The following is a 55847-nucleotide window of genomic DNA, read 5'->3' as shown; positions in this document are numbered from 1 at the left end:
CACGGACTTTCCGGCCTCGGCAATCCGCCCTATTCGATCGCCGACCATGCAGCGGATCTCGCTGGCCTGCTCGACCACCTGCAACTCAGCAAGGTGATCGTCTGCGGTCTTTCGGTCGGCGGCCTGATCGCCCAGGGGCTGTATGCGACCCGCCCGGACCTCGTGAAAGCGTTGATCTTCTCCAATACCGCCCACAAGATCGGCACGGCCGAAAGTTGGGCAGCGCGGATTGCCGCCGTCGAGCAGAACGGTATCGACAGCATTCTCGACGCGATCATGGAGCGCTGGTTCACAGCGCCTTTCCGCAAGCCTGAAAATGCCGCCTACGAGGCCTATTGCAACATGCTCGTGCGCCAGCCGACTTTCGGTTACAGCGGCACTTGCGCTGCGATCCGCGACGCGGACTTCACCGAGGCTGCGAAGAAGATCGCCGTGCCGGCGCTCTGCATTGTCGGACGTGAGGATGGCTCGACACCGCCCGAACTCGTCAAGTCATTCGCTGACCTCATCCCCGGTGCGTGCTACGAAATCATCGAGGGTGCCGCGCATATCCCTTGCGTCGAGGCGCCCGCTGCCCATGCCGCGCTGATCCGCGGCTTCATCGAACAACTCGAGGAATAGACATGGCCGAAAATTCCGCGCCATCGGAACGTTACGCCCAAGGCATGAAGACCCGCCGCTCGGTGCTGGGCGATGCCCATGTTGACCGCGCCCAGGCAAACCAGACGCCCTTCGACGGGCCGTTCCAGGAAATGATCACCGAAGGTGCCTGGGGCACGGTCTGGTCGCGTCCGAACTGGACCAAGCGCGAACGCTCGATGGTGACGATCGCGCTTCTGGCGGCACTTGGCCATCACGACGAAGTCGCCATGCATATCCGCGCAACCGCCAACACGGGTGCGACGAAGGACGATATCCGCGAAGCCCTGATGCATGTGGCGATCTATGCCGGCGTCCCGGCCGCCAACCATGCCTTCAAGATCGCCAAAGCCACTTATGCCGAAATGGACGCGGACAAGGCCGCGGGAGAGCAAAAATGAAGAACACACCCCCAGAAACGACACCCTTCTTCGCCCGTGACCGGGAATGGCATCCGCCGGCATTCACGCCGGGCTACAAGACTTCCGTGCTGCGCTCGCCGCAGCGCGCCCTGATTTCGCTGGAAGGCACCAAAACCGAGATCACCGGCCCGGTCTTCGGCCACAACATTCTCGGCGAGTTCGACAACGACCTGATCGTCAACTATGCCAAGCCCGGCGAGATGGCGCTCGGCGAACGCATCATCGTCTACGGGCGGGTCATCGACGAGCGCGGCCGCGGCGTTCCGGGTGCACTGGTGGAATTCTGGCAGGCCAATGCCGGCGGTCGCTACCGCCACAAGAAGGAAACCTATCTCGCCCCGCTCGACCCGAATTTCGGCGGTTTCGGCCGCACGATCACCGACGAGGACGGCGGCTACGCCTTCAAGACCATCAAGCCGGGCCCGTATCCGTGGCCGAACGGCGTCAACGACTGGCGCCCGGCGCATATCCATTTCTCGGTCTTCGGCCATGGTTTCGCCCAGCGTCTGATCACCCAGATGTATTTCGAGGGCGATCCGATGATCTGGATTTGTCCCATCGTGAAGACCATTCCGGACGAAAACGCGATCAAGGGCCTGATCGCCGCGCTCGACATGCAGAACACCATCCCGCATGACATGCGGGCCTATAAATTCGATATCGTCCTGCGCGGCCGTCGCTCGACATTCTTCGAGAACCGTAAAGAGGGCAACTGAGATGGTCCAGCCGCTCACCTACTTCAAGGAATCCGCCTCGCAGACCGCGGGTCCGTACGTTCATATCGGCTGCACGCCGAATTTCTCCGGCATCACGGGCGTCTACGATACCGACCTCGGCTCCGGCCCCATGGTCAACGACCAGACCCGCGGCGAGCGCATCACCATCCGCGGCTTCATCTATGACGGCGCGATGACCCCGCTCAAGGACGCGATGATCGAGATCTGGCAGGCGGATGCCGACGGTTATTACAACAGCCCGTCGGAAACCCGCGGCAAGGCCGACCCGAACTTCTTCGGCTGGGCCCGTCAGCCCGGAGACATGGCAACCGGCGAATTCGCCTTCGAAACGATCAAGCCCGGCAAGGTGCCTTTCCGCGACGGTCGTCTGATGGCCCCGCATGTCACTTTCTGGGTCGTCGCCCGCGGCATCAATCTCGGCCTCAATACCCGCATGTACTTTTCCGACGAGGAAGAGGCCAATGCGGTGGATCCGATCCTGTCGCGCATCGAGCACCGGGTTCGTGTTCCCACCCTGATCGGCAAGCGTGAGGGTAATACCGTCACCTTCAACATCTATCTTCAGGGCGAAAACGAAACCATATTCTTCGATATCTAGGATCGAAGAATCAGGGACCTGCCCGGGAGTAGATATGAGCGTTTCGGCTTTCGAGCATCCATTTTTGTCCGGTCTCGTCGGTGACGACGAGACCGGACAGCTGTTTTCGGTGACAGCCGAGATCGACGCCATGCTGGCTTTCGAAACCGGACTTGCCAAAGCCGAAGCCTCCTGCGGCGTCATTCCGGCGGCGGCGGCGGAGCGCATTTCCGCAGCCTTGTACACATTCGTACCGGATATGGCAGGGCTCAAAAAGGGCGCCGGGCGCGACGGCGTGGTGGTGGCCGAACTCGTCAGGCAGCTTCGCGACGCCGTCAACCAGCAGGCGGGCGGCAGCGAGGCCGCCAAGCACGTGCATTTCGGCGCGACCAGCCAGGACGTCATCGACACGGCTCTGGTACTCCGCCTGAAACAGGCATGCTCCTTGTTCATCGAGCGGCTCGCTGCCCTCGAAAAGGCTTTCGAAGACATCGACCGGGCATTCGGCAGCCGGACGTTGATGGGCCATACCCGTATGCAGGCGGCGATCCCGATCACGGTTTCGGACCGTATCCGTGCCTGGAAAGAACCGTTGAGCCGGCACCGCCAGCGGCTGGATGTTTTTTCGGAGACCGGTTTCGCCGTGCAATTCGGCGGGGCTGCCGGCAGCCTCGAAAAATTCGGCGACAAGGCCGCCGAAGTGCGCAAGGCTCTGGCCTGGGAATTGTTTCTTACCGACGCACCGCAATGGCAAAGCCAGCGCGATCGGCTGGCCGAATTCGCAAACATCCTCGCAATGATCTCCGGCTCGCTCGGCAAACTTGGCCAGGACGTGGCGCTGCTCGCCCTGATGGGCGGCGAGATGGAGCTTTCGGGCGGCGGCGGCTCCTCTGCCATGGCCCATAAGCAGAACCCGGTGGCTGCCGAAGTGCTGGTGTCGCTCGCGCGCTTCAATGCGGTGCAGCTTTCCGGCATGCAGCAATCGATGGTGCACGAACAGGAACGCTCAGGTGCGGCCTGGACGCTTGAATGGCTGATCCTGCCTTCCATGGTGATGGCGACCGGCGCTGCACTCAGGCTTGCAACGGAACTTGCCGGCAATGTGAGGTCGCTGGGCAAGGGCTGACCGCATCGCGGCGGGCCCGTCGAGTTCAGTTGTCGAAAGGGCGACATGCGCAAGTTTCATAACTCACCTCCTTGACGCCCGTTCCCGAACCATCGCCACCTGCCTCCGTCAAACGCGCCCTCGCACACAAGCGAAAAACTCATCCATGCTATCCCCGGTAGTGCCGTTAAACATATCCTCAGTATTTTCCGCAATCCTTAACCATAGCGGCCCAACAGGACTGGCCATGACCTCCAGTGCAGCAATGGATCTTTCGGATGACGATTAAATTGAAGCTTGTCGCCAGCGTTGTCGGCCTCGCGCTCGCGCTCGCCGCAACCACGACCGTCGCATTCATCGGAATGGATACCCTGTCGGCACGCACCCGCACAATCGTCGAGGATCGGCTCGAGCCCGTGGCGCATATCAAGACGGTCTCCGACGCCTATGCTGTCACCATCGTCGATACCGCCCATAAGACGCGCAGCGGTGCGTTCAGCTGGGAACTGGGTGAGCAGACAGTCCGCGCAGCGCTCGTCTCCGCCGACCGCGACTGGGCGGCCTACCAGGCAACCCACCTGACTGACCAGGAAAAAACTCTTGTCCAGCGTTACCTCGGTGCTCGTACGGAGTCCACCAAGGCGGTCGACGAGCTTCTGGCGATCATGGGCAAGCGCGATCAGGCGGCTCTCGATACCTATGTGACGAAGCGGCTCTACCCCGCTATCGAACCGCTTGCAGAGCCGCTGAACGCGTTGACCAAGCTGCAGCTCGATGTCGCTCACAAGAGTTTCGAGGATGGGTTGGAGGACAAGGCCAATCTTTCCGTTTGGATGACCGTGATCGGCGTGATTTCGCTGATCGTCGTCGGCTTCTCGATCCGGGTCGTTTTGTCAGGCGTCGTGGGGCCGCTGCAAGGCCTGCAGGATTGCATGCGACGCCTAGCGGGCGGCGAACTGACGCTGACCATCTTCGGCATGGATCGCAAGGACGAGATCGGCGGGATGGCGGCGGCGGTGGAGATTTTCCGCCAGGCGGCGATCGGCAACAAGCGATTGGAAGGCGAGGCGATCGAAGCCCGCAGCCGATCGGAAGCGGAACGCATCGCCGCGCAGGAACAGGCCGAGGCCGACGCGTCCCAACGGCTCCGCATCGCGACATCGGGCCTTGGTGGTGGTCTGCGCCGGCTCGCCGCAGGCGATCTCTCCTTCCAGCTTGACGAGGCCTTTTCGGCGGATTTCGAAGCTCTGCGCCATGACTTCAACACCTCGATCGCCCAGCTCGCCAGCACGTTGACGCAGATCGCCGGCAGCGCCGAGGCGATCGACGGCGGGACCCAGGAAATCAGCCAGTCCGCCAGTGATCTGTCACGCCGCTCCGAGCAGCAGGCCTCTTCGCTCGAAGAGACGGCGGCGGCGCTCGATCAGATCACCGCGAATGTCTCCTCCGCCTCCAAGAAGGCCGAGGAGACACGCAGGATCGCCGGGGAAGCCAATTCGTCCGCCGCTCGTTCCGGTGAGGTTGTGGCCAATGCCGTGGAAGCGATGCGCCGCATCGAGGAAAGCTCCAAGCAGATCTCCAACATCATCGGGGTCATCGACGAGATCGCCTTCCAGACCAACCTGCTGGCACTGAATGCCGGCGTCGAGGCGGCTAGAGCCGGCGAGGCGGGCAAGGGCTTTGCGGTCGTCGCGCAGGAAGTGCGGGAACTCGCTCAGCGTTCGGCGAATGCGGCGAAGGAAATCAAGTCGCTGATCGAGAACTCGACCGTCGAAGTCGGCCACGGCGTGAAATATGTCCGCGACGCCGGCGAATCGCTGAAGTCGATCGAGGGCTATATCGTCACCATTAACAGCCACGTGGACGATATCGCACGCTCGGCCCGCGAACAATCGACCGGGCTTTCGGAGATCAATTCGGCCGTCAACCAGATGGACCAGGTGACCCAGCAGAATGCCGCAATGGTCGAGGAGACGACGGCGGCGAGCTCCGGTCTTGCCGACGAGGCCTCGAAGCTGCGCCAGATGGTCGGCCAGTTCCAGCTCGGCGCCGGCTCCTCCCAGGCCCAGCGTCGCCGCCGAGCCGCCTGATACGATGGTACGGTTCAGGCTTTGGCGGCCCGGACCAGGTCATTCAGATGCCGGGCAATGGATTCAGGCTGCTACCGGCGTGAAGGCGAACTGACAAGCCGTAGGAAGGCAATGGAGAGGGCTGGATGGTTGCGGGTGTCGGGCAGGAGCTTTGGGATTTCGCGGTCCGGCTTTATGGCGCGCCAGGTGTAGGCGATGCCTGTCTGGTGCTTCAGGATGAAAGCGGCGTGGATGTACCGGTGCTGTTGTTTTCCGGCTGGCTCGCCCGGAATTCCGTGGCGCTTTCGCCGGCCGACATTGCCCGCATCGACGGCCTCGTGGCCGACTGGCGCAACGAGGTGGTCAAACCGCTGCGCCTCGTGCGCCGGCAGTTGAAGAGCGGGCCGCATCCCGCGCCCACCAAAGAGACGGAAATGCTGCGCAACGGCGTGAAGGCTGCCGAGCTCAATTCCGAAAAGATCGAGCTGGCGGTGCTGGAGGCCGAAGGGAAGGCGCTGTTGGCCGCCGATGGATCAACCGGAGACGCAACTGGCAACCTCAGGACTGTCGTGACGTTTTTCCGTGGGGCGGAGCCGGATGCGCGGACCGCCGCCATGCTGGCCGTGATCGAAAACGCGCTCGCCGCCCTTTAGGATGGACACTCGGAGCAGCAGATCAGTGCTGGCCGGGTGAGCCAGGGCCATCCTTCCAGCGCTTGACCATCGGCAGGTGGATATCGAAGAGATCAAGCGCCCGGCCGACCGTCTGGGTCACCATCTCGTCCAGCGAACTGGGCTTCGAATAGAAAGCCGGCACCGGTGGCATGACGATTGCCCCGTTGCGGGTTGCCTGGTCCATCAGTGCGATATGGCCGGCATGCAGCGGCGTTTCGCGAAACAGGAGCACGACACGCCGGCGTTCCTTCAGACAGACGTCGGCCGCGCGCACGATCAGCTCGTCATTGTAGCAGTTGGCAATGCCGCTGAGCGTCTTCACCGAACAGGGTGCGACAAGCATGCCGGCGGTGCGGAACGAGCCGGAGGAGAGCGCCGCGCCGATATCCTTGTGATTATAGAGCACGTCGGCCAGGCTCTTGATCTCTTCGGCGCTCATGTCGATTTCGTCGATCGCGGTGCGGAAAGCGGAAGGTGAGATCACCGCATGGGTCTCGACATCCTCGACTTCCTTCAAAAGCTGCAGGGCGCGAACGCCATAGACGACACCGGAAGCTCCGGTGATGGCGATGATGATGCGGCGCATGGGACTTTCCTCACCGATTATTGTGACGACTTACCGTCGCTTTCGCGCGGACGCAACGCTTGGGTCGCCGAATTTCTCACATATTGAGATCCGTGAGGCGCCGCTCTCCAAACCTTTCAGGATTTTCAGGCCTGCGGTTTTCCGTGGGGCGCTGTTCATAAATGAGGGCATGCCCTCCGGAACGGATGACATGCGGGGGGATGCCGCTATCATAAGCTGACATGCATGGGGCCGACGTCATATGCTTCGGTCAGCCTTGAATTATGGATTTGAAGAGGAGGGACCAATGTCCCGTGTCACCATCACCGTGAATGGCACGCCGCAAACACGCGACGTCGAAGACCGGACACTGCTCGTGCAGTTCATCCGCGAACATCTCGGCCTCACCGGTACCCATGTGGGCTGCGATACCACCCAATGCGGCGCCTGTACGATCCATCTCGACGGTGACGCCGTGAAAAGCTGTACGGTCCTGGCCGTCGCCGCTGACGGTTCCCACGTGACGACGATCGAAGGCCTCGCCGAAGGCGGCAAGCTGCACGACGTTCAGCAGGCCTTCCACGAACATCACGGCCTGCAATGCGGTTATTGCACGCCGGGCATGATCATGGCCTCGGTCGACATGATCCGCCGCCATGACGGCATGCTTGACGAACACACCGTACGTCACGAACTCGAAGGCAATATCTGCCGCTGCACCGGTTACCACAACATCGTCAAGGCAGTGCTCGACGCTGCCGAGAAGCATCGCGCGGCGCATGCCGTCGCGGCCGAGTGAGCGGGGAGGGCCACATCATGTACGCAACGACCTACCACAAGCCGAAGACGCTCACCGAAGCCGTCGAACTCTATGAGAGTTCCGAGGAGCCCTCCTATCTTTCCGGCGGCCATACATTGATCCCGACCCTGAAAAGCCGGCTTGCCGCGCCTGCGCACCTGATCGACGTGCGCAGTATCCGGGAACTGTCCGGCATTGAAGTCACCGCCGACAAGGTGGTCATCGGCGCGGCCACCAAGCATGCCGTCGTCGCGGCTTCCAAGGAGATCAAGGCCGCCATCCCCGCGCTTTCGGGCCTCGCCGGCTCGATCGGGGACGTCCAGGTGCGTCACATGGGCACGATCGGTGGCTCGACCGCCAACAACGACCCGGCCGCAGATTATCCCGCCGCCGTTCTGTCGCTCGATGCCGTCGTCCATACCGACCGCCGCGAAATCCCCGCCAGTGACTATTTCCAGGGCCTTTACACCACGGCCTTGGAGCCAGGGGAAATCCTCGTCCGCGTCGAGTTCAAGATTCCGGAAATCGCCGGTTATGCGAAATTCCGCAATCCAGCCTCGCGTTATTCGATGGCCGCTTCCTTCGTCGCCAAACATCGCGACGGCCACATCCGCGTTGCGATCACCGGCGCCGGCAACGAGGGGGTGTTCCGCTGGACTGAGGCCGAGGAGCTGCTGACCGAGAATTTTTCGGCGGAAGCGCTGGAGGGCCTGACCATCGACCCGTCGCGGATGATGGGCGACATGCATGCGCCGGCCGATTACCGCGCCCATCTCGTCGCAGTCATGACACGCCGCGCGGTGCAGAACCTCGGCGGCACACACATCCTCTGAGGACGGATGTTTTACCCGGAGACTGCAATGGCCGGCGGGGCGACTCGTCGTCCATTGCTTGAAAAGCCGCCGCCGGCTTACCAAGAATGGTTCGACATCATTGCGGCAGGTCTCGCGAACGCGATACCGCATCGTCAAGATGCTGCGGCGTGCTGAAGGATGCGGCGATCCGGCCGAGAACCGCGATCAGCACCGCCTTGTCCTTGCCGGCGATCTCGTCAAGATGGCGGTCGTAGACGACAGCGATCGCGTGCAAACGCTCCTGCATATTGCGACCGTTTTCGGTGAGCCTGACGCTGTAGCTGCGTTGATCGTCGGGGTTCGATCGCCGTTCGATCAGCCCGCGATGAGACAATGCCTTGAGACTGGAGGTGAGCGTCGAACGGTCGCGGCCACAGATTCGGCTGAGCTCCGACGGCGTCATGCTCTCCCGTTCGGCAAGCACTGTCAGTAGCGAATACCATCCGGGCTTCAAGTCAGCCTTGCCGGCCGCCCTGGCAAACGCCTGGAAGGAGGTCTCCTGCGCCACCCTCAGATGATATCCGATCAGATTCTGGAACATGGCCGGGACAAGCATCTCGCTCTCCGCAGACGTTGCCTGCGCGTCCTGTCGTATCGATGATTCAACCGTCATTCCTGCATTCCTCCTGCTGTGGAAGCTAATAGGAATGGGGAGATGCGGCAATATAGTTTGATATCAAATTATATTGCTCCGTCTCATTGTCCGACAAAGCCGGGCGGACTGCAAGCCAAGCGATGGACATGCCCTGTCGCGCGGACGATCTGCTGTTGGGCCGGGATATCCGAAAAAGAAACCCGCGCCGGGTGGTAGCGCGGGTGAAGAGCAGGACTCCGGTTTACGGGCAGATCTATTCGGCGGCCTGGTACCGGTCGACTGCTGGCGAAGGTTTCGGCCCGAGCGCTGCGATCAGCGTGATCACCACCGCGAGCGTCGCGACAAAGGCGACGGCGGCGGAATAGGGTTCCCAGCCGAAGCTGGGAGCGCCGCCGAACACGGCAGACGTTGCCGCCAGCACCACGCCGCCGCCGATCTGGAAGGCGGCGAAGAACATGCCGGAGGCAAGCCCCGATTTATCCTCCTCGATATCGGCCAGCGCCGCGACCTGGATCGACGGGAAGGTCATGGCATAACCGAGGCCGAGCGGAATCTGCGAGAGCACGACGAGCAGGATCGGGTCGATATGGCCGACCGACAGGACCCAGAAGATGTAGCTTATCGCCTGCAACGCGACGCCCGCCGTCATGAAGCCGGTCGTGCGGCGATTCTGGGCAAGCGTCGCGAAACGAGGGGCCAGGAACATCACGAAGGCGCCGGCGCCAGCAAAGCAGAAGCCGGTTACAAAGGCCGACCAGCCGTAGACGGCCTGATAATAGAGCGTTGCGGTGAACTGGAAGCCGATATAGGCGCCCTGATAGAGGAAACCGACAATATTGGCATGGGTAAGTCTGGCGCGGCGGAACATCGCGAGCGGCATCATCGGGTCCTTATGGCGGGCTTCGATGGCGAGGAAGGCGAGGATCAGCACGACTGCGGCCACCAGCGAGCCCCAGGTGAGGAGGTCGGCCCAGCCGGCCGAGGCCGCATTGGTGATGCCGAACACGAAGAGCAGCAGGCCGGGAGTGATGGTGATCGCGCCGGCCCAGTCGAAGCCGGGGCGCGGCCCGGTGCGGCGTGCGTCGAGCGGCAAGGCTATCGGCGCAAGGAGCAGGGTCAGGATCGCGACCGGCGCCCCCATTACCAGCGTTGCCCGCCAGCTGATCAGGGTCGCAGCGCCGCCGAGCACCATGCCGAGCACAAAGCCGGCCGCCCCGGTGGAGGCGAAGAGGCCAAGCGCCTTGGCGCGCTGCGGCCCTTCGCCGAACACCGCCAGCAGGAGTGCCAGCGCTGCGGGTGCCGTGAAGGCAGCGGCGATTCCCTTGACGAGGCGGGCGGCGATCAGCGTCGGGCCGCTATCGACGAAACCGCCGGCGATGCTGGCCGCCGCAAAGATCGCCAACGACCAGAGGAACACGCGACGATGCCCAAAAATGTCGGCAACGCGACCGCCGAGCAGCAAAAAGCCGCCGTAACCGAGCACATAGGCGCTGACCGCCCATTGCAGGGAGGTTGGCTGCATGCCGAGTTCGGCCTGGATGGCGGGAAGTGCGACGCCGATGGTGGAGACATCCATCGCGTCGAGGAAGTTGGCGGTGCAGAGCAGCAGCAATGCGAGCCCTGCAACCCCTCGGAATTGAGGATTGCTCATGGGATTCTAATCCTTGTTCATGCTGCCCCCGGAGCGGGGAGGTCGAACCGGGCCGGCAGAGGATCGAGAAATTGTCCATCTTCGAGACCCATTGCAAATTGATAATTACCATGGCAGGTATTGCTGGCGATGATGAATGATGCGACCCTTCGAAAGATTGACCTCAACCTGCTTCTGGCCTTCGCGGTGTTGATGCGGGAACGGAACGTCAGTCGCGCCGCCGAACGCCTGTTGCTCGGGCAGCCAGGTTTGTCGGCTGCGCTGAAACGGCTGCGCGAGGCGTTGGACGACGAACTGTTCGTACGCGTCGGACGCGGCCTGCAGCCGACGCCCCGGGCGCTGGCGATCGCGCCCGTCATCGAGGATGCACTTTCGAACATCGAACGAGCGATCCGGCCGCCGGCCGAATTCGATCCCCGAAACTGGGAAGGCGAGTTCCGCATCGGCATGTGCGACAATCTCGAATCGGCTTTCTTCGGCCCGCTGGCCGCCCGTCTGCTGCAGCTGTCGCCCGGTTCGCGGCTGATCGGCGTCGCCTGGGACCGGCGTGACGTTTCGCGCATGCTGGATGACGGTGCGTTTGATTTCAGCGTCGCGGTGCATGGCGAACCGCCCTCCTGGCACGTCCGCGCGCCGCTCTTCAACCAGTCGTCCGTCTGCGTCTACGACCCCGTCCAAATCAAACTCAAGGCGCCGCTCGCCCTCGACGACTACGCCGATGCGCCGCATGTGGCCGTCTCCTTTGAGGGCAATCCCTCGACCAGCATCGACGCTGTGCTCGCCCGTCACGGGAAAACCCGCAATGTCGTGGCGACTGTGCCGCGTTTTTCGGCGCTGCCGACGGCACTTCGGGCGATGCCGGCCATCGCCACCATTCCGGAATCGATCGCCCGCTGCATGGCCCAACTCCACAATCTAACGATCGACCTGCTGCCGATCGACCTGCCCGCTGAGCCGGTGAGCATGCTCTACCGGCGTGTCGACCATGCGGACAGCCGTGCCTCATGGTTCCGCGCCCTCTTCGTGGAGGTCGCCGGCGCGGCGCTCGAAGCCTCCGGCTGCAAGATGGGAATTTCGCGGATCGCAGCTTAAGCCCGAGCCGGCGAATATCGCGATGATGGACGCGAGGGTTCCTGACATTCAGGGAGGGCAATCCACGCAATGCCCTGGCAATTTCATGCCCGCCTCCCGCCATTCGAAATGGCACGTGGGAGGCGGGCGTCAGGTTTGATGCATGATCACCCTATCAGGGCGGTCACGAAGGCGACCGCATAAAAGCCTATGATGATCAGGCATGCGGCGGCCAGCAGGAAGGCTGGAATACTGTTCATGACATCCTTTCCATGCCAGCCGCCGTCAACGCCCGGCAAGCCCGGAATAGCCCTTTGAACCGGTTTACGGTCCGCAAAGGTTAACGATTTCCTGCCCTATATTAGGGACTTAAAAATAAAGAACTCACGGCTTGATGCCGGGCGCCCGGCATGGTCTGTTGAGTGAAAATCTGTGCCGCTACAGGGTCTTGAGCCCGATTTTTCCAGCGATGAGAGTGACATGAGAGACTTCGAATTACCGGGCCGTTCGCTCGCCGTGGGCCGCACCGCGATGGCCGCAACTTCACAGCCGCTGGCCACGCTCACCGCCATCGACATCCTGCGCAATGGCGGCAATGCCGTGGATGCGGCGGTCGCCGCCTGCGCCGTGCAATGCGTGGTGGAGGCCGGTTCGACCGGGATCGGCGGCGATTGCTTCGCTCTTCTGTCGCTCGGCGGCACGGACGAGGTGCTGGCCTATAATGGGTCAGGCCGCGCCCCGGCTGCCGCAACCGTCGAACATCTCCGTTCGCTCGGCGTGACCAGCCTCACCCGCACCTCGCCGCATACGATCACCGTGCCGGGCGCGGTGGATGCCTGGACGCGGCTGGTTGCCGATCACGGCCGTTTGAAGATGGCTGATATCCTCGCTCCGGCGATCAAGCTGGCGCGCGATGGATACGTCCTGCCTCCGCGCACGGCGCACGACCTTGCCGCCCAGGCGGACGTCCTGAAGGGCGATCCAGCTGCGAGCCGCGTTTTCCTCGTCGATGGCAAAGCGCCGCCGGCAGGCACGATCCAGCACCAGAAGCAACTCGCCGATACGCTCGAAGCCATCGGCCGGGAGGGCAGGGATGCCTTCTATCGCGGCCCGATTGCTGAAGGCATGGTGAGCTACCTCAACGGCATCGGGGCGCTGCATACGCTGGAGGATTTCGCCAACGCCCGTGGCGAATACGTGAAGCCGATCAAGACGACATTCCGTGGCCACGAAATTCACGAATGCCCGCCGAACGGCCAGGGCATCATCGCGTTGATGATCCTCAACATCCTGTCGCATTTTCCTGGCAAAGGCGATCCGCTGGCGCCTGAACGCCTGCATATCGAGGTCGAGGCGACGCGTCTCGCCTATGCCGCGCGCAACCGTTTTCTTGCCGATCCGGCCAAGGTCGACGTGCCGGTCGATTACCTGCTCTCGGACGAACTCGCAACTGAATTGGCCGGTATGATCGATCCCGAAAAAGCGATCGAGAACCTGCCGCCCTTCGATGAAGTGCCGCACAAGGACACGATCTATCTCTCGGTCGTCGATAGCGACCGTAATGCGATCAGCTTCATCAACTCGATCTTCTTCGTTTACGGCAGCGGCCACATGGACCCCAAGAGCGGGGTGATGTTCCACAACCGGGGTTTCAGCTTCTCGCTCGATCCAGACCATCCGAACGCGATTGCGCCGGGCAAGCGACCGATGCACACGATCATCCCCGGCATGGTGACGAAGGATGGCCGCGCTATCATGCCCTTCGGCGTCATGGGCGGCCAGTATCAGGCGATGGGCCACGCCCATTTCCTCTCAAAAGTCTTCGACTACGGCATGGACCTCCAGAGCGCCATCGACCTGCCGCGACTTTTCCCGCTGCCAGGCACCAACCAGGTCGAGATGGAAGCCCGGCTGCGCAACACGATCGGCCCGGAGTTCACCAAGCGCGGTTTCGAGGTGAAGGCGCCGGAGTCGGCCATGGGCGGCGCCCAGGCGATCTGGATCGACTGGGAAACAGGCGTGCTGAAGGGTGGCTCCGACCCCCGCAAGGATGGCATGGCTCTCGGCATCTGAGCTGTCCGTTCAATTTGGTAGGTGACCCTGCCCAGCGAAATGACATTGTCGTCGCGGCAAAGCTCGGCCTTGGGCGGAATCGGTTTTTTCGAAATTCTGCACGGAATAGGAGCTTACTATCGGCATCACACGGGAAATCCACGGCGCCATCCCCCATAAACCTAAAGGCACTCCGAGAGGCGGACGCTCTAAAAGATGAGCGAACGACTGCTCCGTAAGCAGATTCGGAAAGATGTGTTGTTACGGACTTTGCTGGCTACGCTATGCCTGGCGACGATCGGCGGTTCTTCTAATCTAATGATGGAAATCAGAGGTGGGCGGGATGAATTCGCCGATGTCTGGCCCAATTTCCGCCTCAAGCGATCACGGCCAGGTTCCGTCCAACAGAGAATTGAATTGCCTGTGCCAGCCGTTTCTTTGAGCTAAAATCCAAAAACTATTCGGATTTGGAATGGGCTATCTTGTTTTCTCATTAGACAGGAAGGCCGTAATCGCCCCACAATGCACATAACATTGGCATGCCTGCAAAATAGGCAGAAAGTGTTGCGCTTGGAGTGGGCGAATGCAGTCGCAGCAGCAGGGTGAACGGAGCTTCTATCTCCCGGTGGACGAGGTTCGGAGCCTCTATGTCGAGGAACATGGCGATCCTGAGGGTATCCCTGTCGTTGTTCTTCACGGCGGGCCAGGTGCTGGCATTTCCCTGAAGCAGGTCGAAACCTTTGACCGCTCTACGTTTCGGATCGTTATCTTCGACCAGCGCGGCGCCGGCCGGTCGACGCCGCATGCGGATCTCGACGGCAACACTACGACGGCCCTGGTCGCCGACATGGAATTGCTGCGAGACCACCTCGGCATCGACAGATGGCTGGTTTCCGGCGGATCCTGGGGCAGCTGCCTAGCGCTGGCCTATGGGGAGGCGTATCCCGACCGCTGCCTCGGCTTTCGCCTTCACGGCATTTTCCTCGCCGGCAAGGAGGATATCGACTGGTGGTTCAATGGTGTGCGGGCCATCTTTCCCGATCAGTGGGAGGAATTTGCGGCCTTCATTCCCGAAGCCGAGCGTGGCAATCTCCTGTCGGCCTACTACCGGCGGCTGACCAGCGGCAATGCCCATGAAGAGGTGGCCGCGGCGCTCAGCCTGCGAGGCTTTTCCGCCAAGACCCAGACATTTCTGCCGGACCCCGGCCATGTCGCAGCCCTGATGGAGCCGACTGCCGCGCTCGCCGTTGCCCGGCTGTTTACGCACTACTGCATGCACGGCGCGTTTCTCGCTCCGGGCCAGTTGCTTCGCGATATCGGCCGGATCTGCCACCTGCCCTGCGAGATCGTCCAGGGACGGTATGATACGGTGACCCCGATGGCGTCCGCGTGGCAGCTCTATCGGGCCTGGCCGGAAGCCGGCTTCTCGATCGTCACGGAAGCCAATCATCAATCGACCAAAGGTCCGCTTTTCGAAGAGTTGAAAAATGCCTCCGAGCGTCTGCGCGGCAAGCTTGTCGCGGTCAATGCGCTTGAAAGCCGGAGGGTGTGATCGGATGACGTCGCCGTTTAAGGCTGAAGCCATCGCTCCGTTCCTGGAGATCCAGTCCGTAAAATCGCCGGCCGTGTCGCCCGACGGCCAATGGCTTGCCTATCTCTCGAATGCCACCGGCTTCAGCCAGCTGTGGGTCAGGCCATTCGCCGGCGGGCCGGCACGGCAGGTTACCGCCATGCCCGAACCGATCGGCGCATTCGCCTTCAATCCGAAGGGACCGGGAATCCTCTTCACCATGGATTGCGGCGGTGACGAGCGACATCAGCTCTGGCTTTTGCCGGACATCGAAGCCCAACCCGTCGCGCTGACGCAGGCGCCGGGCGTCGTGCATATCTGGGGCACCTGGTCTCCGGAGGGTGAGCGGATCGCCTATGCGTCCAACGCTCGTTCCCCTTATGACATGGACATCCACGTCATGAATGTGACGACGCGCGAGGCGTCGACAGTCTTTGCCGGCATCGGCATGCGCGAGGCACTTGCCTTCTTCCCCGACGGAAACGCTTTGCTGGTGCGGGAATCGCTACGCTCCGGCAACGACCAGGACATGTATCGGCTGGAGATTGCCAGCGGCGAACTAACGCCGATCATGCCGCATGCCGGGAAAGCCCGTTATCTTGCGGCACGGCTGTTCAAGGACGGCAGCGGCGGCCTTACTGTCTGTGACCAAGGCAACGATTTCATGGCCATTCGCCGGTTTGCTGCCGACGATGGCAGCGTCGCACCCTTGGTCGAGCTCTCCGACCGCAATATCGAAGCCGTGGCCCTGTCGCCCGACCAGCAGCGCCTCGCCTACGTCTCCAACGAAGACGGCTGGAGCTGCATCGGCCTGTGCAACCGCGAGGGCAGCGATATGCGGTCATTCGACGGGCAAGCGGTCGGGGTCATCACCTCCGTCGCATTCACGCCGGACGGCCATTCGCTGGTCTTCCCGCTTGAAGGGGCGGCGACACCGCCGGGCATCTGGAGGCTAGATCTGGTCAGCGGGCGTTTCGAGCTGATGGTCGCTTCCGACACATTGGGGCTGGACGTCGGATCCTTCCGGGAGCCGGTGGTCGAACGCTTTGCAAGTTTCGACGGACGGCTGATACCGGCCTTCGTCTACACACCATCCTCGCCGGCGCCTGCCGCCGGTTACCCTGTTCTTTTCATCGTTCATGGCGGGCCGGAAATGCAGTGGAGGCCGGATTTCCGCGCCGACGTCCAGTTTCTCGTTTCGCAAGGTGTCATGGTGGTGGCACCAAACGTGCGCGGCAGCACCGGCTATGGTCGTGCCTTCCACGAGCTCGACGACCGCGAAAAGCGTCTGGATTCGGTTGCAGACCTGCGGGCGATCCGGCTCGCCATCGGGGCGCGAGCGGATGTGGATGACAGCCGTATCGGCGTGTTCGGCCGCTCCTATGGCGGCTTCATGGTTCTGTCGGCGCTGACCGAAGATCCCGAACTCTGGAAACTCGGCGTGGATTTCTACGGGGTCGGGAACTTCCTGACCCATCTTCTTGCGACCGGCCCTTGGGGCCGGCAGCAGCGGGCCGCCGAATATGGCGAACCGTCCGTCATGCGCGAGGCTTTGGAGCGGTTTTCGCCGATCAACCGGATTGCCCGGATGAAGGCGCCGCTTCTGATCGTTCACGCCAACCGCGACCCCCGCGTGCCGATGGGGCAGAGCGAAGACGTCTATTCGTGCCTGAGCGGTCTCGGCCACGATTGCGAATACCTGCGCATCGACCACGAGGGCCATGGCTTTGCGCGCAGGGAAAACCGCTTGAAGGCGTTTTCCGCATTTGCCCGTTTCCTTGAAAATCACCTTTGACATCAAGCCGTATGGAGACTTCGAAATGCAGAATAGCGAGCGAATCTGGGATCTGGTGGACGAGCACAGGGCGGAATTCGTCGCCCTAAGCGACCGTGTCTGGGGCATGCCGGAAATCGCCTATACGGAATACGCCTCGGTTGCCCAACACGCCGCCATGCTCCGGGAACAGGGCTTTCGCGTCACCGAAAACGTCGCGGGCATCCCCACCGCGGTGATGGGCGAGGCAGGCGAGGGCGGGCCGATCATCGCCATTCTCGGCGAATACGATGCGCTGCCGGGCCTGAGCCAGGAGGCCGGCATCGCAGAACCGAAGCCTTTGCCCGGCAACGGTCACGGGCATGGCTGCGGCCATAATCTGCTCGGCTCCGCAGCGATGCTGGCCGCGACGGCGATCAAGGACTGGCTGGCCCAGTCCGGCAAGCCTGGCCGGGTGCGCTATTATGGCTGCCCGGCGGAGGAGGGCGGAGCGGCGAAGTCGTTCATGGCGCGCGAAGGCGCGTTCGACGGCGTCGACGCGGCCATCACCTGGCATCCGAGCGCCTTTACCGAGGTCGCCAAAGCCTTGTCGCTCGCCAATACCCGGATGGATTTTCGCTTCACTGGCCGATCCTCGCACGCTGCCGCGGCGCCGCATCTCGGTCGCTCCGCGCTGGATGCCGTCGAACTGATGAATGTCGGGGTCAATTACCTGCGCGAACACGTGCCGGATTCCAGCCGTATCCATTATGCCATGCTCGATTCTGGCGGGATTGCCCCGAACGTCGTGCAGGCAAAGTCGGCGGTGCGGTATGCGATCCGCTCGCGGGACCTCAAAGGCATGCTGGATCTCAACGAGCGGGTCAAACAGGTGGCGCTGGGCGCGGCAATGATGACCGGAACGACGGTCGATATCTCCATCATGAGTGCGGTTTCCAACCTGTTGGCCAACCGCCCGTTGGAAGAGGTGATGCAGCGCAATCTGGATCGGCTCGGGCCTGTCCCTTTCGATGCAGAAGACAAGGCGTTTGCGGCACAGATCCAGGCAACGCTCAGCGAGGAGGATATCGACAACGCCTATCTTCGCGTCGGCCTGCCGCGCAAGGAGGAAACCCCGCTCTGCGACTTCATCGTGCCGCTGGATGTCGATGGCGAACCGATGATCGGGTCGACGGATGTCGGCGATGTCAGTTGGTTGATGCCGACCGTGCAGGCGCATGCCGCGACTATCGCCATCGGTACGCCTGGCCATTCCTGGCAGGTGACGGCGCAGGGCAAGACGGCTGCTGCCCATAAAGGCATGACCCATGCCGCGAAAATGATGGCCGGCACCGCCATCGATCTTCTCAGCGACAGCCAGTTACTGGCTGCGGCCAAGGCGGACCATCAGGCGCGTTTGGGCAAGACTTCTTACGTTTGCCCGATCCCGCCGGACGTCAACCCGCCGCTGCAGCCGCGTCCGAAGGAGGCCGCCTGACCCTTGAAGACCGGGGGCGGTCCAGCCCCCGGCCCAGATCAGAGCTTTGAAAGTCACAAAAATAAAGGGAACGAAAAGCATGATTACCAGAAGCATTTCCAAGATCGGTTATATTGCTGCCGCCGCGGCCCTGTCGGCCTCGATCAGCCTGCCGGCGCGGGCTGCAACGCCGGACACGGCGCTTGTCATGGCGTGGAATATCGATGCCATCAGCACCTTCGATCCGGCGCAGATCGGCGAAGTCGTGACCAGCGAGCTGATGCAGAATACCTGCGATTCCCTGGTGGATTTCGAACCGAAGGACGAGTCCAAGGCCTTACCGCTTCTCGCGAAGAGCTGGGATGTGTCCGAAGACCGCAAGCAGATCACCTTCCATCTCAATACCGGCCTGAAATTCCCAGGCGGCGCCCCGGCGACGGCGAAGGAATTGGCCTGGTCGATGCAGCGCGTCGTGCTGCTCGGTTACGGCAATGCCGCAACGCTGACCGAATACGGCTTCAGCAAGGACAACGTGAAGGAACGTATCACCGCCACCGACGACAACACGCTCGTGTTGTCGCTGGATAGTCCCTATCCGACCAACCTCATCCTGCAGGCCATCGGCGCCAATCGCGTGTCGGCGCTCCTCGACCAGAAGACGCTGATCTCGAAGGAGATCAATGGCGACATGGGCAACAAATACCTCGCCACCAACACGGCCTGCGTCGGTCCCTACAAATTGGTGCAGTGGAACTCCGGAGAGTCCATCGTGCTGCAGGCGAACGAGGACTATTACGGCGCCAAGCCGAAGCTGAAGCGCATCCTGATCCGTCACGTCGCCGAGCCCGGCACGCAGCGCCTGCTGTTGACCCAGGGCGATATCGATATTGCCCGCGACCTGTCGCCCGACGATCTTGCCGATCTCGACGGCAAGTCTGGCTTGAAGGTTGAGCGCGTGCTGAAGCCCCAGCTGTTTTTCTGGACCTTCAACGCCGCCGACCCGATCTTCAAGAACGAAAAAGTGCGTCTGGCGATGCGTTACCTGATCGATTACGACGGTCTTGCCAAGTCGGTCATGACCTATCTCGGCGTGCCGCGGGCAAGCTTTGCCCAGCTCGGCGCCACCGGGGCTCTCGATGCCAAGGAAGGCCAGCCGTTCAAGCTCGATATCGAGAAGGCCAAGGCGCTGCTGACCGAGGCTGGTTATCCGGATGGCTTCGAAGCGAACGTGCTGATCGGCACCTTGCCGCATTCGGCACCGATCGCCCAGAGCATCCAGCAGAATGCTTCCAAGGTCGGCGTCAAGCTCAACCTCGAGCGGATGGCCAATGCCCAGCTCTTTGCCCGTATCCGTGGCCGCGAGTTCCAGACCGGCATGCTGGCCTGGCAGACCGGCGTCCCGGATGCGCACGGCAATGCCTCGCGTCTGGTCTATAATCCCGACAACCGCCCGGAAGCCAAGCTGACTCAGATCCCGGCCTGGCGCTCCGCCTACCAGAACGAGGACTTCAACAAGCGGGTGAAGGCAGCACTTCTGGAAGGCGACCCGGCCAAGCGCAACGAACTTTATTACGCGCTGCAGAAGGACGTTATGCAGCAGGGGCCGATGGCCATCATGTTCCAGATGTACAACACCGTCGGCATGAGCGGTAAGGTCAAGGATTGGACCTGGAACGGCTTTCGCGTCTACTACAACCTCGTCTCCAAATAAGGGAGACAGGCGTTCATGACGGACCCCACCTTCTCGGTTCCCCGCAGCGATGCGGGGAACGTGGCCAGGCCGAACCCGGCATTCGCCTTGCTGAGCATTCTCGGCAGGACGCTATTGCCGGTGTTCGTGACACTGTTCGGCCTCGCGGCCCTGACATTCTTCATCGGCAGGATGCTGCCGATCGATCCCGTCGCTTCCATCCTCGGCGACAATGCCACGCAGGACGCCTATGAGAAGATGTCTCGCGCGCTCGGCATGGACAAGCCGCTCTGGTACCAGTTCGGCGTCTATGTGAAGGGTATCCTATCGTTCGATTTCGGCGACGCGCTGACCACGGGCAAACCCGTGATGCAAGACATCGCCCGCGTGTTTCCGGCCACCATCGAGCTTGCCACGCTGGCAATCGTCATCGGCACGGGGCTTGGCATCCCCGCCGGCGTGCTGTCGGCCATGTACCGCAATTCCTGGCTCGACAATGCCATCCGCTTCACGGGCCTGATCGGCTATTCGGCGCCGAATTTCTGGCTCGGCCTGATGGGACTGGTGCTGTTCTACGCCACGCTCGGCTGGATCGGCGGGCCGGGGCGTATCGATTTCATCTATGAGTTCGATCTCGAGCCGGTTACCGGTTTCCATCTGATCGACAGCGCACTTGCCGGCAACTGGGAGATATTCCGCAACGTCTTCGGCCATATCATCCTGCCTGCCTCGATCCTCGGCTTCGGCGCGCTTGCCTATATCAGCCGCATGACGCGCAGCTTCATGATCGAGCAGCTGGCGCAGGAATATATCGTCACGGCCCGCGTCAAGGGCCTGTCCTGGGCACGCACCGTCTGGGTCCACGCGTTCCGCAACGTCGCGGTTCAGGTGCTCACCGTCGTAGCGCTGTCTTATGCCTTCCTGCTCGAGGGTGCCGTGCTGACCGAAACGGTATTCGCCTGGCCTGGCTTCGGCCGCTATCTCACCAATGCACTCCTCGTCGGCGACATGAATGCCGTCGTCGGTTGCTCGCTTCTGGTCGGCGTCATCTTCGTGACCCTCAACCTCATCTGCGACCTCCTCTATCGCGTCTTCGACCCCAGAACCCGGTGAGGCAGCCATGACAGACAAATCCCTTTCCCGGACCGCAAAGATCGCCGCTTCGTCCGGTAGCCTCGGTCTCTGGCTGCGGGCGCCGGTTCCGACTTCGCCCTTTCATGCCCGCATGCAGCAGCTTTGGCTGCAATGGCAGCGGCTGCGGTCCAACGCGTCGGCGCTGTTCGGCCTTTGCGTCGTCGTCGTCATGCTTTTAGCGGCACTGCTGGCGCCCATTCTGGCGACGCATGACATTTACGATCAGAACCTTGCGGCGCGGCTGCTGGCGCCCTCCTTCCAGCATTGGCTCGGCACCGACGAACTCGGTCGCGACGTCTATAGCCGTCTGCTTTTCGGTGCCCGCATCACTCTCTACATCGCGCTTCTGACGACCGTCATCGTCGCGCCGATCGGGCTCATCGTCGGCACCACGGCAGGTTATCTCGGCGGCTGGGTCGATACGGTGCTGATGCGCATCGTCGATGTGTTTCTGGCCTTCCCGAACCTCATCCTGGCGCTGGCCTTCGTCGCAGCTCTCGGACCGGGCATCCAGAATGCCATCATTGCCATCTCGCTCGCCTCCTGGCCGCCGATCGCCCGCCTGGCGCGCGCCGAGACGCTGACGATCCGCAAGTCCGATTATATCGCCGCCATGCGTCTCCAGGGCGCTTCCAGCGCGCGGATCATCATCGGACACATCATGCCCATGTGCATTCCGTCGGTAGTGGTGCGCGTCACGCTCAACATGGCAGCCATCATTCTGACCGCCGCCGGGCTTGGCTTTCTCGGGCTTGGCGCCCAGCCGCCAAGCCCGGAATGGGGCACGATGCTGTCCTCGGGCCGCGAATTCGTGATGACCAGCTGGTGGATCGCTGCCATTCCCGGCACCGCCATCCTTCTGACCAGCCTCGCCTTCAATCTTCTCGGCGACGGCCTGCGCGACATACTGGATCCCCGCCATGGATAAGCCGCTCATCGACATCAAGGACCTGGGAATCCGCTTTCACGGCGGGCAGCGCAGCCATGATGCCGTGCGCGGCGTCTCGTTCACCATCGGCCGCGAAAAGGTTGGCATTGTCGGCGAATCCGGATCGGGAAAATCGCTGACCGGCCGGTCGCTCCTGAAGCTGACCCCGAAGGGGGCGGAGATCAGCGCAACGCATATGCGCTTCAAGGATATCGACCTTCTGTCTGCCAGCGAACGGGAGATGCGCAAGATCCGCGGCAACCATATTTCGATGATCCTGCAGGATCCGAAATATTCGCTCAACCCGCTGATGCTCATCGGCAACCAGATTGTCGAAGCCTATCGCCTGCATCACAAGGCGCGGCCGGCCGAGGCGAAGGCAAAAGCGCTGGCCATGCTCGAAGCGGTCCAGATCCGCGATCCGGACCGAGTGTTCAAGCTCTTCCCGCACGAAGTGTCGGGCGGTATGGGGCAGCGTATCATGATCGCCATGATGCTGATCCCAGAGCCCGATCTGATCATCGCCGACGAACCGACCTCCGCTCTCGATGTGACGGTGCGCCGACAGGTTCTGACCATTCTCGACGAACTGGTCACCCGCCGTGGCACCGGCCTGATGTTCATCAGCCACGATCTCAATCTGGTCGCCAGCTTCTGCGATCGGGTTCTGGTCATGTATGCCGGCCGGATCATGGAGGATCTGCCGGCGAGCGAACTGCACAACGCCCGGCACCCCTACACGCAGTCCCTGCTCGAAAGTCTGCCGCGGCTCGATGTCGCCGTCGAGAACCTCACGGTGCCGGTGCGGGACCCAAGCTGGCTCGACGGCCCCGTCTATCGCAATGGAGCGCTCGCATGAAACCGACGAGACCGCTTATCGAGGCCATTGGTCTTTCGATCAGTTTTGGCGCGAAACATGCCCGCACCCGCGTCGTGGACGACGTATCGTTCCGGATCAACAAGGGTGAGGCCTATGGCCTGATCGGCGAATCCGGTTGCGGCAAGTCGACGATCCTGCGGGCCCTGAGCGGGCTCAACGGCGACTATTTCGGCGCGCTGACGCTCGCCGACAAGGAACTGCCAAAGGCGCGGAGCAAGGATTTCTTCCGCCGCGTGCAGATGGTTTTCCAGGACCCCTATGGCAGCCTCCACCCCCGCAAGATCGTCGAAAAGGTTCTGGCCGAACCGCTCGCCATCCACGGCATCGACCGGGCCCCGGAGCGCATCGCCGAAACGCTCGATGCCGTAGGGCTCGGGCCGTCCTTCCGCTATCGTTACCCGCACGAGCTTTCCGGTGGTCAGCGCCAGCGCGTTGCGATCGCCCGGGCACTGATCACCGAGCCGGAAGTCCTGCTGCTCGACGAACCGACCTCGGCGCTCGACGTCTCGGTGCAGGCGGAAATCCTCAATCTCCTGAGGCGGCTGCGGATCGAGCGTAACCTTACCTACCTCATGGTGTCGCACGACCTCGCCGTCATCGCCCATATCTGCGAGCGCGCGGGCATGATGTACAAGGGCAAGATCATCGAGGAACTGACCTCGCATCAGATCCGCCAGTCGCAGGCCAAGGAAGACTATACCCGCGAGTTCCTGCAGGCCACGATCGAGGCCGCCGCGAGGCGCGACGAGGCGGTGGCATGACCGTACTCCAGGCTTATCCCATCGACAGCGCCGGCGAGCCCTCCGGGGTGTGGGAGCATTTCGCCACGCCGCGCGACGCAGGTTTCCACGCCGCCGGGCTCGAAAAGCTGCGCGCCGTCGCGGCGTTGCAGGCCACCGATATGTTGCTGGTCATCCGTCATGGCAAAGTGGCTTTTACTCTCGGTGATCCGACGAAGAAATTCCTGTGTCATTCGATCCGCAAGAGCTTTCTGGCGGCGTTGATCGGCGCTGAGGTCGAGAACGGCCGGATCGATCTGTCGAGCACCATGGAAAGTCTGGGTATCGATGACCGAGACGGGCTGAGCGAGGTCGAAAGGCAGGCGACAGTCTATGATCTGCTGACGGCGCGCTCGGGCATATACCATCCGGCCGGATATGAGACGCCCTGGATGCGCCGGATCAAGGAGCGACGTCATGCCCACGCGCCGGGCACCTTCTGGTGCTACAACAACTGGGATTTCAACGCGCTCGGAACGATTTTCGAAACGCTGACGGGCGAAAGCGTTCACCAGGTTTTTGCCCGGCGGATTGCCGGTCCCACCGGTATGCAGGACTTTTCGCTTGCTGACGGGCAATCCGGAGGCCGGCCCGACGGCTGGCACGAGAGCTTCGACATCAGCGATCACCGCGCCTATCCCTTCCGCATGTCCAGCCGGGATCTGGCCCGCTTCGGACAGCTTTTTCTGCGCCACGGCGTCTGGAATTCGGCGCAGGTGTTGCCGATCGGCTGGGTGCAGGAATGCGTTATGCCCTATTCGCATGCAGGGACGCATGGCGCCTACGGTTACATGTGGTGGCTCGAACGGGACGGCATTTTCCTGCCGGGCGTGGTGACGCCAAAGGGCAGCTATGCCGCAATGGGGGCCGGCGGACACTATTGCCTTGTGGTGCCCGCCCTCGACATGGTCGTCGTCCATCGCGTCGATACGGAAATAACAGGACGCCAAGTCAGCGCGTTCGGCATGGGCAGGTTGCTGCGGCAACTGCTCGCGGCGGTGGACCAGCCTTCTTGAACGACGGCCGAAATCCAGGTCAGCGACCGCGCTTGTCAGGAGGCGCGAACGTGGCCGCGTGTCTTTCCATCAAGAGCCAGCGAGTTTCCCATGAGAACCGTTATTGAGACTATCGCAGACTGGTGTGCCGCCCCGCCGGCGATCTCCGGCAACGCGCGCCGGCTTGCGCATCAGGCTATCGCAGACACGATTGCTTGTCTGTATGCCGGTCGTGCCGACAAGAGCACGCTTTCCGTCGCGCTGGCCTTCGGCCGGCGACCGGACGGTGAGACACCGCTCGTCACCGGCGGACGTCAGTCGGCATCGGTCGCAGCGCTGGTCAACGGCACCGCAGCACATGCCCTCGATTACGACGATAATTTCCGTCCCGGCATGAGCCACGCCTCGGCCGTCATCGTGCCGGCGCTCCTGGCCGTCGCCGATGGGTTGAGCGTCAGCGGGCGCGCGCTGACGGATGCGTATCTCGCTGCTCTCCAGGCACAGGCCTTCGTCGGCAGCGGCGTCGCCGGATCGCATTATACTGCCGGATGGCACGGGACGTCGACGGTCGGCAGTATAGGCACCGCAGCCGGCGTCGCCAAGCTTCTGGGAATGGACGCGGACGGAATTGCACGGGCGCTGTCGCTGGGCGCCAGCATGGCTTCGGGGACGAAGGGGCAGTTCGGCACCCCGGCAAAGCCCTTCCATGCCGGGATGGCGGCCCGCAATGCCGTGGAGGCTGCGATTCTTGCCGCGACGGGGCTCCAGGGGCGTCTCGACATTCTCGAAGGCCCGCAAGGCTTCCTGGAAATGTTCGGTGGCGAGGCGCCGAAGGGCTATGATATCGCGGACATTTCAGGCACACGCGAGCATACGATCGAGACGGTCGGCGTCATGCCGAAACTGCATCCATGCTGTGGCTCGACGCATCTGATCGTTGATGCGGCCCTCGATCTGATGAAGGACGTCCCGATCGACCCGGATGCGATCGTATCCGCCGAATGCCATGTCGGGGTTGCCAACTATCGCAATCTTGCCTATCCGCATCCCCGTGACGAGATGGAAGCCCGCTTCTCCATGCAATATTGCCTGGCCCTGGCATTCCGCCACAAGAGCCTGTCACTGCTCGACTTCACCCCCGCAAGTGTCGGCGTCGTGACGAAAGACCCGCTCCTTGCGAAGATATCGATGACTCATTACAGCGCCGCGGAAGAAGCAAGTGCGATGAGCTACCTGCCGCACCGCTTGCGGATCACGCTCCGCGATGGCCAGGAGTATGTGGTGGAGCGCAGCTTTGCACGCGGCGGCCTGGCCGAGCCGTTTTCGGACGATGACCGCAGGACGAAGTTTGCAGACTGCCTGGAAGGTGTTGCAAACCCTATGTCCGTCTATGCCGCTCTCGCTGCCCTGGACGAGCAGCCGGACCTTGCGTTTCTGGCCCCCGTTTTCGACGGCGGCGCCAGGAAATGACCGGGACCTAGCCAGGAAGGGTCCGCAGTCTAGCGGTTGGCTTGCAGTGCGATCTCTTCCGCCTGTCTCCAGAACTGACCGGCGCGCTTGCCGCGCAGGCGATAGGAGCGGTAGAGCCTGATTTCGACTTCGATATCGAAGGAGGGATCGGCCGCCCGGACGAGTTGACCGGTCTGCAGTTCCTGAATGGCCAGGCTTTCCGGGATCCACGCCACTCCGTGGCCAGACACGGCCATCGCTTTCAACGCCGCCGACATCGCATTTTCGTAGACCGTATTGAACCGGAGCGCCTTCTTGTCGAAGACGGCATTGGGCAAGGCCTGCGCGAAAAACGAATTGTCCCGGTAGCTGAGGTAGTCGATCAGCCTACCATCGGATTGCACGCCATGCAGCGGATCGCCATTCTCGGCCGGTGCGGACACGGCGATCACCTGCTCGGCTCCAAGCGTCAGATAGTCGTGTTCGGAAAGGTCCCGCATCGCCGGAACAGAATCGTGGGCGTAGATCAGCAGGAAGTCGCACTCGTTGCGGAACAGTGTCGCGACATTGTTGGAAAAGGAAGAATAGGCTTCGGTGAAGCGTGTCCGGAACGGTCCTCCCAGCGCCTCGACCTTTTCCATCCAGGCCGGGAAGAATGTCAGCACGAGGGTACTCATCGTGGCAAAGGAGAGGACCTCCTCCGTCAAGCCGTGCGCTTCGATCGTATCTTCGCGCAAGGCGCAGAGCATGTCGACGCTTTTGCGCGCTTTCGGCAAAAAGCTGTAGCCCGCCGGCGTCAGCTTGACCGGATAGGTCGAACGGTCGATCAGCGGCAGGCCCACCCATTGTTCGAGCTGCCGGATACGGCGGCTGAGCGCCGACTGGGTGATGTTTCGGTCATGGGCCGCAAGCGTGAAGTTCATGAAACGCGCCAGGCTGACGAAGTCTTGAAGCCACTTCAGTTCCATCCAGCTTCTCCAGCCATTCGCAGTATCTTTAAACGGTCTTGACCGGGAGCAACGAGGCCAAGCTGCAACTTCTTCGCTTTCTCCTTCCGACAATGACGATAACGGGTGCGACCAGTGATGTCGATTCCAGCGCAGTTCTTCGGTCGGGATCTTGGGATGAAGGTCGGAACTGCCCTCGAACTTGAGAAGCCGTGAGCGTCTATCTTGATCCACGAGATGCAGGGAATGACATCGGGTCGCGGCTCCTCGGACGGATGGAGCAGGACGGTGATGTCAGGTTAATCTGGATGAGTGCGCATCCGGCGGGGCTGGGGTGATCAAGCGGCAATTCCGGTCACGTCCTTCGAATGTGCGGTCGCCCTGAGTTCTCCGAGGCCCGTTTCGAAGTGGCTGGTGTGATGCGCACCTCACAGAATTCGATGGTTTTTCGTTGAAACTGACGTGAGACAATATCTAACGCTGGTCAAAACCTCGCAGGCGAGATATCCGAAGAAATATCTCGCTTAAGGATCGGAGAGGAAATCATGAACTTTAATCGTCATTTCTGGATCAGGCTCGCGGTAACCTCGGCGGCAGCCGCGTTCGTATCGCTCGCCTCCTTTGCCGTTCCCGCCGCGGCACAGGAAAAAGTCACCGTCTTCGCGGCAGCCAGCATGAAGAACGCGCTCGACAACGCCAACAAGGGGTGGGCCGCCCAGGGTGGCGGGCAAGTCACCGTTTCCTACGCGGCAAGTTCGGCGCTCGCCAAGCAGATCGAAAGCGGCGCGCCTGCCGATATCTTCATTTCGGCCGATCTCGACTGGATGAAGTATCTCTCCGACAGGAAACTCGTCAGGGAAGACACCAGGTTCGACTGGCTCGGCAACAGCATCGTGCTGGTTGCCGCCAAGGATGCCGCCAAGCCGGTCGACATCCGGCCGGGCTTCGATCTCGCGGGTCTGCTGAAAGGCGGCAGGCTCGCCATGGGGGAGCCGAATTCGGTTCCGGCAGGCAAGTACGGCAAGGCGTCGCTCGAAAAACTTGGGCTCTGGTCGTCGGTTGAAAAGAACGTAGCAACCGCCGAAAGCGTCAGGGCGGCACTCGCGTTCGTCTCGCGCGGCGAAGCGCCTTACGGCATCGTCTACCAGACGGACGCAGCCGCCGATCCAGGCGTTGCCGTCGTCGGCACGTTCCCAGCCGCTACCCACCCGCCGATCATCTATCCAATCGCCATCCTGTCGGAATCGAAGTCCACGGATGCGGCCGCCTATCTCGATTATCTGAAATCGGCCAAGGCAGCGCCGTTTTTCGAAAAGGAAGGTTTTACGGTTCTGAAACAACCGTAAGCAGGCCGCCGAGGGGGCATCGAAACGCCGCCTTTTTGGCTGCGTTTCGCTTGCCGCCGGGTCGTTCTCAAGAGGGAGCCTGCCCGCTCAGCCTGGCCCGAATTTCCATTTCAACCGACCTCACGCGATTGTTTGTTCTTGAATCCCGAACATTCCGTTTGGAAATCCTGCCCTAGCGACCTCGATCAGGCTCCCCATTTCAATGACCGGAAGCAAACAGTGCGCTTCCCAATACCAGTTCGCGGACGCCGGCTCCCAAACGGCTCCGTCCATCAATTAAGGAATACGACAATGAAAACCGTTCTCTCCACACTTGCCGCAGCCATGATCGCCTCGGCTTCCTTCGCCGGCGTCGCCCTTGCTGAAGGCGATTATTATCAGGGTGCGACCAAGGGACAGGCAGCGGTGCAGACCAACGACAAGATCGACAACCTCAGCACCGGCAGCATCGATCAGGTCCGTGCCAGCGACAATCGCGGCGACCAGCCGATCTTCAAGCATGAAAGCCGCGACAACCGCTAACCGGCGCTGACCGCAGCTCATTCAAGATACCGGACATCGTCCGCCAGGCAGGTCGCAAACTTGAGCCCCGGACGAACTCTGAAAAGGACTAGGACAATGAAGACTTCCATCTCTGCTATCGCCGCCATGATCGCCGCCGCTTCCTTCGCAGGTTCGGCTGCCGCCGAGGGCGACTACTACGAAGGCACCTCGAAGACGCATGTTTCCGCCCGGGTCAGCGACGGCAATGTAGACGGCGTCCATACCGGCAGCATCCAGATCCGTGACAACGATCGCCAGGAAGGCCAGTCGATCTTCGGCAACACGACCCGCGACAACCGTTAAACCGTCGCGCATGAGAACCGAGGCTCCAGGGGCCTTCGTTCAGCAAACCATCTTGTAAATGCGATGGTGTAGGGAGAGCAGCGGTAGTCCCGGCGCTCTCCCACCGCCTTTCCGGAACCCTCCAGTAACTTTTCCGGCAGGACCTAGCCATCGGACCTGTATCGATATATCCAATGCGATATATTGCGTTGCGGCTACGGATGGGATCGACGTTTGGACTGGCTGGCATTGAGCGACGAGGAATGGACCGCGATCAGGCTCAGCCTGAAGGTTTCTGCCGTCGCGATGATCGTCAGCCTGCCGTTCGGCATTATCGTCGCCTACCTGCTCGCGCGCGGAAAGTTCTGGGGCAAGTCGATCCTGAACGGCATCGTCCACCTGCCGCTCATCCTGCCGCCGGTCGTCACCGGTTTTCTGCTGTTGATACTGTTCGGGCGACGAGGCGTCATCGGTGCCTTCCTCAACGAATATCTCGGCATCGTTCTCTCCTTTCGCTGGACGGGCGCAGCACTTGCCTGCGGCGTCATGGGCTTCCCGCTGATGGTGCGCTCCATCCGGTTGTCGATCGAGTCCGTCGACCGCAAGCTGGAAGAGGCGGCCGGCACGCTGGGCGCGGGACCGGCCTGGGTCTTCATGACCGTGACGTTGCCGCTCATCCTGCCGGGCGTGATCGCCGGCATGATTCTCGCATTCGCAAAGGCGATGGGCGAGTTCGGCGCGACGATTACCTTCGTCTCCAACATTCCCGGTGAAACTCAGACCCTTTCGGCGGCGATCTATACGTTCACGCAGGTCCCGGGCGGCGACGCCGGCGCGATGCGGTTGACGCTGGTCGCGATCGCCATCTCGTTTGCCGCGCTGCTCGCCTCGGAGTTCCTGGCCTATCTGATCGGCAAGAGGGTCCATATCGAATGACCCTCATCGTCAACGCACGGCAGACGCTGGGAGAGTTTGTCCTTGATGCGGGCTTCACCTCGGATGGCGGCGTGACCGCTCTGTTCGGGCCTTCGGGCTCCGGCAAGACGTCGCTGGTGCGGGTGATCGCGGGACTGTCGAAGCCGGATCACGGGCGGTTGGTGGTCGATGGCGAAACGCTGCTCGACACCGAAAGCCGCATTTTCGTGCCGAAGCATAAACGGCGTTTCGGCTACGTCTTCCAGGAGAGCCGGCTTTTCCCTCACTTCTCGGTGCGCCAGAACCTCGCCTATGGCCGCTGGTTCGCGCCCAAGGCAAAGCGGCCGGAAGATTTCGATCGGATTGTCGAACTGCTGGGCATCGGCCTGTTGCTCGACCGCCGGCCGGGAAAGCTTTCGGGTGGCGAAAAACAGCGCGTCGCGATCGGTCGGGCGCTGCTCTCCGCTCCGCGTCTTCTTCTGATGGACGAGCCGCTTGCCGCACTCGACGACCAGCGCAAGGCCGAAATCCTGCCCTATCTCGAACGCCTTCGCGACGAAACTTCGACGCCGATCGTCTATGTCAGCCATTCGGTCTCGGAAGTGGCGCGGCTCGCCGACAACGTGGTGATGATGAAGGACGGCCGGGTCGAGGCCGTCGGCACGCCCTCGGAAGTCCTTTCAATGCCATCGACGGAACGCCGCGATGCCGGGGTCGTGCTGACCGGCATGGTCGAGACGATCGACATTCCGCACCGGTTGGCGAGGATCCGGCTTTCGAATGCGCAGCTCGTCGTGCCGAATGCGCGGGTCGAAGAGGGGAGAGACGTCCGGGTGCATATCCCCGAACGCGACGTCATGGTGGCCACCCGGCGGCCGGAGGGCCTGAGCGCCCTCAACATCCTCGAAGGCGCGATTGCCGCGATCGAGCCGGACGGCGACGGCATGGTCCGCATCCGCATCCTCTGCGGCGAGGACACGGTGCTCGCCCGCATCACCGCGCTTTCGGCGGAACGCCTCGACCTGACGCTCGAAAAACCGGTATTTGCGGTGATCAAGACGGTGGCTCTGGAGCGGTAAACTCGTTCTTGGCACAATGTGGTACGTACGAATGATTTCTTGCTTAGCCACTCGCATTATCGTACATACATTTAATGAAGATCACTTGGGACGAGCCCAAGCGCCGGAACAATCTGGCCAAGCACGGATTGGACTTTGCCGATCTTTCGCTTGAGTTCTTTCAGTCGTCTAAGATCGGATCTGCCAAGCAGGATCGCTTCAAGGCGATTGGAGAACTGAACGGCCGGATCATCATTGCGGTCGTCTTTCGACCGCTCGGTTCGCAAGCGCTGTCGGTGATCTCCATGCGCCCGGCGAGCCGCAAGGAAAGGAGGTTCCCATGAGTACTAAATTCTCTTCGAAAAGGTCACTCACCGACGAGGAAGAGGCCGAAATCCAGCGGATGATTGCTTCCGATCCGGAAAATCGCGAGTGGGCGGAAGACGATTTGAAGAATGCCAAGCCCTTTCGTGAGGTCTTTCCTGATCTCGCGGCCAGCATCGACCGGGAGATCGCAAGGCGCGGTCGTCCGCCCATGCAGAAGAGCAAGCAACCAGTCACGATCCGACTGGATCCCGATCTGGTCGAACACTACAAGGCGACTGGCAAGGGCTGGCAATCCCGCATGAACCAGGATCTGCGGAAAGCTGCCGGGATATAACCGAGGTCATCCGGGAGCGATCTGCAGCCCGCCCTTGCTGCATCGCGGCACATCTGATTCCAATGTCTCGATGGAGACTTGCGAACTGCCCCAAACAAATTTTGCACACGCGTACATTTTGTCATCCGGCTGTTAAGGAGGGCCGCTAGACCGCTTCCTGTTGATGATCTTCAGCGCTTCCGCAGTCCCGGCCGATAGGCCTCTCAGGGTTCGGAAGAAGCCATTTCGCTCTTCGGGGAGTAAACCATGACTGTTCTTCCGATACTCAAGTCCGCCACGCTCGCGGCCGTTCTCCTGGCCTCAACCGCCCTCTTCGCGTCCGCCAAGGATGTCACCATTTCCGTCTGGTCCGGCGGTTCCGGGCCCAACGATAACTATCGCACGGATGCGTTCGACATCGCTGCCGATATTCTCGAGCGCGAAGCCGCCATCCGCGGCGAGCAACTCAACATCATCGTCCAGAAGACGCCCTATTCCGGCTGGGAAGATTTCAAGCAGGCCCTGACGCTCGCCGCCGAGGCCAAGAAGGCTCCGAACATTGTCGCCACCGGCCATGAAGACATTGGCCCCTGGGCTCAGGCCGGCCTCATCGTTCCGGTCGAGAATTTCATCGACCTCGATAGCTGGCCGATCAGTGACATTTATCCGAACCTGATGGAGATCACCTCCTTCAACGGCGCCGTCTACGGCATCCCGCAGGACGCCGAATCCCGTCCGATGTTCTTCTGGAAGCCCTATATGAAGGCGATCGGTTACAGCGATGCCGATATCGAGGCGTTGCCGGCCAAGGTCGAAAAGGCCGAATACACGCTCAAGAACGTTCTCGAAGACGCCAAGAAGATGCAGGACAAGGGCCTTGTCCAGGCCGGATACGGCTTTTATCCACGCAACAGCAACGGCCCGGACTACTGGCAGTTCTACACGTCCTTCGGCGGCGTGATGGAAGAAGAAGGCAAGCTCGTCTTCGACAAGGCCGCGATGAAGCGCACCTACCAGTATTTCGCCGATCTCGTGAAGGCCGGCGTCACCAAGAAGAACCATATCGGCATGCCGGGCGACCAGTGGTGGAAGGAAGTCGCCACCGGCAAGGCCGGCATCTGGCACGGCGGCACCTGGCACTATGCCCGTCTCGTCAACCAGGAAGGCCTGAAGGACTTCTTCACCAACGTTCAGTTCACGCTGATCCCAGCCGGCGAAGGCGGCAAGGCCAACACGCTGACCCATCCGCTCGCCTACCTGCTGATGGCCGGCCATACCGACGAAGAGACCCAGATCGCCGCCGACCTGATCAAGATCGCCTCCGAGCCGCGTATCAACGCGCTGCATGCGATCAAGTCCGCCCATCTCGGCATCTCGCCTTCCGAAACCAAGGTCGATCTCTATGCTGCCGACCGCTGGGCTTCGGAAGCCACCGAACGCCTTCTGCCGCATGCCAACGCCATGCCGAACAATGCCGATTTCGGCAAGTACTGGACGATCATGTGGAAGAACCTCGAAGCATCCTGGACGGGTGCCAAGACGGTCGATGCCGCGATCAACGATGCCGAAGCCGAGCTGAAGTCGGCACTCGGCGCAGCGATCATCACCCGCTGATACCGGGCGACTTATCTCGCTTGTAGAGGGCAGGATAAGTCGCCGACTGACCGGGCGGGACCCCCCGCCCCAAACTGTGGGCGGCGCTCGCTCCGCCGCCCACACCCCACCCGTCTCCCAAGGCTTCACCCATGCGAACGTCACGAACGCTCGGACTGGTTATGATTGCACCCGCTGCAGTCATGATCTCCCTGTTCTTCCTGATGCCGGTTATCCTGACCGCCATCTTCGCCATGACCAATATGAGCACCGCGACCGGCATTTCCGGCGGGGCCTGGCAGGTCACGCAAGGCGCCGTTAACCGCCTGAAGACCGACATGCCGGAACTCGCCGACGCTATTGCCGAGCCGCGCTTCGTCATCGACGAGGAAGGGCTTGCAACGCTGGAGGCACAGAAACTCAAGGCCGGGTTCAGCGCTGAACTGCGCGCCAGCCACATGGGCGAGGTCTTTCCCTCGCGGCGCGAGGCTGAGCGCGTCATCAAGGCGCTGAAAGACCGGCCCTCGACCCGCGAGGTCAAGCAGATTTCCGACCTCTTCAATCGCTCGGTTCTCAACACCCGTTTCGAGACCCGCGACGAACTGATGGCGAGCCTCAAGAAGCTCGGTTTCACGCTGACGCCGGCCGAACAGGATACGGTCGCCAAGGCCACCTATACGGGCTGGGTGTGGACCACGGAGAATTTCCGGATCATCGGCAGTTCGCCGGACATGGCGCAGATCTTCCTGAACACCGCCTTCTACGTCTCGGTGACGCTGCTCCTCTTCAACGTCAGCTACGCGCTCTTCCTCGCCATCACCACCCATTACATGCCGGCGTCTACCGCATCCATCTTCCGCGCCATCTGGCTGCTGCCGCGCATCACGCCGGTCGTCATCTATGTGCTGATGTGGAAATGGCTGACCTGGGACAGCGGTTTCATCTCGATGTTCATGGGCCAGTTCGGTTATCCGCCGAAAAACTACCTGCTCGACAGCGCCTATAACGCCTGGTTCTTCGTGATCCTGATCAACGGCTTCATCGGCGCCTCGATGGGCATGCTGGTCTTCTCGTCAGCGATCAAGGCGATCCCGCAGACGCAGTTCCATGCAAGCGAGGTGGATGGCGCCAGCCGGTGGCAACAGGTCCGCCACGTCATCCTACCGCAGCTTCGCTGGCCGATCCTGTTCGTGACCTGCTACCAGACGCTGTCGCTCCTGGCGTCCTTCAACGAAATCCTCCTATCGACCCGCGGCGGGCCGGGGAAGGCGACGGAAGTCTGGTCTCTCGCCGCCTTCCACACCGCGCTCAACAACTATACCGGCAATCTGGAATACGGCCTGGGCGCCGCCATGGCGCTGGTGCTGGTGGTGGTCGGCATCGTGCTGTCGCTCATCTACCTGCGGATCTTCCGCTACGATACGCTGATCTCCAAGCCGCTGATCGAGGATTGACCATGGCCGAAAAACCTCAAGTTTCGTCAGGCATGACCTCGGCGAATTTCTCGAGCCTCCCCGTGATCCTGCTGCTCGGCCTCTTCAGCCTGCCGCTGCTGGTCATGTATGCCTATCTCTTCATCGACACGATCAGCGATACGGAAGTCGGCTCGCTGATCCCCAGCGAGTTCACGCTCCGCCACTGGAGCTTCCTCTGGGAGACCAAGACCGGCAAGCCGAACATCTGGCTCGTCACGCTCAACACCTTCATCTTCGCAAGCTGCATCACCGGCGTCGTCCTCACCGTCTCGTCGATGGCAGGTTACGTGCTGTCGCGCCTCAACGTGCCTGCGCGTGGCTTCTTCCTCGCCGGCGTCATGGTGCTGCACGCTTTTCCGTCGGTGACGCTGATCATCGCGATCTTCATCGTGCTGCAGTGGATCGGCCTCTATAATTCGCTGATCGGGGTGATCCTCGTAAAGGCTGCGGTCGAACTGCCGCTGGGCATCTGGCTGATGAAGGGGTTCTACGACACCGTGCCCTGGGAGATCGAGATGGCCGGCACGGTCGATGGCGCCTCGCGCTTCACGGTCTGGCGCCGGCTCGTGCTGCCGCAGATCAAGCCGGCGGTGATGGCGCTCGGGCTCTTTTCCTTCCTCACCGGCTGGAGCGAGTTCATCATGCCGCAGGTGCTGGCGCCGGGTGCGAAGGTGCAGGTCCTGTCGGTCTATCTGGCCAGCCTGATCATCGACGACAACAATTTCGATTTCGGCACCTTCAAGGCCGTTGGCGTTTTCTACGTCGTGCCGGTGCTGATCCTCTACGTCTTTCTCCAGAAGCATCTCATGAACATCTATGGCGGAGGCAGCAAGGGCTGATGCGTATCCTGCTCGACAAGTTTTCCAAGAGTTTCGGCTCCACCAGGATCATCGAGGACATGAACCTCGAGGTCGGTTCCGGCGAAATGCTGGCGCTGCTCGGGCCTTCCGGCTGCGGCAAGTCGACGACCCTGTTTGCCGTCTGCGGCATCCATCGGCCGACCTCCGGCCGCATCCTGTTCGGAGACCGCGACGTCACCGACCTGCCGAGCCAGGAGCGCAATGTCGGCGTCGTCTTCCAGTCCTACGCGCTTTATCCGCATATGACGGTCGAGGAAAACATCGGTTTCCCGCTGATGGTGAGGCGGACCGCCTCGGCAGACATCAAGAAACAGGTCGCCGATATCGCAGACCTCGTCCATATCGGCGATCTCCTGGGTCGGCGCCCCGCTCAGCTTTCCGGCGGCCAGCAGCAGCGCGTGGCGCTTGCCCGTGCCTTGATCCGCCGCCCGGATGTGCTGCTCCTCGACGAACCGCTCGCCAATCTCGACGCCAAACTTCGCCTCGAAATGCGCTCGGAAATCCGAAGGCTGCAGAAGGAGACGGGCATCACCGCCATCCTCGTCACCCATGACCAGGTCGAGGCGATGTCGATGTGCGACCGCATCGCCATCATGAAATCGGGCGAAATCGTCCAGATCGCCACCCCGTCAGAAATGTACAAGGATCCGCGGACATCCTTCGTCGCCAGCTTCCTCGGAAACCCACCGATCTCCTTCCTCAAGGGCCGGGCTCAGCAGGGGGCTTTGGTGCTTGGCGAAAACGGCCTGCGCCTGCCGATCGCCGCGCTTTCGGGCATTCCGGACGGCACCGCGCTCAGCCTCGGCGTCCGCCCTGAGCACTTCGGGACGGTGGGAGGCATACCGGTCGAAGGCAAGGTCGTGTTCGCGGAAACGCAAGGGCGCGAAAACCTCTACGACGTCGTCCTGCCGGACGGTTCCGTGCTGCGCTCGATCCAGCCGGTGCGCGACGACGTGAAGCCCGGTGACAGCGTGCGCTGGAACCTCGACAGCACCTCGACCTTCGTTTTCGCAGAAGACGGCCGGAGATTGTGATGGACGCTTCGACGCGCGACTTTTCCGCCTTCCTCGGCAAATTCGGCTGGCCCGAAAACAAGGGCCGGCTGCCATTCTGCATCGGCCATCGCGGCGCAAGCGGCCACGAGCGGGAAAACACGCTCACCGCCTTTCGCCGCGCCGCTGAACTCGGCGCCGAAATGTGGGAACTCGATACGCAGATGACGGCCGACGGCGTGGTGGTCGTCTCCCATGACGACCATCTGCAACGCGTCTTCGAGCGGGACCTGTTTATCTCGCAAATGACCTTTGCCGAACTGCGCGAGACGGTGCCCGACGTGCCGAGCTTCGCCGAGGTTGCTGCACTCGGCCGCGAGACGGGCTGCGGGCTCTATGTCGAGCTCAAGCGGCCGGGCCCCGGCCCGCTGTGCTGGCAGCACCTGAAGGATATGGATCAGCGCTTCGCCTGCCTAGGTTCCTTCGATGTCGCCCAGGTCCGCGAGCTGCGCGACATTGGTTGCGACTATCCGCTCTCGGTGCTGATCCGCGTCGGCCACGATCCGCATGCGGCAGGCGAGGCGGCCGGCGCCGACATCCTGCATCTCTGCTGGGAAAGGGCGAGTGATACGCCGCAGGAATTGGTGACCGAGGAGCTGATCGGCAGGGCTTTTGCCGACGGCAAGGAGATCGTGCTCTGGCACGAGGAGCGGCCGGATGTGCTCAAGGACATCATGGTCCTGCCCGTGCTCGGCATCTGCACCGACCTGCCGGACCTGATGCGCCCCAGGGAGATGAGCGCCATGGCCCGCGAACCTCGCCGCGTCACCTCCTTCGACGTCGCCCGTGCGGCGGGGGTCTCTCGTGCCGCCGTGTCGCGCGCCTTCACGCCGGATGCGAGCGTTTCGGAAAAAACCAGGCAGAAGGTGTACCAGGCGGCCAAGGAACTCGGCTACAGGGTCAACTATCTCGCCCGCAGCCTCACAAACAAGCGCTCCGATTTCGTCGGCCTGGTGGCCGCCGGTCTCGACAACCCGTTCCGCACCCAGCAGCTCGAAAATCTGGCCCGCGCGCTGATCGCCCGCAACTACCGGCCGATCCTGCTGCCGACCTCCAAGGAAGCGGACAGCGCCACCGTCATCGGCCAGCTGCTGCACTATGCCGTCTCCGGAGTGATCATTACCTCGGACGCGCCGCCCTCGCATATTTTCGAGGAATGCGCGGTCGAAGGCGTGCCGATCGTGCTGGTCAACAAGGGCGAGGATTTTCCCTTCGTCGACCGGGTCGTTTCCGACGACCGGATGTCGGGTTATACCGCGGTCGACCATCTCCTCGAAGCGGGTGCCAAGAAGCTCGCGGTGATCGCCGGTACCGCCGTCTCCTATTCCTCGCGCCGCCGCGCCGAGGCCTTTCAGAGCCGCTGCCAGATGCTCGGGCTCGATGCGCCGCTGGTCCCGGTCGCCATCAATGACTACGCCCACGGCCACGAAGCGGCGCAGGCGCTTGTCGACATGGGGATCGACGGGGTGTTCTCGGTCAATGACTACATGGCCTGCGGCGTTCTCGACGGGCTTGCAAAGGCAGGCCGAAGCTACGGTTCGGTCAAGGTGATCGGCCATGACGACATCCCTCAGGCAAGCTGGTCGGCCTATGACCTCACCACCTTCGTACAGCCCTGCGACGTGCAGGCGGAGCAGGTGATCGATCTCCTGACCAGCCGCATGTCCGAACCGGACGCCGTGGCAAGGGTGGAATTCACGCCTGTGACGCTGATCAAAAGAAGAAGTGCATAAATGGCATCTGCATTCGATCTCTCCTCCTTGATGTCCCGCGCCAAAACGGCGATCGCGGTCGCCCGCCGGGTCGGCATGGAGGCTGCAGCCTTCCGCGCCGAGGCCCTTCCCGAAACGCTCGGCGTCGAGAACAAGGGCCATCAGGATTTCGTCACAGTCGCCGACAAGCGGGCCGAACAAGCGATCCGTGCGGCGCTACTCGGCGAGTTTCCCGACGATTCCTTCATGGGCGAGGAGGGTGGGGGCCATTCGGGGGAACGTGGCACCTGGGTGGTCGATCCGATCGACGGCACGACCAATTTCATTCGCGGCTTCCGTCATTGGGGCGTCTCGATCGCCTTCGTCTCCGGCGGCGAAATCCTGGTGGGCGTGATCTATGACGCCGCACAGGACCGGGTCTTCCATGCGATCCGGGGCGAGGGGGCATTCAAGGAAGGCAAGCCGATTGCGGCGGCCAGGACCAGCGACCCCAATCACGCGATCGCCATTCTCGGCCATTCGCGCCGCACCGATTTCGAGGACTACATCACCGTCTCGCGCAGGCTTTACGAGCGCGGCATCGACTATCGCCGCATGGGTGCGGCCGCCATCGGCCTCGTCCGCGTCGCCGAAGGCGTTTCCGATCTTTATTACGAACGGCATCTCTCGTCCTGGGACATGCTTGCCGGCGTATTGATTGCCTCGGAGGCGGGCGCGACGGTCGCCGTGCCACCGCTCGAGGAACTGCTTTCGCGGGGCGGTCCGGTGGTCGCCTGTTCGCCCGGGTTGACCGGTGAATTCGCCTTTCTGATGGAGATGGAAGGCCTGCTCGCCGCCGCGCAGTAGGCCAGGCAGATGGAAGACGCATCCGACCGCGACATATAAGAAGCCTATGCGGGATCGTGGCACCTCTGCTAAGTGATATCCATGCCATCCGAAGACAAAAAGAAAAACCGTGTGACGCTTCTCGACGTGGCGCGGCGCGCCAACGTGTCCCGCGCCACTGCCTCGCTCGTCATCCGCAAGAGCCCGCTGGTCGGCACCGAGACGCGGGCTCGGGTCGAGGAGGCGATGCGTGAGCTCGGTTATGTCTACAACATGGGGGCCGCCCGGCTGAGGGCCGAGCGCAGTTACACCGTCGGCGTCGTCGTGCCCAATCTGACGAACCCGTTCTTCGCCGAACTGCTGTCGGGCATCGAGGAGGTGATCGATTCAGCCGGCATGGTGGTGATCCTTGCCAATAGCGGCGATCTCGTCGAACGACAGGACATGGTGATGCGGCGGATGCGCGAGCACGGCGTCGATGGCGTCATCGTCTGCCCGGCGGCCGGCACCGAGCCGGCCTTCCTTCATCAACTCGCAGAATGGGATCTGCCCCTGGTGCAGGTGCTCCGGCAGATCTCCGACGAAGTCGACTATGCGGGGGCCGATTATGCGGCGGGCATGCGCCAGGCGGTAGACTATCTTGCCTCGCTCGGTCACCGGACGATCGCTTTTGCCGTCCAGGGGCCGATCCATTCCGCCTATCGCGAACGCGTCGAAGGGTTTTGCGACGCCATGCAATCGCGCGGGCTCGATCCGAACATCATCGTGCGCGTGCCGAACCAGATCGGCGAAATCGCCGATGCGGCGCATATTCTCTTCGGCCAAGGCGAACAGCCGACAGCGGTGATCTGCTTCAATGACGTGATCGCGCTCGGCCTTTCCGCCGGCCTCTACGACCGGGGCCTGAAGGTAGGCCAGAATTTTTCGCTGATCGGTTTTGACGACGTGACCGACGCGGAGGCGATGCGGCCGAGACTCACTTCCGTTTCCACCGCACCGGTGACGATCGGCGCGAATGCGGCCAGGCTTCTCCTCGATCGGCTGGCCGATCCCGTTCGCCCAGCCCGAAGGGTTGTCAATGAAACGATCTTGCATGTCCGCCAGTCCTGTGGGCCGATCGCCATTTCGGCCTGACAACAATCCGCCAGCTTCCGGTTGACGTTCGGGCCAAAAGCTTTTAGATCGATCTAAATGAAAAGATGCCGCAGAGGAGCGGCGGTCTTTCAACATCGTTGGGGAGGTCCCAAGTTGTATAATTTCAATTTCGAGCCCGTGTTCGCGGGTTTCGACCAGCTTCTGCTCGGCGCCTGGCTGACGATCCAGCTTTCGGTGGCGGCGATGATCATCGGCCTGATCGTCTCGATCGCCTGCGCTGCGGGCAAGACCTCGGGGATTGCGCCGCTGCGCTGGGTCATTGACGCCTATATCGAGATCATCCGCAACACGCCGTTCCTGGTGCAGATCTTCTTCATCTTCTTCGGCCTGCCGTCGCTCGGGATTTTTCTGACGCCAAACAGCGCGGCGCTCGTGGCGCTGGTGGTCAATTTCGGCGCCTACGGCACGGAAATCATCCGCGCCGGCATCGAGTCGATCCAGAAGGGGCAGATCGAGGCCGGCACCGCCCTTGGCCTCTCGAAGCTGCAGATTTTCCGCTACATCATCATGAAGCCGGCGCTGCGCACCGTCTATCCGTCGCTGACCAGCCAGTTCATCTACCTGATGCTGACCTCCAGCGTCGTCTCGGCGATCTCGGCCGACGACCTTGCCGCCGCCGGCAACAATCTCCAGTCGCAAACCTTTGCCAGCTTCGAGGTCTATATCGTCATCACGATCATGTATCTCGTCATGTCGGTGGGTTTCTCGACGATCTTCTCGGCGATCGAGAAGGCCGCCTTCAAATATCCGCTGAGCCGATAGGAGCTGGCCATGCCATTGATCAGGCCTTTCGGCATCAACGAATTTTGGATCATCGTGCTTGCGGCCCAATGGACGATCGCGCTGTCGGCGATCGCCTTTGCGGGCGGCGGTATCGGCGGGCTGCTGATCGCGCTTTTGCGCGTCTCCGATGCGAAATGGCCGCGGCTGATTTCCACCGGCTTCATCCGCGTCTTCCAGGGAACGCCGCTCCTGATGCAGCTTTTCCTGGTGTTCTTCGGCATGAACATCCTCGGTTTCGCGATCAATCCATGGCTTGCGGCAACCGTCGCCCTCACACTGCATGCCAGCGCCTTCCTCGGCGAAATCTGGCGCGGCTGCATCGAGGCGGTGCCGCCGGGTCAGCGGGAAGCTGCGACCGCCCTCGGCCTGCGCTATTTCAACCGGATGCGCTACATCGTCCTGCCGCAGGCCCTAAAGATCGCAGTGGCGCCGACGGTCGGCTTCCTGGTGCAGCTCATCAAGGGCACCTCGCTTGCGGCGATCATCGGCTTTACCGAACTCACCCGCCAGGGCCAGATCATCAACAACGCCACGTTCAGCCCGTTCATGGTGTTCGGCACCGTGGCGGCGGTCTATTTCGTCCTCTGCTGGCCGCTTTCGGTACTGGCGCGACGCATGGAAATCAGATTCTCCCGCGCAACGGCACGTTGACGGGACCCGGGCCGGAGGGAGGTAAACCGGCGCAACAGAAAGGGTAGGAAAATGAACATTTCTAGACGCATGGTTATGGCCGTCATCGGCGCCGGCCTGATGATGGGCGCAGGCGCCTCCACCGCATCGGCACAGACAGTCGAAAGCATCAAGTCCGCGGGCACCCTCAAGGTCGGCATGCTGGTCGACTTCCCGCCCTTCGGCATCATGAACACGTCGAACGAGCCGGACGGTTATGACGCCGACGTCGCAAAGCTGCTCGCCAAGGAATTCGGCGTCAAGGTGCAGATCGTTCCGGTCACCGGCCCGAACCGCATCCCATACCTCCAGAGCAACCAGGTCGACCTGCTCGTCGCCTCGCTCGGCATCACCGAGGAGCGCGCCAAGAGCGTCGATTTCTCGCAGCCTTATGCCGGCATCTCGATCGGCGTCTTCGGCGCCAAGGCGACCGAGGTCTCCAAGCCGGAGGACCTGTCCGGCAAGACGATCGGCGTCGCCCGCGCCTCGACCCAGGATACCGGCGTGACCAAGATCGCCCCGAAGGATGCCAAGATCCAGCGCTTCGACGACGACGCCAGCGCCGTGCAGGCGCTGCTGTCCGGCCAGGTGCAGTTGATCGGCGTCTCGAACGTCGTCGCGGCCCAGATCGAAAAGGCAGCTCCGGGTCGCTTCACCCAGAAGCTGCAGCTCAGCCAGCAGGTTCAGGGCATTGCGGTGCGCAAGGGCTCGACCGAGCTGTTGACGGCCGTCAACGCCTTCATCGCCAAGGTCAAGGCAAACGGCGAACTCGGCAAGATCCATGAGAAGTGGCTCGGAGCTCCGCTGCCGGACTTCGTCGCCAACGCCAAGTAAGACCAGAACCACGTCCAGAACTGAGCATTGAAAGGGAGTTCCTCGTGATGACTGAGGTGAACGCAAACGCATCGGCCGAGGCCAAGCGCGGAGCTTCCGATCTGGCCGTGCGCATGGAAGGCGTCAACAAGTGGTATGGCGGCTTCCACGCGCTGAAGGACGTCGAACTGTCGGTCAACCGGGGGGAGCGGATCGTTATCTGCGGCCCTTCCGGCTCCGGCAAGTCGACGCTGATCCGCTGCATCAACCAGCTGGAGACGATCCAGAAGGGCAGGATCGTCGTCGACGGTCACGATCTCACCGCCGGCGGCAAGAATGTCGATATCGTCCGCCAGGAGACCGGCATGGTCTTCCAGCAGTTCAACCTTTTCCCGCATATGACGGTGCTGGAGAACTGCACGCTGGCGCCGATGAAGGTGCGCGGCATTTCGAAGATCGAGGCCGAAAAGATCGCCCGCAGATATCTGGAGCGGGTGCGTATTCCCGAGCAGGCGGAAAAATACCCCGCCCAGCTTTCCGGCGGCCAGCAGCAGCGCGTTGCGATCGCCCGCGCGCTTTGCATGAACCCGAAGATCATGCTGTTCGACGAGCCGACCTCGGCGCTCGACCCGGAAATGGTCAAGGAAGTGCTGGACACCATGATCGACCTCGCCAAGGAGGGCATGACCATGCTCTGTGTCACTCATGAAATGGGCTTCGCCCGCCAGGTCGCCGACCGGGTGATCTTCATGGACCGCGGCGAGATCCTCGAAACAGGGGCGCCGGAGGAATTCTTCGGCAATCCCAAGAACGAGCGCCTGAAAATCTTCCTCGGGCAGATCTCCTGAGCGCGACAGCCATTCATAGAAACGGAGTTCCGGACGTGAAACCAGATATCCTGCTTGTGGAGCCGATGATGCAATTCATCGAGGACCAACTCGACGCCGCCTATACGGTGCACCGGATGTACGACCCGGCGCAGAAGGACACGCTGGAAGCAGCATTGCCGAACATCCGCGCGGTTGCGACCGGCGGCGGCAGCGGGCTCTCCAACGAATGGATCGAAAAACTGCCGGCGCTCGGCGTCATCGCCATCAACGGCGTCGGCACCGACAAGGTTGACCTGAAATTCACCCGCAGCCGCAATATCGACGTGACCACCACGCCCGGCGTGCTGACCGACGACGTGGCAGACATGGGCATCGCTTTGATGCTCGGCGTGCTGCGCCATATTGCCAAGGGTGACGCGTTCATGCGCGCCGGCAAGTGGGGCAGGGAAGGCTTTCCGCTGGGCAACAGCCCCAAGGGCAAGCGCCTCGGCATCCTGGGCCTCGGCCAGATCGGCAAGGCCTTCGGCCGTCGCGCCGAAGCCTTCGGTATGGATATCCGCTTCTGGAACCGCTCGCCGGTCCAGGGCACGGCCTGGAAGTCCTGTGCCTCGCCGGTGGCGCTGGCGGAAGACAGCGACGTGCTCTGCGTCATCGTTGCCGCGAATGCGCAGACCCAGAATATCGTCAATGCCGAGGTGCTCCAGGCGCTCGGGCCGAAGGGTATTCTGATCAATATCGCACGCGGCAGCGTCGTCGACGAGGATGCGCTGCTTGCCGCCCTGAACGACGGCACGATCGCCGCCGCCGGCCTCGACGTCTATCTCAACGAACCGCGCATCCGTGAAGATTTCTTCACCGCGCCGAACACGGTGCTGATGCCGCATCAGGGCAGCGGCACGGTCGAGACCCGCGTTGCGATGGGCGAGCTGGTGCTTGCCAACATTGCGGCGCACTTCGCCGGCGAGAAGCCGCCGACCACCGTCAACTGAGCCGGAGAAGCACAATGATCATCCGTCAGGCCTTTTTCGAAGGCACGATCCATGCCGGCCAGGAAGACGCTTTCAAGACCTATGTGGCTGAGAAGCTGATGCCGATGTGGCTCGCTTTTCCGGGCGTCAAGGAAGTGCGCGTGCTCTATAATATCGAACGCGACGAGGGTGCTCCGTCCTACCCGATGGTGCTGTCGACCATGTATGAAAGCCGCGAGGCACTGGCCGCAGCCCTGGAATCGCCGGTTCGCTACGAAAGCCGGGACATGACCAAGGGCCTGCTCGAAATGTTCGACGGACGTATCCATCATCACGTCTTCGATCTGGTTCCGAGCTGAATTCGTCGGCCGCCCGTCAAGCGCCGGCGGTCTTCTTGCCGGATCCAGGGGCGCGATAGGCGGGCGTATTCGGCTCGAACAGTTCGATCAGGTTTCCGGATGGATCCTCCAGCAGGATCTGCTTGCCGCCGGTTCCCTGGATGATCTCGTTGCGGAAGCCGCAGCCTGCCAGTTTCAGTCGCTCAACCATCGCATCCAGGTTCTCGACGGTCAGATGGATGCGGTTCCAGCCGCCGGGCGTCTGCTGCTCCCCGGACGGCATGGGCGCACCCCCGCCACCCCGTGGGTTCGGCTGACTGAGATAGAGATGCATGTCACCACGCGAGATTTCCGCAAACGGCGGCGCGGGATGCATCTCGAGCTGGAAGCCAAGGTGTGCGGTGTAGAAATCAATCGCTGCCTTTACATCGTTGACGATGTATCTGAAGCATGCGGACATGATCTGCGCCCTCCCGACGTCAGGTTGATATCCGAAACGGAGAGCCTAGCACTGCCGCAACAGAGGGCAAGCGCCATCCACCCTCCTTAGAAAGGCCCGCCGGACACCCGGGGCGGACGCACGCAAGCCGCGTAAAGGTGTGGGGAAAGCCCGAAACTGCGGGTGAAGATGCGGGTCATATGGCTCTGGTCGGCAAAGCCGCTGGCCAGCGCCGCTTCCGCAAGTCCCGCTCCGCCGCCGATCAGTTTTCGCGCCAGCTGGACACGCCGCTGGATCAGGTAGGCGTGTGGCGTGAGCCCGGTCGCCTTGTCGAAAGCCCGCAGGAGCTGGAATTGACTGAGGCCGGCAAGGCCTGCCAGAGCGGCAAGGCTGACCGCTTTGGCTGGATCGTCATCAATCCGCTCGCGCGCTTCCCGAATCCCTCGCGGTACCGGTTTCGGCTCCGGCGCCTCCCGCATGACCCCGGCCAGCAGCGCAAGCAGCAATTCCTGCCTGCGGAGTTCGGCGCCGGCCTGCTCGGTCGTCATCGCCGCAAAGAGCTGCCGCATCGTCGAGGCATGCTGCGGTTGCCGCAGCACCGGATCGGCAAACTCGAAATCGCCGGGCCGGCCCTGGCCGATATCCGCGACTGCGACCGCAATCACGTCCGGCTCGAAATAAAGCATCTGCCAGAAACGGCCTTCGTCCCCGACCGGCGCGCCGTCATGCACTTCGCCGGGGTTGACGGTAATGACGTCGCCTGGTCCGGCTTCCACCGGACCTCGTCCGCTTGCGGATTTCTGGGCTCCGCTCTCGATCACGCCGATGCCGAACTGGTCGTGGGTGTGACGGGCGAAATGATGGTCGGAGCGGGCCACGACCGCCTGCACGCCGGTCATGCCGCATCGAAACATCCGAAACCCGTTTCGTCCCTTCGCGCGCATCCGCTCCTCACGTTGGGATGAGCATATCGCGATTGGAGAAAATCCCCAAGACAGCTTGAGACCCGCCCCGGGCGACCCAGCCGACCAGCGGGGGGGCGTGGAGGTGGTCAGGCTTGGAAGCTTAAAGAACGGTGCGCACCCGCCACAATTCGGGAAACAGTTCCACCTCCAGCATTTTCTTGAGATAGGAGGTTCCAGACGTGCCGCCGGTGCCGCGCTTGAAGCCGATCACCCGTTCCACCGTGGTTACGTGATTGAACCGCCAGCGGCGGAAATAATCCTCGAAATCGACCAGTTTTTCCGCGAGTTCGTAAAGCTCCCAATGGGTGCCGGGTGCGCCGTAGACCTGTTTCCAGGCCTCCAGCACCTGCTCGTTCTCAGTGCGTTTCGCGCGCCAGTCGGTTCGTGTTGCGTCCTCGCCGATATCGAATCCGCGTCGGGAAAGCAACATCAGGGCCTCGTCGTAAAGGCTCGGGCGGGCAAGGATGCCCTCCAGCATCTCGAGGATATCAGGCCGATGCGCGTGAGGCCCGAGCATCGCAATGTTGCGGTTTCCGGCGAGGAACTCGATCGCACGGTATTGATAGGACTGGAAGCCCGACGACTGGCCGAGCGAGGCACGGAACTCCGTATATTCACTGGGCGTCATGGTGCGAAGCACGTCCCAGGCGTTGTTGAGCTGTTCGAAGATACGGGCGACGCGGCTGAGCATCTTGAAGGCGGGCTGCGGATTGTCGTCGCGGATCGCTGAGATCGCCGAGGCGATCTCGTGGATCGCAAGCTTCATCCACAGTTCGGAGGTCTGGTGCTGGATGATGAAGAGCAGTTCGTCATGCGCCGCCGAAATCGGCGCCTGCGCGTCGAGCACCTTTTCGAGATGCAGATAGTCGGAATAGGACATCTTCTCGCGGAAGGACATTTCCGCGCCGTCTTCGCTGGGATCGTAGGGCTTCGAGGTCATGATGTCCGATATGTCTTTCGCCAGTTAGAATTCCACTTCCAACTCGACGATTTCGTCCGGTTCCGCAAGCGCGCCTTCGGTCCATTCGAGCATGAGCGGCCAGGCGAGAACCGTCTCCGCGTATGCCGCCAGTCTCGGCGAGAGTTCGACTGCATAGGTGCGGAACCGGGTGCAGACCGGAGCATACATGGCGTCGGCGACAGTCGGATTTGCCCCGAACAGCCAGGGGCCGCCGCTCGCCTCCAGGCATTCGGTCCAGATTGTCTTGACCCGCTCGACATCCGGGCGCGCGCCTGAAAAGATCTTGAAACGCTCGTGCCGGGCCTTGAGGTTCATCGGCAGGGCAGAGCGAAGATTGTGGAAGCCGGAGTGCATCTCTCCCGAAACCGCGCGACAGCGGGCACGGTCGGCGATGTCGGCGGGCCAGAGGCCGGCGTCAGGCATGATCTCGTTCAGGTATTCGGCTATCGCCAACGTATCCCAGACGATGACGTCATCATGGGTCAGCCGCGGCACCAGCACGGAGGGCGACAGGAGCAGCAGTTCCTGGCGCGCATCGTCGTTCATCTCGACAAGCAGTTCCTGGAAATCGAGACCTGCCATGCGGCAAAGGAGCCAACCGCGAAGCGACCACGAGGAATAGTTTTTCGACGAAATCGTCAGTGTCGCCTGTACCATCGTTCAAAACTCCTGCCGGACAATCATGCATCCGATGACAATCTTCTCGCATCGCGAGACATATTGCACTAGCATTTTTGCACTGCCGCATATCTGCGGCGCGGGGGTCCATTCATGCTCTATCAGGCCTATCAATTCCAGGACGACTTCCTCGCCCCGATGCGCGATCTTGCCCGGCGCCTGCAACTGATGTCCTCCACCCTGTTCTTCGGCGCCGGCAGCGACATGGGCCGACATGCCGCCGCGGCACTCGAGTTGATGTCGCGCTTCAAGATCACCCACGAGCGGCCGGAATTCGAGATTGCCTCGGTCACGATCGGCAATCGCGACGTGCCGATATCAGTCGAAACGGCACTCGACCTGCCCTTTGGCCGCCTCCTGCATTTCGTCGCCGACGTCGATACGCCTCGCCCGCGGGTGCTTGTGGTCGCGCCGCTATCCGGTCATTTCGCGACGTTGTTGCGCGGCACGGTCCAGACGCTGTTGAAGGACCATGACGTCTACATCACCGACTGGGCCAATGCGCGGGACGTTTCCACGGCCGCCGGCCGTTTCGGCATGGACGATTATGTCGACTACATCATCCGCTTTCTGGAGGAGATCGGACCGCGCGGACACATCCTGGCGGTCTGCCAGCCCTGCGTTCAGGCGCTGGTTGCCGTCGCCATCATGTCGGAGGCGAAGAACCCGGCGACCCCGCGCACCATGACGCTGATGGCCGGGCCGGTCGATACGCGGGAAAGTCCGACCAAGGTCAACGAACTCGCGGTCTCGAAGCCGCTGTCGTGGTTCAAGAGCGAGTTGATCACCGGCGTTCCGATGGGCTTTCCGGGCAGCGGACGGCGCGTCTATCCGGGCTTCCTGCAGCTCGTCGCCTTCATGAGCATGAACATGGAGCGCCATGTCGAGGCGCATCGCAAACTCTACCGCCACCTCGCCAGCGGCGAGACGGCCGAGGCGAACAAGATCAAGCATTTCTACGACGAGTATTTTGCCGTGCTCGACATGACCGAGGAATTCTACATCGAAACCATCGACCGGGTGTTCCAGAGGGCAGAGCTGGCGAGCGGTACCTACACCCACCATGGCCGGAAAGTGGATCCGAACCATATCCACGCCACGGCGCTTCTGACCGTTGAGGGCGGACGCGACGATATCTGCGGGCTCGGCCAGACCTCGGCCGCCCACGACCTCTGTCACTCGCTGCGGCCGCATCTGCGCCGCCACCATCTGCAAGCCAATGTCGGGCACTATGGTGTCTTCAGCGGACGCCGCTGGGAGAAGGAAATCTATCCTGTCGTGCGCAACATGATCCTCGCCATGGAATAGCGCCAAAAGGCGCCAAGTCTCTCCGCACGACTTGCATACGATCCAGTATCTGCTGTATGCAATGAATGGGCAGGAGAAAAAGAGATGAGCAACAAGGATCCAGTTTTCGGCTGGTGGGATGCTCCTCCATTTATCGGCGAGCTGATCCAGTCATTGTCGGGCCGCGGCCGGGCCCTGTTCGGCCTGTCATCGCCGCCGGTGCAGAATCGCGATCTCACCGGCCTTGCCGAGATGATCCTGTCGCGCCGCGGCGAAGTTTCGGGGGCTATCCTTGCCGAAGCCTTCCTCGAAGCCTACCGGCAGGCCAGAGCCTCGGACCGGGAGGCTTTCATGCGCGCGCTTCTCGATCGTTTCGGCCCCGACCGGACTGCCTTGGATGCCGCGGCGTCGGCTTATAATCTCGATCCAAGCGCCCAGAATATCGCCAGGCTGCATGAGGCGGCCGAACCGCGCCGGCAGGAGCTTTTCCGCCGTATCAATTTCGCCAAGCGCGGCACCGCGACGCTGGTCGAGATGCGCGAACATCTGATGGACATGTTGTCCAAGGAACCGGCGTTGCAGGCGGTCGATCTCGACTTCTGCCATCTCTTCTCCTCATGGTTCAACCGGGGCTTCCTGATGTTGCGATCGATCGACTGGACCACGCCCGCCAATATCCTGGAGGCGCTGATCCGCTATGAAGCCGTGCACGATATTGACGGCTGGGACGACCTGCGCCGGCGACTGGCACCGGCTGACCGGCGCTGTTTCGGCTTCTTCCACCCGCAACTAGAAGACGAGCCGCTCATCTTCGTCGAGGTGGCGCTGACCGACCATCTGCCCGCCTCGGTCGATGCGCTTCTCGCCCGAGACCGCCAGCCGCTGGAGGTGCAGCAGGCGACGACGGCGGTGTTTTATTCGATTTCCAACTGCCAGCGCGGCCTCGCCGGCATTTCGCTCGGCAATTTCCTCATCAAGCAGGTGGTGAACGATCTGAAGCGCGACCTTCCGCGGCTCGAAAATTTCGTGACATTATCCCCCATCCCGGGCTTCGGCGCATGGTTGCGCGGCGAAAGCCGCGTCACCGACAGCGAGGAGATCAAACTGGAAAAGCAGCGGCTTGTCGCCAGGCTTGAAGGTGACTGGGCATCTGCCGACGAGCACGAACTCGACCAGATCCAGCGCGCCATGCTGCCGCTCGGGGCGCATTACCTGTTGAACGTCCGGCGCGGCAATGGCCGGCCGGTAGATCCAGTGGCGCGGTTCCATCTCGGCAACGGCGCGCAGGCCGAGAGGCTCAATTTCCTCGGCGACCGATCGCCGAAGGGCATGCGCCAGTCATACGGCCTGATGGTCAACTATCGCTACCGGCTCGGCGAAATCGAGAAAAATCATGAGGCTTATGCCGAGAACGGCCATATCGCAGCGATGCCGGCGCTGCGCAAACTGGCCCAACCGGTTTCCCAGGAGGTGTTTTGATGGCTGGTAATCTCTACGACGCGCTGCTCGGCGGGCTCGACCGGGAGGATCGGCTGCTCCTGACCGACGAAACGGTCGGCACGATGAGCTACCGTGCCTTCGCCGATCAATGCGCGCGGCTTGCCGGAGCACTTCTCGAAGCCGGTCTGCAGCCGGGCGACCGGGTGGCCGTCCAGGCGGAAAAGTCGGTCGTGGCACTGGCGCTGTATCTGGCGACGGTCAGGGCAGGCGGCATCTACCTGCCGCTCAACACTGCCTACACGCCGGCAGAAATCGAATATTTCCTGACCGATGCCGAACCCGCGATCTTCGTCTGCGATCCGTCGAAACTGCAGGCGCTGCAGCCGATCGCCAAGGCGGCCGGCTCGAAAACTCTGACGCTCGATCCTGAGGGCAAGGGGACGCTGACCGATGCCGCCGCCATTGCTACGCCGATAACCGAAACCTCGGAGCGGGGCGGGGCCGATATTGCAGCGATCCTCTACACGTCCGGCACGACGGGGCGCTCCAAGGGCGCCATGCTCAGCCACGACAATCTTCTGTCGAACGTGACGTCGCTCGTTGAAAGCTGGCGGTTCACGGACAAGGATGTGCTGATCCACGCGCTGCCAATCTTCCACACGCACGGGCTTTTCGTCGCCACCAATGTGGTGCTCGCCTCGCGCGCCTCGATGATTTTCCAGCCGAAATTCGATCCGAACAAGATCATGGAGGCAATGCCGCAGGCGACTGCGCTGATGGGCGTGCCGACCTTCTACACGCGCCTCCTGCAGCATCCGGGACTGGACAAGGCAAGTACCGCCCATATGCGGCTGTTCGTCTCCGGTTCGGCGCCGCTTCTGGCCGAGACCCACGAGGAATGGCAGGCGCGCACCGGCCACGCCATCCTCGAGCGTTACGGCATGACCGAGACCAACATGAACACCTCGAACCCTTATGACGGACGGCGCGTCGCCGGCACGGTCGGGTTCCCGCTGCCGGGGGTCCAGGTGCGGATCACCGATCCGGAAACCGGTGCCTCCTTCGGCACCGAGGAAATCGGCATGATCGAGGTGCGCGGCCCGAATGTGTTTTCGGGTTATTGGCGCATGCCGGAAAAGACTGCGGCGGAATTCCGCAAGGACGGTTTCTTCATCACCGGCGATCTCGGCAAAGTGGACCCTGACGGCTACCTGCATGTCGTCGGCCGCGGCAAGGACCTCATCATCACCGGCGGCTACAATGTATACCCGAAAGAGGTGGAGATGGAGATCGACGCCATGCCGGGCGTCTATGAAAGCGCCGTCTTCGGTGTCAAGCATGCGGATTTCGGCGAGGGCATCATTGCCGCGATCGTCCTGAAATCGGGGGCAACGCTGACCGAACAGGAGGTCATCAAAGCGCTCGACGGTCGCTTGGCGGGCTATAAACGCCCTAAAAAGGTGGCGTTCATGGCCGAACTACCGCGCAACACGATGGGCAAGGTCCAGAAGAGTATACTCCGCGATCAGTTTTCCGGAACTTTCGAGCCTGCTGCTGTCGCAAAATAGGCGATCGTCATTTTAGGACTTGACGGTTCGTGTATACGCGTGGACTATGAATTGCATACGAGCGCGGATCATTTCGGGAGGAAATGGGATGTTGCAACAGGGAAAGCCGGAAAGCGGACTGCCGCTGGTCACGGTCCACAACCCGATGGGTTACCCGCCGAAGGTCAACCGCAAGCAGCCGGCCGACCGGCCGACAAGCCTGGATGGCAAGGTCGTCTATCTCGTCGACAGCCGCTTTGACGATTCCGTCGAACTCCTCAAGGAGGTCGAGGCCTGGTTTGCACGCAACATGCCGTCTGTGGACGTACGGATTCGCCAGATGGCGAACACCTATTCCAAGGACGACCCGCAGCTCTGGGAAGAGATCAAGGCAAATGGCCATGCCGCGATCATCGGGGTGGGACATTGCAGCACCTGCGCACCAGCCGTCACCACCCATGCGATCACGCTGGAAACCAAATACGGCGTACCGACCGCGGCCATTCACACCGAAAAATTCGACAAGGTCGTGCGCTCCGTCGCCAAGATGGGTGGGCTTTCGCAGCAGCCGCTGGTCTTCGTGCCGCAGCCGGTGATGGGCAAGACGCCTGAAGAGCTGCGCGCCTATGTGGAAGGCGCCGATCCAATCAGCGGCAAGCCGGTGATGAAGGAAATCGTCGAGGCTTTGACCGTCGGCCTTTCGGCAAGTGCCGAGGATGCGCAATTCGAGCGCAGCACGCCGCGTCTCATCGAGCCGGACACGGAAGACAATCTCCACGCCACGTTCCTGCGCAACAGCTGGACCGACAAGCTGCCGATCATCCTGCCGACCGACGCCCGCGTCGCCGACATGCTGGCCGCGACCTCCCGCAAGCCGGACGAGGTCGTCGGCCACATGCAGCCAACCACCAATCGCGGCCTGTGGGAATATACGGTCGAGAAGGTCGCCGTGAACGCCGTGATGGCCGGCGCGTCGCCCGAATATTTTCCGGTCATCCTGGCATTGGCGGCGGCTCAGGTCTCCGCGCGTGGATCGACCTCTTCTTCGGCCGCGGCGATGGCCGTCGTCAACGGACCTGTCCGCAACGAGATCAGCATGAACTGTGGCGTCGGCGCGCTCGGCCCCTATAGCCATGCCAATGCCACGATCGGCCGCGCCTTCGGGCTCCTGTCGCAGAACCTGCAAGGTGGTTCGGTTGTGGGCGAAACTTTTATGGGTTCGCTCGGCAACAACTATACCTACAACAACCTCACCTTCGCCGAAAACGAGGAGCGCAGTCCATGGGAGCCGCTGCATGTGCAGAAGGGTTTCGATGCCGAGACGAGTGCGGTCAGCATCTTCCACGGCTGCCGTTCCACCACCTTCAGCCTTGGCCTGCGCAAGGAGTACTGGCGCGAACACGTGCGCGACATGCTGCTCGGCACGGATGCGATCACCGCGCCGACTTTGGTGCTCGACCCGATCTGCGCTAGGCAGTTCATCGATCGCGGCGGTTTCGTGAACAAGCAGGATCTGCTCGACTTCATCTACGAGACGGCTCAGATGCCAGCAGGCCGCTACTGGGACCTGCAGCTCGTCCAGAACTACATCTATCCGCGCGCCACATTCGGCGAGGAACCCATGGCGGGCAAGCTGAAGCCCGGCAAGGACGAACTTATCCATATCTTCCGCCCGCAGGATATCAATGTCGTGGTCGTCGGCGGCGAGTCCAACGGTTACTGGCAGATCTACGGCGCGCATTACCGCACCACCGTTTCCGTCGACGATTGGCGCTGATCATGGCAAATGATTACGACATCGTGGTCATCGGCGCCGGCGTGGCGGGGCTCAACGCCGCGATTGCGGCGGCTCGGCATGGCGCGCGCACGATGATCATCGACATGCTGGGCGCTGGCGGCCAGGTGATCAATGTCGACCGTATCGACAATTTTCCGGGCCCGGGCGAGGGCATGTCAGGTTTCGAACTCGGACCGATGCTGCAGATGCAGGCGGACGAGGCCGGCGTCGAATTCGCGCTCGACGCGATCGAGACCATTTCGAAGACGGATACGGGCTTCCGCATCGCCGGCGCCGATCTCGATCTCTCGGCAGGCGCGGTGATCATTGCTGCCGGTTCGGCCAAGCGCACGCTCGGCATTCCGGGCGAAGCGGAATTCGAGGGGCGCGGCGTTTCCCACTGCGCCTCCTGCGATGGACCGCTGATGCGCGGCAAGGATGTCTGCATCATCGGCGGCGGGGATTCCGCACTCGACGAAGCGCTGGCGCTGGTCCCTCACGCCGCCCGCATCACCGTAATCCACCGAGGTTCGCGCCTTACTGCCAGCGCCGCATTGCAGGCGAAAGCGCGGGAAGCCTCTAACATCGAGATGCGGCTTCAGACGGTCGCGACCGCGATCCGCGGCGAAGGTGGCGTCAGCGCTGTAACCGTCCGCGATCTTTCGACAGGCGCGGATAGCGATCTCCCCTGCCACGGCGTCTTTGTTTATGTCGGGCTGGAGCCCAATACGTCTTTCCTCGGCGATACTGTGGCGCTCACCGCCGATGGCCGGATCGGTGTCGATCTCGATATGCAGACATCCGTGCCGGGTATTTTCGCAGCCGGCGACATCCGTGCCCGCTCGGTCGCACATCTGGCCGCCTCAGCCGGCGACGGCGTGACGGCCGCGATCACTGCGGTGCGCCATCTGGCACAGCGTCAGGGTAATACCCAACAGGCAGGACCGCGTGATATCGCGGCCGCATCGGCAGGATAGGCCCATGAACGTGCAACTCAAAGGCAAACAGGGCAAACCGAGCGTTCGCGACGCGATCGAGCAGGATATTGTCACGGGCTTCTATTCCCCCGGCGACCGGCTCGACGAGGCAGGGCTGGCGGCCCGCCATCAGGTGTCGCGCACGCCGATCCGCGAGGCGTTGATCCAGCTCAATACGATGGGCCTGGTGCAGATGGTGCCCAACCGCGGCGCCTTCGTCACGCAGCTGACGATCACCGAGCTGGTCGAAATGTTCGAGGTGATGGGCGAGCTCGAGGCGATGTGCGCCCGGCTTGCGGCTCGCCGCATCCGCCCGGAACAGCTCGCCCGCCTGGAAGAGGCGCAGTCCGCCTGCGCCACGGCCCAGCAGGCCGGTAATTCGGACGATTATTACTACGCCAATGCGGAATTTCACCGGGTGATCTACGAGGCGAGCGGCAACGGCTTTCTGGCGGAGAATGCCCACGCGCTGCAGCGCAGGCTGAAGCCTTATCGGCGCCTGCAGCT

At 62.1% G+C, this 55847-nt stretch carries 55 protein-coding genes and 1 pseudogene (2 of these 56 running past the window's edge); 48 read left to right on the top strand and 8 right to left on the bottom strand.

What is annotated here, in order from left to right; genetic code table 11:
- The 7 genes from pcaD to ACSQ8R_RS29615 all read left to right on the top strand — a co-directional run.
- A protein-coding gene (gene pcaD / locus ACSQ8R_RS29645) for a 3-oxoadipate enol-lactonase (RefSeq protein WP_436256908.1) crosses the window boundary here: on the top strand, positions 1–621 show its 3' portion. Its footprint begins 174 nt before the window's first position; the window shows 621 of its 795 coding nt (coding positions 175–795); its start codon lies beyond the left edge, outside the window; the stop codon is at positions 619–621.
- Positions 622–623: 2 nt separating this feature from the next.
- The gene (pcaC, locus tag ACSQ8R_RS29640) at positions 624–1040 is read left to right on the top strand and encodes a 4-carboxymuconolactone decarboxylase (protein WP_436256907.1); all 417 of its coding nucleotides are present in this window, start codon (positions 624–626) and stop codon (positions 1038–1040) included.
- Positions 1037–1777, top strand: a complete 741-nt coding sequence (gene pcaH, locus ACSQ8R_RS29635) for a protocatechuate 3,4-dioxygenase subunit beta (protein ID WP_436256906.1) — start codon at positions 1037–1039, stop codon at positions 1775–1777. Before pcaC ends, pcaH begins: the two co-directional genes overlap by 4 nt.
- Before the next feature lies 1 nt (position 1778).
- Positions 1779–2396: a protocatechuate 3,4-dioxygenase subunit alpha gene (gene pcaG, locus ACSQ8R_RS29630; protein WP_436256905.1), complete on the top strand. Its 618-nt coding sequence runs from the start codon at positions 1779–1781 to the stop codon at positions 2394–2396.
- A gap of 34 nt (positions 2397–2430) precedes the next feature.
- Positions 2431–3501, top strand: a complete 1071-nt coding sequence (locus ACSQ8R_RS29625; RefSeq protein ID WP_436256904.1) for a 3-carboxy-cis,cis-muconate cycloisomerase — start codon at positions 2431–2433, stop codon at positions 3499–3501.
- A 257-nt stretch (positions 3502–3758) separates the two neighbouring features.
- Positions 3759–5570 carry a HAMP domain-containing methyl-accepting chemotaxis protein gene (locus ACSQ8R_RS29620; RefSeq protein WP_436256903.1) on the top strand — a complete coding sequence of 604 codons (1812 nt, stop codon included), beginning with the start codon at positions 3759–3761 and terminating at the stop codon, positions 5568–5570.
- 125 nt (positions 5571–5695) lie between these two features.
- Entirely contained in the window at positions 5696–6202 is a 507-nt protein-coding gene (locus ACSQ8R_RS29615) for a TIGR02444 family protein (protein ID WP_436256902.1), read from the top strand.
- Positions 6203–6224: 22 nt separating this feature from the next.
- Here ACSQ8R_RS29615 and ACSQ8R_RS29610 read toward each other — a convergent pair whose 3' ends face one another.
- Entirely contained in the window at positions 6225–6809 is a 585-nt protein-coding gene (locus ACSQ8R_RS29610; protein WP_436256901.1) for a UbiX family flavin prenyltransferase, read from the bottom strand.
- Between the two features lie 286 nt (positions 6810–7095).
- Here ACSQ8R_RS29610 and ACSQ8R_RS29605 point away from each other — a divergent pair, with 286 nt between their 5' ends.
- On the top strand, positions 7096–7587 hold the full coding sequence (locus ACSQ8R_RS29605; RefSeq protein WP_436256900.1) for a (2Fe-2S)-binding protein: 492 nt from the start codon (positions 7096–7098) through the stop codon (positions 7585–7587).
- Between the two features lie 17 nt (positions 7588–7604).
- Positions 7605–8420, top strand: a complete 816-nt coding sequence (locus tag ACSQ8R_RS29600) for an FAD binding domain-containing protein (RefSeq protein WP_436256899.1) — start codon at positions 7605–7607, stop codon at positions 8418–8420.
- Between the two features lie 97 nt (positions 8421–8517).
- Here the strand turns inward: ACSQ8R_RS29600 and ACSQ8R_RS29595 are convergent, their stop codons facing one another.
- Both ACSQ8R_RS29595 and ACSQ8R_RS29590 read right to left on the bottom strand, forming a co-directional pair.
- Positions 8518–9054 (bottom strand): MarR family winged helix-turn-helix transcriptional regulator, encoded by a 537-nt coding sequence (locus ACSQ8R_RS29595; protein WP_436256898.1) that lies wholly within the window; start codon positions 9052–9054, stop codon positions 8518–8520.
- A 235-nt stretch (positions 9055–9289) separates the two neighbouring features.
- Positions 9290–10687: an MFS transporter gene (locus ACSQ8R_RS29590; RefSeq protein WP_436256897.1), complete on the bottom strand. Its 1398-nt coding sequence runs from the start codon at positions 10685–10687 to the stop codon at positions 9290–9292.
- Positions 10688–10816: 129 nt separating this feature from the next.
- Between ACSQ8R_RS29590 and ACSQ8R_RS29585 the strand changes: the two genes are divergently transcribed.
- From ACSQ8R_RS29585 to ACSQ8R_RS29530, 12 genes are all read left to right on the top strand, one after another.
- Positions 10817–11779 (top strand): LysR family transcriptional regulator, encoded by a 963-nt coding sequence (locus tag ACSQ8R_RS29585; RefSeq protein WP_436256896.1) that lies wholly within the window; start codon positions 10817–10819, stop codon positions 11777–11779.
- A 459-nt stretch (positions 11780–12238) separates the two neighbouring features.
- Positions 12239–13831, top strand: a complete 1593-nt coding sequence (gene ggt, locus ACSQ8R_RS29580) for a gamma-glutamyltransferase (protein ID WP_436256895.1) — start codon at positions 12239–12241, stop codon at positions 13829–13831.
- Between the two features lie 562 nt (positions 13832–14393).
- Complete coding sequence (pip, locus tag ACSQ8R_RS29575) at positions 14394–15362, top strand: prolyl aminopeptidase (RefSeq protein WP_436256894.1); 969 nt, start codon at positions 14394–14396, stop codon at positions 15360–15362.
- A 4-nt stretch (positions 15363–15366) separates the two neighbouring features.
- Positions 15367–17175, top strand: coding sequence for a S9 family peptidase (locus ACSQ8R_RS29570; RefSeq protein ID WP_436256893.1), 1809 nt, complete (start codon positions 15367–15369; stop codon positions 17173–17175).
- 25 nt (positions 17176–17200) lie between these two features.
- Complete coding sequence (locus ACSQ8R_RS29565; protein WP_436256892.1) at positions 17201–18631, top strand: M20 family metallopeptidase; 1431 nt, start codon at positions 17201–17203, stop codon at positions 18629–18631.
- A gap of 79 nt (positions 18632–18710) precedes the next feature.
- Positions 18711–20321: an ABC transporter substrate-binding protein gene (locus tag ACSQ8R_RS29560; RefSeq protein ID WP_436256891.1), complete on the top strand. Its 1611-nt coding sequence runs from the start codon at positions 18711–18713 to the stop codon at positions 20319–20321.
- Between the two features lie 15 nt (positions 20322–20336).
- Positions 20337–21413, top strand: a complete 1077-nt coding sequence (locus tag ACSQ8R_RS29555) for an ABC transporter permease (protein WP_436256890.1) — start codon at positions 20337–20339, stop codon at positions 21411–21413.
- Between the two features lie 7 nt (positions 21414–21420).
- Positions 21421–22362, top strand: a complete 942-nt coding sequence (nikC, locus tag ACSQ8R_RS29550) for a nickel transporter permease (RefSeq protein WP_436256889.1) — start codon at positions 21421–21423, stop codon at positions 22360–22362.
- A complete protein-coding gene (locus ACSQ8R_RS29545) occupies positions 22355–23221 on the top strand; it encodes an ABC transporter ATP-binding protein (protein WP_436256888.1) in 867 nt (288 codons plus the stop codon). Before nikC ends, ACSQ8R_RS29545 begins: the two co-directional genes overlap by 8 nt.
- Positions 23218–24003 (top strand): ABC transporter ATP-binding protein, encoded by a 786-nt coding sequence (locus ACSQ8R_RS29540; protein ID WP_436256887.1) that lies wholly within the window; start codon positions 23218–23220, stop codon positions 24001–24003. Before ACSQ8R_RS29545 ends, ACSQ8R_RS29540 begins: the two co-directional genes overlap by 4 nt.
- Positions 24000–25037 (top strand): serine hydrolase domain-containing protein, encoded by a 1038-nt coding sequence (locus tag ACSQ8R_RS29535; protein WP_436256886.1) that lies wholly within the window; start codon positions 24000–24002, stop codon positions 25035–25037. Before ACSQ8R_RS29540 ends, ACSQ8R_RS29535 begins: the two co-directional genes overlap by 4 nt.
- Positions 25038–25127: 90 nt before the next feature.
- Positions 25128–26486 carry an MmgE/PrpD family protein gene (locus ACSQ8R_RS29530; RefSeq protein WP_436256885.1) on the top strand — a complete coding sequence of 453 codons (1359 nt, stop codon included), beginning with the start codon at positions 25128–25130 and terminating at the stop codon, positions 26484–26486.
- Between the two features lie 29 nt (positions 26487–26515).
- Here the strand turns inward: ACSQ8R_RS29530 and ACSQ8R_RS29525 are convergent, their stop codons facing one another.
- On the bottom strand, positions 26516–27433 hold the full coding sequence (locus ACSQ8R_RS29525) for a LysR family transcriptional regulator (RefSeq protein WP_436256884.1): 918 nt from the start codon (positions 27431–27433) through the stop codon (positions 26516–26518).
- Between the two features lie 524 nt (positions 27434–27957).
- Here ACSQ8R_RS29525 and modA point away from each other — a divergent pair.
- The 21 genes and pseudogenes from modA to ACSQ8R_RS29420 all read left to right on the top strand — a co-directional run bounded on the left by modA (position 27958) and on the right by ACSQ8R_RS29420 (position 45290).
- A complete protein-coding gene (gene modA / locus ACSQ8R_RS29520; protein WP_436256883.1) occupies positions 27958–28758 on the top strand; it encodes a molybdate ABC transporter substrate-binding protein in 801 nt (266 codons plus the stop codon).
- A gap of 291 nt (positions 28759–29049) precedes the next feature.
- Complete coding sequence (locus ACSQ8R_RS29515) at positions 29050–29280, top strand: hypothetical protein (RefSeq protein ID WP_436256882.1); 231 nt, start codon at positions 29050–29052, stop codon at positions 29278–29280.
- Between the two features lie 96 nt (positions 29281–29376).
- Positions 29377–29604: a hypothetical protein gene (locus ACSQ8R_RS29510; protein ID WP_436256881.1), complete on the top strand. Its 228-nt coding sequence runs from the start codon at positions 29377–29379 to the stop codon at positions 29602–29604.
- Between the two features lie 213 nt (positions 29605–29817).
- Complete coding sequence (gene modB / locus ACSQ8R_RS29505) at positions 29818–30519, top strand: molybdate ABC transporter permease subunit (protein WP_436256880.1); 702 nt, start codon at positions 29818–29820, stop codon at positions 30517–30519.
- Positions 30516–31577 carry a molybdenum ABC transporter ATP-binding protein gene (gene modC, locus ACSQ8R_RS29500; protein WP_436256879.1) on the top strand — a complete coding sequence of 354 codons (1062 nt, stop codon included), beginning with the start codon at positions 30516–30518 and terminating at the stop codon, positions 31575–31577. The genes modB and modC overlap by 4 nt, the downstream gene beginning before the upstream one ends.
- A gap of 74 nt (positions 31578–31651) precedes the next feature.
- Positions 31652–31900 carry a BrnT family toxin gene (locus ACSQ8R_RS29495; RefSeq protein ID WP_436256878.1) on the top strand — a complete coding sequence of 83 codons (249 nt, stop codon included), beginning with the start codon at positions 31652–31654 and terminating at the stop codon, positions 31898–31900.
- Positions 31897–32217, top strand: coding sequence for a BrnA antitoxin family protein (locus tag ACSQ8R_RS29490; RefSeq protein ID WP_436256877.1), 321 nt, complete (start codon positions 31897–31899; stop codon positions 32215–32217). Before ACSQ8R_RS29495 ends, ACSQ8R_RS29490 begins: the two co-directional genes overlap by 4 nt.
- 246 nt (positions 32218–32463) lie before the next feature.
- Positions 32464–33810 carry an extracellular solute-binding protein gene (locus ACSQ8R_RS29485; protein ID WP_436256876.1) on the top strand — a complete coding sequence of 449 codons (1347 nt, stop codon included), beginning with the start codon at positions 32464–32466 and terminating at the stop codon, positions 33808–33810.
- A 131-nt stretch (positions 33811–33941) separates the two neighbouring features.
- The gene (locus ACSQ8R_RS29480) at positions 33942–35243 is read left to right on the top strand and encodes a carbohydrate ABC transporter permease (RefSeq protein WP_436256875.1); all 1302 of its coding nucleotides are present in this window, start codon (positions 33942–33944) and stop codon (positions 35241–35243) included.
- A gap of 2 nt (positions 35244–35245) precedes the next feature.
- Entirely contained in the window at positions 35246–36103 is an 858-nt protein-coding gene (locus ACSQ8R_RS29475) for a carbohydrate ABC transporter permease (RefSeq protein WP_436256874.1), read from the top strand.
- Entirely contained in the window at positions 36103–37158 is a 1056-nt protein-coding gene (locus ACSQ8R_RS29470; RefSeq protein WP_436256873.1) for an ABC transporter ATP-binding protein, read from the top strand. Before ACSQ8R_RS29475 ends, ACSQ8R_RS29470 begins: the two co-directional genes overlap by 1 nt.
- Positions 37158–37904: pseudogene (locus ACSQ8R_RS29465) on the top strand (glycerophosphodiester phosphodiesterase); the annotation flags it as partial. The gene ACSQ8R_RS29470 and the pseudogene ACSQ8R_RS29465, both read left to right, overlap by 1 nt.
- A gap of 6 nt (positions 37905–37910) precedes the next feature.
- A complete protein-coding gene (locus tag ACSQ8R_RS29460) occupies positions 37911–38909 on the top strand; it encodes a LacI family DNA-binding transcriptional regulator (protein WP_436257310.1) in 999 nt (332 codons plus the stop codon).
- Positions 38910–39734 carry an inositol monophosphatase family protein gene (locus tag ACSQ8R_RS29455; protein WP_436256872.1) on the top strand — a complete coding sequence of 275 codons (825 nt, stop codon included), beginning with the start codon at positions 38910–38912 and terminating at the stop codon, positions 39732–39734.
- Positions 39735–39815: 81 nt separating this feature from the next.
- A complete protein-coding gene (locus tag ACSQ8R_RS29450) occupies positions 39816–40847 on the top strand; it encodes a LacI family DNA-binding transcriptional regulator (RefSeq protein ID WP_436256871.1) in 1032 nt (343 codons plus the stop codon).
- Positions 40848–40961: 114 nt separating this feature from the next.
- Positions 40962–41630 (top strand): amino acid ABC transporter permease, encoded by a 669-nt coding sequence (locus ACSQ8R_RS29445; RefSeq protein ID WP_210012156.1) that lies wholly within the window; start codon positions 40962–40964, stop codon positions 41628–41630.
- Positions 41631–41645: 15 nt separating this feature from the next.
- Complete coding sequence (locus ACSQ8R_RS29440) at positions 41646–42302, top strand: amino acid ABC transporter permease (RefSeq protein WP_436257309.1); 657 nt, start codon at positions 41646–41648, stop codon at positions 42300–42302.
- A gap of 51 nt (positions 42303–42353) precedes the next feature.
- Positions 42354–43154 carry a transporter substrate-binding domain-containing protein gene (locus ACSQ8R_RS29435; protein ID WP_436256870.1) on the top strand — a complete coding sequence of 267 codons (801 nt, stop codon included), beginning with the start codon at positions 42354–42356 and terminating at the stop codon, positions 43152–43154.
- Between the two features lie 47 nt (positions 43155–43201).
- Positions 43202–43981, top strand: a complete 780-nt coding sequence (locus ACSQ8R_RS29430; RefSeq protein ID WP_436256869.1) for an amino acid ABC transporter ATP-binding protein — start codon at positions 43202–43204, stop codon at positions 43979–43981.
- Positions 43982–44046: 65 nt separating this feature from the next.
- The gene (locus ACSQ8R_RS29425; RefSeq protein ID WP_436257308.1) at positions 44047–44952 is read left to right on the top strand and encodes a 2-hydroxyacid dehydrogenase; all 906 of its coding nucleotides are present in this window, start codon (positions 44047–44049) and stop codon (positions 44950–44952) included.
- Between the two features lie 14 nt (positions 44953–44966).
- Positions 44967–45290: a hypothetical protein gene (locus ACSQ8R_RS29420; RefSeq protein ID WP_436256868.1), complete on the top strand. Its 324-nt coding sequence runs from the start codon at positions 44967–44969 to the stop codon at positions 45288–45290.
- A gap of 16 nt (positions 45291–45306) precedes the next feature.
- Here ACSQ8R_RS29420 and ACSQ8R_RS29415 read toward each other — a convergent pair whose 3' ends face one another.
- The 4 genes from ACSQ8R_RS29415 to ACSQ8R_RS29400 form a co-directional block, all read right to left on the bottom strand.
- Complete coding sequence (locus ACSQ8R_RS29415; protein ID WP_436256867.1) at positions 45307–45729, bottom strand: VOC family protein; 423 nt, start codon at positions 45727–45729, stop codon at positions 45307–45309.
- A gap of 86 nt (positions 45730–45815) precedes the next feature.
- Positions 45816–46652: an AraC family ligand binding domain-containing protein gene (locus tag ACSQ8R_RS29410; RefSeq protein WP_436256866.1), complete on the bottom strand. Its 837-nt coding sequence runs from the start codon at positions 46650–46652 to the stop codon at positions 45816–45818.
- Between the two features lie 121 nt (positions 46653–46773).
- Positions 46774–47613 carry a tryptophan 2,3-dioxygenase gene (gene kynA, locus ACSQ8R_RS29405; protein ID WP_436256865.1) on the bottom strand — a complete coding sequence of 280 codons (840 nt, stop codon included), beginning with the start codon at positions 47611–47613 and terminating at the stop codon, positions 46774–46776.
- A gap of 24 nt (positions 47614–47637) precedes the next feature.
- Positions 47638–48291 (bottom strand): glutathione S-transferase, encoded by a 654-nt coding sequence (locus ACSQ8R_RS29400; RefSeq protein ID WP_436256864.1) that lies wholly within the window; start codon positions 48289–48291, stop codon positions 47638–47640.
- A gap of 114 nt (positions 48292–48405) precedes the next feature.
- On the opposite strand from ACSQ8R_RS29400, the gene ACSQ8R_RS29395 reads away from it, so the two are divergent.
- The 6 genes from ACSQ8R_RS29395 to ACSQ8R_RS29370 form a co-directional block, all read left to right on the top strand.
- Positions 48406–49620, top strand: coding sequence for a polyhydroxyalkanoate depolymerase (locus ACSQ8R_RS29395; RefSeq protein WP_436256863.1), 1215 nt, complete (start codon positions 48406–48408; stop codon positions 49618–49620).
- Positions 49621–49704: 84 nt separating this feature from the next.
- Entirely contained in the window at positions 49705–51078 is a 1374-nt protein-coding gene (locus ACSQ8R_RS29390; RefSeq protein ID WP_436256862.1) for a malonyl-CoA decarboxylase, read from the top strand.
- Positions 51078–52607 carry a malonate--CoA ligase gene (locus ACSQ8R_RS29385; protein ID WP_436256861.1) on the top strand — a complete coding sequence of 510 codons (1530 nt, stop codon included), beginning with the start codon at positions 51078–51080 and terminating at the stop codon, positions 52605–52607. Before ACSQ8R_RS29390 ends, ACSQ8R_RS29385 begins: the two co-directional genes overlap by 1 nt.
- A gap of 88 nt (positions 52608–52695) precedes the next feature.
- Positions 52696–54363: a UGSC family (seleno)protein gene (locus ACSQ8R_RS29380; RefSeq protein WP_436256860.1), complete on the top strand. Its 1668-nt coding sequence runs from the start codon at positions 52696–52698 to the stop codon at positions 54361–54363.
- Between the two features lie 2 nt (positions 54364–54365).
- Positions 54366–55340: an NAD(P)/FAD-dependent oxidoreductase gene (locus ACSQ8R_RS29375; protein ID WP_436256859.1), complete on the top strand. Its 975-nt coding sequence runs from the start codon at positions 54366–54368 to the stop codon at positions 55338–55340.
- A 4-nt stretch (positions 55341–55344) separates the two neighbouring features.
- Positions 55345–55847 carry the 5' portion of a GntR family transcriptional regulator gene (locus tag ACSQ8R_RS29370; protein ID WP_436256858.1) on the top strand. It continues 187 nt past the right edge of the window, so only the first 503 of its 690 coding nucleotides appear in the window; it begins with the start codon at positions 55345–55347; its stop codon lies off the right edge, out of view.

The organism is Neorhizobium sp. LjRoot104 (genome assembly GCF_964253725.1).
GTDB lineage: Bacteria > Pseudomonadota > Alphaproteobacteria > Rhizobiales > Rhizobiaceae > Neorhizobium.
This window is presented reverse-complemented; position numbering and strand designations above follow the sequence as displayed.

Excerpts from the sequence above, each read along its gene's own strand:
- pcaC (WP_436256907.1), top strand. The coding sequence starts at position 624 with ATGGCCGAAAATTCCGCGCCATCGGAACGTTACGCCCAAGGCATGAAG.
- pcaH (WP_436256906.1), top strand. The coding sequence starts at position 1,037 with ATGAAGAACACACCCCCAGAAACGACACCCTTCTTCGCCCGTGACCGG.
- pcaG (WP_436256905.1), top strand. The coding sequence starts at position 1,779 with ATGGTCCAGCCGCTCACCTACTTCAAGGAATCCGCCTCGCAGACCGCG.
- ACSQ8R_RS29625 (WP_436256904.1), top strand. The coding sequence starts at position 2,431 with ATGAGCGTTTCGGCTTTCGAGCATCCATTTTTGTCCGGTCTCGTCGGT.
- ACSQ8R_RS29620 (WP_436256903.1), top strand. The coding sequence starts at position 3,759 with ATGACGATTAAATTGAAGCTTGTCGCCAGCGTTGTCGGCCTCGCGCTC.
- ACSQ8R_RS29615 (WP_436256902.1), top strand. The coding sequence starts at position 5,696 with ATGGTTGCGGGTGTCGGGCAGGAGCTTTGGGATTTCGCGGTCCGGCTT.
- ACSQ8R_RS29610 (WP_436256901.1), bottom strand. The coding sequence starts at position 6,809 with ATGCGCCGCATCATCATCGCCATCACCGGAGCTTCCGGTGTCGTCTAT.
- ACSQ8R_RS29605 (WP_436256900.1), top strand. The coding sequence starts at position 7,096 with ATGTCCCGTGTCACCATCACCGTGAATGGCACGCCGCAAACACGCGAC.
- ACSQ8R_RS29600 (WP_436256899.1), top strand. The coding sequence starts at position 7,605 with ATGTACGCAACGACCTACCACAAGCCGAAGACGCTCACCGAAGCCGTC.
- ACSQ8R_RS29595 (WP_436256898.1), bottom strand. The coding sequence starts at position 9,054 with ATGACGGTTGAATCATCGATACGACAGGACGCGCAGGCAACGTCTGCG.
- ACSQ8R_RS29590 (WP_436256897.1), bottom strand. The coding sequence starts at position 10,687 with ATGAGCAATCCTCAATTCCGAGGGGTTGCAGGGCTCGCATTGCTGCTG.
- ACSQ8R_RS29585 (WP_436256896.1), top strand. The coding sequence starts at position 10,817 with ATGATGAATGATGCGACCCTTCGAAAGATTGACCTCAACCTGCTTCTG.
- ggt (WP_436256895.1), top strand. The coding sequence starts at position 12,239 with ATGAGAGACTTCGAATTACCGGGCCGTTCGCTCGCCGTGGGCCGCACC.
- pip (WP_436256894.1), top strand. The coding sequence starts at position 14,394 with ATGCAGTCGCAGCAGCAGGGTGAACGGAGCTTCTATCTCCCGGTGGAC.
- ACSQ8R_RS29570 (WP_436256893.1), top strand. The coding sequence starts at position 15,367 with ATGACGTCGCCGTTTAAGGCTGAAGCCATCGCTCCGTTCCTGGAGATC.
- ACSQ8R_RS29565 (WP_436256892.1), top strand. The coding sequence starts at position 17,201 with ATGCAGAATAGCGAGCGAATCTGGGATCTGGTGGACGAGCACAGGGCG.
- ACSQ8R_RS29560 (WP_436256891.1), top strand. The coding sequence starts at position 18,711 with ATGATTACCAGAAGCATTTCCAAGATCGGTTATATTGCTGCCGCCGCG.
- ACSQ8R_RS29555 (WP_436256890.1), top strand. The coding sequence starts at position 20,337 with ATGACGGACCCCACCTTCTCGGTTCCCCGCAGCGATGCGGGGAACGTG.
- nikC (WP_436256889.1), top strand. The coding sequence starts at position 21,421 with ATGACAGACAAATCCCTTTCCCGGACCGCAAAGATCGCCGCTTCGTCC.
- ACSQ8R_RS29545 (WP_436256888.1), top strand. The coding sequence starts at position 22,355 with ATGGATAAGCCGCTCATCGACATCAAGGACCTGGGAATCCGCTTTCAC.
- ACSQ8R_RS29540 (WP_436256887.1), top strand. The coding sequence starts at position 23,218 with ATGAAACCGACGAGACCGCTTATCGAGGCCATTGGTCTTTCGATCAGT.
- ACSQ8R_RS29535 (WP_436256886.1), top strand. The coding sequence starts at position 24,000 with ATGACCGTACTCCAGGCTTATCCCATCGACAGCGCCGGCGAGCCCTCC.
- ACSQ8R_RS29530 (WP_436256885.1), top strand. The coding sequence starts at position 25,128 with ATGAGAACCGTTATTGAGACTATCGCAGACTGGTGTGCCGCCCCGCCG.
- ACSQ8R_RS29525 (WP_436256884.1), bottom strand. The coding sequence starts at position 27,433 with ATGGAACTGAAGTGGCTTCAAGACTTCGTCAGCCTGGCGCGTTTCATG.
- modA (WP_436256883.1), top strand. The coding sequence starts at position 27,958 with ATGAACTTTAATCGTCATTTCTGGATCAGGCTCGCGGTAACCTCGGCG.
- ACSQ8R_RS29515 (WP_436256882.1), top strand. The coding sequence starts at position 29,050 with ATGAAAACCGTTCTCTCCACACTTGCCGCAGCCATGATCGCCTCGGCT.
- ACSQ8R_RS29510 (WP_436256881.1), top strand. The coding sequence starts at position 29,377 with ATGAAGACTTCCATCTCTGCTATCGCCGCCATGATCGCCGCCGCTTCC.
- modC (WP_436256879.1), top strand. The coding sequence starts at position 30,516 with ATGACCCTCATCGTCAACGCACGGCAGACGCTGGGAGAGTTTGTCCTT.
- ACSQ8R_RS29495 (WP_436256878.1), top strand. The coding sequence starts at position 31,652 with ATGAAGATCACTTGGGACGAGCCCAAGCGCCGGAACAATCTGGCCAAG.
- ACSQ8R_RS29490 (WP_436256877.1), top strand. The coding sequence starts at position 31,897 with ATGAGTACTAAATTCTCTTCGAAAAGGTCACTCACCGACGAGGAAGAG.
- ACSQ8R_RS29485 (WP_436256876.1), top strand. The coding sequence starts at position 32,464 with ATGACTGTTCTTCCGATACTCAAGTCCGCCACGCTCGCGGCCGTTCTC.
- ACSQ8R_RS29480 (WP_436256875.1), top strand. The coding sequence starts at position 33,942 with ATGCGAACGTCACGAACGCTCGGACTGGTTATGATTGCACCCGCTGCA.
- ACSQ8R_RS29475 (WP_436256874.1), top strand. The coding sequence starts at position 35,246 with ATGGCCGAAAAACCTCAAGTTTCGTCAGGCATGACCTCGGCGAATTTC.
- ACSQ8R_RS29470 (WP_436256873.1), top strand. The coding sequence starts at position 36,103 with ATGCGTATCCTGCTCGACAAGTTTTCCAAGAGTTTCGGCTCCACCAGG.
- ACSQ8R_RS29460 (WP_436257310.1), top strand. The coding sequence starts at position 37,911 with ATGAGCGCCATGGCCCGCGAACCTCGCCGCGTCACCTCCTTCGACGTC.
- ACSQ8R_RS29455 (WP_436256872.1), top strand. The coding sequence starts at position 38,910 with ATGGCATCTGCATTCGATCTCTCCTCCTTGATGTCCCGCGCCAAAACG.
- ACSQ8R_RS29450 (WP_436256871.1), top strand. The coding sequence starts at position 39,816 with ATGCCATCCGAAGACAAAAAGAAAAACCGTGTGACGCTTCTCGACGTG.
- ACSQ8R_RS29435 (WP_436256870.1), top strand. The coding sequence starts at position 42,354 with ATGAACATTTCTAGACGCATGGTTATGGCCGTCATCGGCGCCGGCCTG.
- ACSQ8R_RS29430 (WP_436256869.1), top strand. The coding sequence starts at position 43,202 with ATGACTGAGGTGAACGCAAACGCATCGGCCGAGGCCAAGCGCGGAGCT.
- ACSQ8R_RS29425 (WP_436257308.1), top strand. The coding sequence starts at position 44,047 with ATGATGCAATTCATCGAGGACCAACTCGACGCCGCCTATACGGTGCAC.
- ACSQ8R_RS29420 (WP_436256868.1), top strand. The coding sequence starts at position 44,967 with ATGATCATCCGTCAGGCCTTTTTCGAAGGCACGATCCATGCCGGCCAG.
- ACSQ8R_RS29415 (WP_436256867.1), bottom strand. The coding sequence starts at position 45,729 with ATGTCCGCATGCTTCAGATACATCGTCAACGATGTAAAGGCAGCGATT.
- ACSQ8R_RS29410 (WP_436256866.1), bottom strand. The coding sequence starts at position 46,652 with ATGCGCGCGAAGGGACGAAACGGGTTTCGGATGTTTCGATGCGGCATG.
- kynA (WP_436256865.1), bottom strand. The coding sequence starts at position 47,613 with ATGACCTCGAAGCCCTACGATCCCAGCGAAGACGGCGCGGAAATGTCC.
- ACSQ8R_RS29400 (WP_436256864.1), bottom strand. The coding sequence starts at position 48,291 with ATGGTACAGGCGACACTGACGATTTCGTCGAAAAACTATTCCTCGTGG.
- ACSQ8R_RS29395 (WP_436256863.1), top strand. The coding sequence starts at position 48,406 with ATGCTCTATCAGGCCTATCAATTCCAGGACGACTTCCTCGCCCCGATG.
- ACSQ8R_RS29390 (WP_436256862.1), top strand. The coding sequence starts at position 49,705 with ATGAGCAACAAGGATCCAGTTTTCGGCTGGTGGGATGCTCCTCCATTT.
- ACSQ8R_RS29385 (WP_436256861.1), top strand. The coding sequence starts at position 51,078 with ATGGCTGGTAATCTCTACGACGCGCTGCTCGGCGGGCTCGACCGGGAG.
- ACSQ8R_RS29380 (WP_436256860.1), top strand. The coding sequence starts at position 52,696 with ATGTTGCAACAGGGAAAGCCGGAAAGCGGACTGCCGCTGGTCACGGTC.
- ACSQ8R_RS29375 (WP_436256859.1), top strand. The coding sequence starts at position 54,366 with ATGGCAAATGATTACGACATCGTGGTCATCGGCGCCGGCGTGGCGGGG.